50 protein-coding genes (1 of these 50 cut by a window edge) are annotated in these 56,843 nt (G+C 73.7%); 25 read left to right on the top strand and 25 right to left on the bottom strand.

Going from position 1 to position 56,843, the window contains the following annotated elements; all coding sequences use genetic code 11:
* The 9 genes from AMK19_RS08440 to AMK19_RS08400 all read right to left on the bottom strand — a co-directional run.
* Positions 1-310 carry the 5' portion of an SDR family NAD(P)-dependent oxidoreductase gene (locus tag AMK19_RS08440; RefSeq protein WP_073809409.1) on the bottom strand. 530 nt of this gene lie to the left of the window's left edge, so 310 of the gene's 840 nt are visible here — the first part of the coding sequence; it begins with the start codon at positions 308-310; the stop codon falls past the left edge of the window.
* The gene (locus AMK19_RS08435) at positions 307-1,590 is read right to left on the bottom strand and encodes an MFS transporter (RefSeq protein WP_073809407.1); all 1,284 of its coding nucleotides are present in this window, start codon (positions 1,588-1,590) and stop codon (positions 307-309) included. The genes AMK19_RS08440 and AMK19_RS08435 overlap by 4 nt, the downstream gene beginning before the upstream one ends.
* Entirely contained in the window at positions 1,587-2,801 is a 1,215-nt protein-coding gene (locus tag AMK19_RS08430) for an AMP-binding protein (RefSeq protein WP_073809405.1), read from the bottom strand. Before AMK19_RS08430 ends, AMK19_RS08435 begins: the two co-directional genes overlap by 4 nt.
* Positions 2,798-3,793, bottom strand: a complete 996-nt coding sequence (locus AMK19_RS08425) for an ATP-grasp domain-containing protein (protein ID WP_073809402.1) — start codon at positions 3,791-3,793, stop codon at positions 2,798-2,800. The genes AMK19_RS08430 and AMK19_RS08425 overlap by 4 nt, the downstream gene beginning before the upstream one ends.
* Complete coding sequence (locus AMK19_RS08420) at positions 3,790-5,229, bottom strand: KamA family radical SAM protein (RefSeq protein ID WP_073809399.1); 1,440 nt, start codon at positions 5,227-5,229, stop codon at positions 3,790-3,792. Before AMK19_RS08420 ends, AMK19_RS08425 begins: the two co-directional genes overlap by 4 nt.
* Positions 5,226-6,929 carry a class I adenylate-forming enzyme family protein gene (locus tag AMK19_RS08415; RefSeq protein ID WP_073809397.1) on the bottom strand — a complete coding sequence of 568 codons (1,704 nt, stop codon included), beginning with the start codon at positions 6,927-6,929 and terminating at the stop codon, positions 5,226-5,228. The genes AMK19_RS08420 and AMK19_RS08415 overlap by 4 nt, the downstream gene beginning before the upstream one ends.
* A 122-nt stretch (positions 6,930-7,051) precedes the next feature.
* Positions 7,052-8,446, bottom strand: a complete 1,395-nt coding sequence (locus AMK19_RS08410) for a flavin monoamine oxidase family protein (RefSeq protein WP_241844295.1) — start codon at positions 8,444-8,446, stop codon at positions 7,052-7,054.
* On the bottom strand, positions 8,443-8,730 hold the full coding sequence (locus AMK19_RS08405) for a phosphopantetheine-binding protein (protein ID WP_198953246.1): 288 nt from the start codon (positions 8,728-8,730) through the stop codon (positions 8,443-8,445). The genes AMK19_RS08410 and AMK19_RS08405 overlap by 4 nt, the downstream gene beginning before the upstream one ends.
* A 267-nt stretch (positions 8,731-8,997) precedes the next feature.
* Positions 8,998-10,533, bottom strand: coding sequence for an amino acid adenylation domain-containing protein (locus AMK19_RS08400; protein ID WP_073809393.1), 1,536 nt, complete (start codon positions 10,531-10,533; stop codon positions 8,998-9,000).
* A gap of 637 nt (positions 10,534-11,170) precedes the next feature.
* Here AMK19_RS08400 and AMK19_RS08395 point away from each other — a divergent pair.
* The 4 genes from AMK19_RS08395 to AMK19_RS08380 all read left to right on the top strand — a co-directional run bounded on the left by AMK19_RS08395 (position 11,171) and on the right by AMK19_RS08380 (position 20,035).
* On the top strand, positions 11,171-12,376 hold the full coding sequence (locus AMK19_RS08395; protein WP_143200094.1) for a HEAT repeat domain-containing protein: 1,206 nt from the start codon (positions 11,171-11,173) through the stop codon (positions 12,374-12,376).
* 158 nt (positions 12,377-12,534) lie between these two features.
* Positions 12,535-13,167: a DUF1449 family protein gene (locus AMK19_RS08390; protein WP_073809388.1), complete on the top strand. Its 633-nt coding sequence runs from the start codon at positions 12,535-12,537 to the stop codon at positions 13,165-13,167.
* 47 nt (positions 13,168-13,214) lie between these two features.
* Positions 13,215-15,224: a hypothetical protein gene (locus tag AMK19_RS08385; protein ID WP_073809386.1), complete on the top strand. Its 2,010-nt coding sequence runs from the start codon at positions 13,215-13,217 to the stop codon at positions 15,222-15,224.
* A 62-nt stretch (positions 15,225-15,286) separates the two neighbouring features.
* Positions 15,287-20,035 (top strand): DNA repair ATPase, encoded by a 4,749-nt coding sequence (locus AMK19_RS08380; protein ID WP_073809384.1) that lies wholly within the window; start codon positions 15,287-15,289, stop codon positions 20,033-20,035.
* 221 nt (positions 20,036-20,256) lie between these two features.
* Here the strand turns inward: AMK19_RS08380 and AMK19_RS08370 are convergent, their stop codons facing one another.
* Positions 20,257-20,793 carry a GNAT family N-acetyltransferase gene (locus tag AMK19_RS08370; protein WP_073809379.1) on the bottom strand — a complete coding sequence of 179 codons (537 nt, stop codon included), beginning with the start codon at positions 20,791-20,793 and terminating at the stop codon, positions 20,257-20,259.
* Positions 20,794-20,932: 139 nt separating this feature from the next.
* Here AMK19_RS08370 and AMK19_RS08365 point away from each other — a divergent pair, with 139 nt between their 5' ends.
* Positions 20,933-21,394 carry a hypothetical protein gene (locus tag AMK19_RS08365; RefSeq protein ID WP_143200093.1) on the top strand — a complete coding sequence of 154 codons (462 nt, stop codon included), beginning with the start codon at positions 20,933-20,935 and terminating at the stop codon, positions 21,392-21,394.
* 7 nt (positions 21,395-21,401) lie between these two features.
* Here AMK19_RS08365 and AMK19_RS08360 read toward each other — a convergent pair whose 3' ends face one another.
* Positions 21,402-22,004: a TetR/AcrR family transcriptional regulator gene (locus tag AMK19_RS08360; RefSeq protein WP_073809377.1), complete on the bottom strand. Its 603-nt coding sequence runs from the start codon at positions 22,002-22,004 to the stop codon at positions 21,402-21,404.
* Between the two features lie 49 nt (positions 22,005-22,053).
* Between AMK19_RS08360 and AMK19_RS08355 the strand changes: the two genes are divergently transcribed.
* Positions 22,054-22,914, top strand: coding sequence for an alpha/beta fold hydrolase (locus AMK19_RS08355; protein WP_073809375.1), 861 nt, complete (start codon positions 22,054-22,056; stop codon positions 22,912-22,914).
* A 10-nt stretch (positions 22,915-22,924) separates the two neighbouring features.
* Here AMK19_RS08355 and AMK19_RS08350 read toward each other — a convergent pair whose 3' ends face one another.
* Both AMK19_RS08350 and AMK19_RS08345 read right to left on the bottom strand, forming a co-directional pair.
* On the bottom strand, positions 22,925-23,317 hold the full coding sequence (locus AMK19_RS08350; protein WP_073809373.1) for a VOC family protein: 393 nt from the start codon (positions 23,315-23,317) through the stop codon (positions 22,925-22,927).
* Positions 23,318-23,402: 85 nt separating this feature from the next.
* Positions 23,403-24,128 carry a TetR/AcrR family transcriptional regulator gene (locus AMK19_RS08345; RefSeq protein WP_073809371.1) on the bottom strand — a complete coding sequence of 242 codons (726 nt, stop codon included), beginning with the start codon at positions 24,126-24,128 and terminating at the stop codon, positions 23,403-23,405.
* A gap of 225 nt (positions 24,129-24,353) precedes the next feature.
* Between AMK19_RS08345 and AMK19_RS08340 the strand changes: the two genes are divergently transcribed.
* The 7 genes from AMK19_RS08340 to AMK19_RS08315 all read left to right on the top strand — a co-directional run bounded on the left by AMK19_RS08340 (position 24,354) and on the right by AMK19_RS08315 (position 34,716).
* Positions 24,354-25,775: an APC family permease gene (locus AMK19_RS08340; RefSeq protein ID WP_073809368.1), complete on the top strand. Its 1,422-nt coding sequence runs from the start codon at positions 24,354-24,356 to the stop codon at positions 25,773-25,775.
* A gap of 26 nt (positions 25,776-25,801) precedes the next feature.
* Positions 25,802-27,442 (top strand): amidohydrolase, encoded by a 1,641-nt coding sequence (locus AMK19_RS08335; protein WP_073809365.1) that lies wholly within the window; start codon positions 25,802-25,804, stop codon positions 27,440-27,442.
* Positions 27,443-27,522: 80 nt separating this feature from the next.
* Positions 27,523-27,657, top strand: coding sequence for a hypothetical protein (locus AMK19_RS37960; RefSeq protein WP_274536960.1), 135 nt, complete (start codon positions 27,523-27,525; stop codon positions 27,655-27,657).
* Positions 27,658-27,731: 74 nt separating this feature from the next.
* Positions 27,732-28,706, top strand: a complete 975-nt coding sequence (locus AMK19_RS08330) for a hypothetical protein (RefSeq protein ID WP_083646570.1) — start codon at positions 27,732-27,734, stop codon at positions 28,704-28,706.
* Positions 28,707-28,874: 168 nt separating this feature from the next.
* Positions 28,875-29,831, top strand: a complete 957-nt coding sequence (locus AMK19_RS08325; RefSeq protein WP_073809363.1) for a hypothetical protein — start codon at positions 28,875-28,877, stop codon at positions 29,829-29,831.
* A gap of 68 nt (positions 29,832-29,899) precedes the next feature.
* The gene (locus AMK19_RS08320; protein WP_073809360.1) at positions 29,900-31,756 is read left to right on the top strand and encodes an HSP90 family protein; all 1,857 of its coding nucleotides are present in this window, start codon (positions 29,900-29,902) and stop codon (positions 31,754-31,756) included.
* Positions 31,756-34,716 carry a hypothetical protein gene (locus AMK19_RS08315; protein WP_073809358.1) on the top strand — a complete coding sequence of 987 codons (2,961 nt, stop codon included), beginning with the start codon at positions 31,756-31,758 and terminating at the stop codon, positions 34,714-34,716. Before AMK19_RS08320 ends, AMK19_RS08315 begins: the two co-directional genes overlap by 1 nt.
* A 77-nt stretch (positions 34,717-34,793) precedes the next feature.
* On the opposite strand, the gene pgm is transcribed toward AMK19_RS08315, so the two are convergent.
* Positions 34,794-36,437: a phosphoglucomutase (alpha-D-glucose-1,6-bisphosphate-dependent) gene (pgm, locus tag AMK19_RS08310; protein ID WP_073809355.1), complete on the bottom strand. Its 1,644-nt coding sequence runs from the start codon at positions 36,435-36,437 to the stop codon at positions 34,794-34,796.
* A 95-nt stretch (positions 36,438-36,532) separates the two neighbouring features.
* Positions 36,533-37,306, bottom strand: coding sequence for a LysR family substrate-binding domain-containing protein (locus AMK19_RS08305; RefSeq protein WP_073809353.1), 774 nt, complete (start codon positions 37,304-37,306; stop codon positions 36,533-36,535).
* Between the two features lie 58 nt (positions 37,307-37,364).
* Here AMK19_RS08305 and AMK19_RS08300 point away from each other — a divergent pair, with 58 nt between their 5' ends.
* Positions 37,365-37,754 carry a DUF5997 family protein gene (locus AMK19_RS08300; protein ID WP_073809347.1) on the top strand — a complete coding sequence of 130 codons (390 nt, stop codon included), beginning with the start codon at positions 37,365-37,367 and terminating at the stop codon, positions 37,752-37,754.
* Positions 37,755-37,888: 134 nt separating this feature from the next.
* Here the strand turns inward: AMK19_RS08300 and AMK19_RS35895 are convergent, their stop codons facing one another.
* Complete coding sequence (locus AMK19_RS35895; RefSeq protein WP_073809344.1) at positions 37,889-38,800, bottom strand: hypothetical protein; 912 nt, start codon at positions 38,798-38,800, stop codon at positions 37,889-37,891.
* 187 nt (positions 38,801-38,987) lie between these two features.
* Here AMK19_RS35895 and galT point away from each other — a divergent pair, with 187 nt between their 5' ends.
* Positions 38,988-40,070 carry a galactose-1-phosphate uridylyltransferase gene (galT, locus tag AMK19_RS08290; RefSeq protein ID WP_073809342.1) on the top strand — a complete coding sequence of 361 codons (1,083 nt, stop codon included), beginning with the start codon at positions 38,988-38,990 and terminating at the stop codon, positions 40,068-40,070.
* A 127-nt stretch (positions 40,071-40,197) separates the two neighbouring features.
* On the opposite strand, the gene galK is transcribed toward galT, so the two are convergent.
* Positions 40,198-41,343, bottom strand: a complete 1,146-nt coding sequence (galK, locus tag AMK19_RS08285) for a galactokinase (protein ID WP_073809340.1) — start codon at positions 41,341-41,343, stop codon at positions 40,198-40,200.
* Between the two features lie 145 nt (positions 41,344-41,488).
* Here galK and AMK19_RS08280 point away from each other — a divergent pair, with 145 nt between their 5' ends.
* The 4 genes from AMK19_RS08280 (at position 41,489) to AMK19_RS08265 (ending at position 44,940) form a co-directional block, all read left to right on the top strand.
* Positions 41,489-42,280, top strand: a complete 792-nt coding sequence (locus tag AMK19_RS08280) for a DeoR/GlpR family DNA-binding transcription regulator (protein ID WP_073809337.1) — start codon at positions 41,489-41,491, stop codon at positions 42,278-42,280.
* A 50-nt stretch (positions 42,281-42,330) separates the two neighbouring features.
* Positions 42,331-42,825: a hypothetical protein gene (locus AMK19_RS08275; RefSeq protein WP_073809335.1), complete on the top strand. Its 495-nt coding sequence runs from the start codon at positions 42,331-42,333 to the stop codon at positions 42,823-42,825.
* Between the two features lie 190 nt (positions 42,826-43,015).
* On the top strand, positions 43,016-44,284 hold the full coding sequence (locus AMK19_RS08270) for a sensor histidine kinase (RefSeq protein ID WP_073809333.1): 1,269 nt from the start codon (positions 43,016-43,018) through the stop codon (positions 44,282-44,284).
* Positions 44,269-44,940 carry a response regulator transcription factor gene (locus tag AMK19_RS08265; RefSeq protein ID WP_073809330.1) on the top strand — a complete coding sequence of 224 codons (672 nt, stop codon included), beginning with the start codon at positions 44,269-44,271 and terminating at the stop codon, positions 44,938-44,940. The genes AMK19_RS08270 and AMK19_RS08265 overlap by 16 nt, the downstream gene beginning before the upstream one ends.
* Before the next feature lie 20 nt (positions 44,941-44,960).
* Here AMK19_RS08265 and AMK19_RS08260 read toward each other — a convergent pair whose 3' ends face one another.
* Positions 44,961-46,136, bottom strand: coding sequence for a glycosyltransferase family 4 protein (locus tag AMK19_RS08260; RefSeq protein WP_073809329.1), 1,176 nt, complete (start codon positions 46,134-46,136; stop codon positions 44,961-44,963).
* Positions 46,137-46,259: 123 nt separating this feature from the next.
* Positions 46,260-47,489, bottom strand: coding sequence for a glycosyltransferase 87 family protein (locus AMK19_RS08255; RefSeq protein WP_241844294.1), 1,230 nt, complete (start codon positions 47,487-47,489; stop codon positions 46,260-46,262).
* Between the two features lie 151 nt (positions 47,490-47,640).
* Here AMK19_RS08255 and AMK19_RS08250 point away from each other — a divergent pair, with 151 nt between their 5' ends.
* From AMK19_RS08250 to cutA, 3 genes are all read left to right on the top strand, one after another.
* On the top strand, positions 47,641-48,510 hold the full coding sequence (locus tag AMK19_RS08250) for a helix-turn-helix domain-containing protein (protein ID WP_073809326.1): 870 nt from the start codon (positions 47,641-47,643) through the stop codon (positions 48,508-48,510).
* A 208-nt stretch (positions 48,511-48,718) separates the two neighbouring features.
* The gene (locus AMK19_RS08245; protein ID WP_073809324.1) at positions 48,719-49,576 is read left to right on the top strand and encodes a dioxygenase family protein; all 858 of its coding nucleotides are present in this window, start codon (positions 48,719-48,721) and stop codon (positions 49,574-49,576) included.
* Between the two features lie 291 nt (positions 49,577-49,867).
* Positions 49,868-50,194, top strand: a complete 327-nt coding sequence (gene cutA / locus AMK19_RS08240; RefSeq protein WP_073809323.1) for a divalent-cation tolerance protein CutA — start codon at positions 49,868-49,870, stop codon at positions 50,192-50,194.
* Between the two features lie 112 nt (positions 50,195-50,306).
* On the opposite strand, the gene AMK19_RS08235 is transcribed toward cutA, so the two are convergent.
* Positions 50,307-50,957, bottom strand: coding sequence for a DinB family protein (locus AMK19_RS08235; protein WP_073809694.1), 651 nt, complete (start codon positions 50,955-50,957; stop codon positions 50,307-50,309).
* Between the two features lie 239 nt (positions 50,958-51,196).
* On the opposite strand from AMK19_RS08235, the gene lepB reads away from it, so the two are divergent.
* Together lepB and AMK19_RS08225 are read left to right on the top strand one after the other, a co-directional pair.
* Positions 51,197-51,874 carry a signal peptidase I gene (gene lepB / locus AMK19_RS08230; protein ID WP_073809322.1) on the top strand — a complete coding sequence of 226 codons (678 nt, stop codon included), beginning with the start codon at positions 51,197-51,199 and terminating at the stop codon, positions 51,872-51,874.
* Positions 51,875-51,884: 10 nt separating this feature from the next.
* The gene (locus AMK19_RS08225) at positions 51,885-52,289 is read left to right on the top strand and encodes a DUF3224 domain-containing protein (protein WP_073809319.1); all 405 of its coding nucleotides are present in this window, start codon (positions 51,885-51,887) and stop codon (positions 52,287-52,289) included.
* Positions 52,290-52,321: 32 nt separating this feature from the next.
* Here the strand turns inward: AMK19_RS08225 and AMK19_RS35890 are convergent, their stop codons facing one another.
* The 3 genes from AMK19_RS35890 to AMK19_RS08215 all read right to left on the bottom strand — a co-directional run bounded on the left by AMK19_RS35890 (position 52,322) and on the right by AMK19_RS08215 (position 54,725).
* Positions 52,322-52,486: a hypothetical protein gene (locus tag AMK19_RS35890; protein ID WP_158071878.1), complete on the bottom strand. Its 165-nt coding sequence runs from the start codon at positions 52,484-52,486 to the stop codon at positions 52,322-52,324.
* A gap of 4 nt (positions 52,487-52,490) precedes the next feature.
* Positions 52,491-53,714: an aminotransferase class V-fold PLP-dependent enzyme gene (locus tag AMK19_RS08220; protein WP_073809317.1), complete on the bottom strand. Its 1,224-nt coding sequence runs from the start codon at positions 53,712-53,714 to the stop codon at positions 52,491-52,493.
* Between the two features lie 495 nt (positions 53,715-54,209).
* Entirely contained in the window at positions 54,210-54,725 is a 516-nt protein-coding gene (locus AMK19_RS08215; RefSeq protein ID WP_073809314.1) for a GNAT family N-acetyltransferase, read from the bottom strand.
* Positions 54,726-54,802: 77 nt separating this feature from the next.
* Here AMK19_RS08215 and AMK19_RS08210 point away from each other — a divergent pair, with 77 nt between their 5' ends.
* A complete protein-coding gene (locus AMK19_RS08210) occupies positions 54,803-55,534 on the top strand; it encodes a dienelactone hydrolase family protein (RefSeq protein ID WP_073809311.1) in 732 nt (243 codons plus the stop codon).
* An 8-nt stretch (positions 55,535-55,542) separates the two neighbouring features.
* Here AMK19_RS08210 and AMK19_RS36440 read toward each other — a convergent pair whose 3' ends face one another.
* Positions 55,543-55,710, bottom strand: a complete 168-nt coding sequence (locus tag AMK19_RS36440) for a hypothetical protein (RefSeq protein ID WP_198953243.1) — start codon at positions 55,708-55,710, stop codon at positions 55,543-55,545.
* 52 nt (positions 55,711-55,762) lie between these two features.
* Complete coding sequence (locus AMK19_RS08205) at positions 55,763-56,788, bottom strand: C40 family peptidase (RefSeq protein ID WP_073809309.1); 1,026 nt, start codon at positions 56,786-56,788, stop codon at positions 55,763-55,765.
* Between the last annotated feature and the right edge of the window lie 55 nt (positions 56,789-56,843).

Here is a 56,843-nt window from a genome sequence, read left to right as displayed (position 1 = left end):
CCTCCAGGTTGGTGCGCAGCGCCGCCGAGGTGGACATCTCCAGCGTCGGGTCGAAGTTGGAGATCCCGGCGTTGTTGACCACCGCGTCCAGCCGGTCGATCCCGGCGAAGCAGGCGGCGACGGACTCCTCGTCGGTGACGTCGACTCGGCGAACGTCCGCTTCGGGCGCGGCAGTTCGCAGCGCGTCGGCGCGCTCCGGCGAGCGGACGGCGGCGATCACCGCCCAGCCGGCCCGGCTCGCGGCGGCCGCGGTGGCCAGCCCGATGCCGGACGAGCAGCCGGTGACCAGAACAGTCCGACGTTCCGTCATGAGGAGGCCTCCGCGAGTTCGGTGACGCTGTCGGCGGCCTTCGGCAGGTCGGCGTCCATCCGGGACTGGACGCCGAGGGCGGGCAGGAAGGAGCAGGCGGCGAGCAGGGTGCCGCCGACCATCGTCCAGCGGGCGGCGTCGAGGATGCCGAGCGGGCCGGTGAGCAGCGAGACGGCGAGGCCGCCGGCCAGTGCGGCGAGCGGGATGACGCCCCAGGTGGCGGTGCGGAACGCGGCGTGCATGACGCCCTGGTGCTGCGCGGACATCCGGGACTGCCGGGCGGGCGCGGAGCACACGTTGATGCAGGACATGAAGAAGCCGTAGCAGCCCATGGTGACGGCGATGACCGGCCCGGCGGGCAGCGCGGGCGCGGCCAGCACGCCCAGGCCGACCAGGCAGTGCAGCAGCAGCGACCAGGCCATCGTCCGGCCGATGCCGAGCCGTCCGCCGATCCTCGGGGCGACCAGCGCGCCGAGCAGCGCGCCGACCGCGCCCGCGGACATCGCGGCGCCGAACACGCCGACGGTGACGCCGAGGCCCCGGTAGGCGAAGACCGGCAGCACGGTGACGAACACCGGCCCGCCCGAGTTGAGGACGACGGCGGCCAGCACCACCCGGCGCAGCACCGGGTCCTGCCAGTTCAGCCGGAAGCCCAGGGTGAGGCGCTGCCACACCGAGCCCTGCGCGACGGTGGGTTCGCCCCACGGCCGCATCCAGCGGAAGCAGGCCGCGGAGAGCAGGTAGCTGGCCGCGTCGACCAGCAGCGAGGCCGCGCCGAGCGCGCTGTACAGGGCGGCCGCGATGGACGGGCCGGCGACCTCGGCGACCGAGCCGCTGCCCTCCAGCCGCGAGTAGGCGCGCACCAGGTGCTCCTTCTCGACCACGGCCGGCACCGCCACCAGGTAGCCGACGTTGAAGAAGATGGTCGCGCCGGAGACCGCCGCCACACAGCAGAACAGCAGCGGCGTGGAGAGGAAGTCCAGCCAGTAGGCGACCGGGATGACGGCGACGGCCACCAGCCGCACCAGGTCGCAGACCAGCAGGGTGAGACGCTTGTCCCAGCGGTCCACCAGCACGCCCGCGATCGGGCCGAGCAGCGGAATGCCCAGGTACTGGGCCATCGCGACGATGCCGACCTGGAACGCGGAGGCGTGCAGCACGAAGATCATCAGGGTGGGGACGACGAACACCGTCACCCGGTCGCCGACGTTGGAGACCGACTTGCCGACCCAGAACAGGTTGAAGCCCCGGCCGAGCCGCTCGGGTGCGCGCAGTTTCACGACGCCTCCCGCACGACGAAGCCGGCGGTCTTCCCGGTGCGCTCGTTGCCGATCAGCGCATCGACCACGCGGATCTCGACGTGCTCCGGGTCGTGCACGAAAGCGGTGCTCAACGTGAAGGTGGCGGACAGCAGTTCACGCCGCAGCGCGTTCGGGTCCGGCAGCGTGCCGAGCACCAGGACGTCGACCCGTTGCGCGCGGCCGCCCTGTTCGGTGATCACCACCTGGGCGCGGACGACGCCCGGCTCGCGCTCCACCCGGGCCAGCAGCTCGTCGACGTGCAGGCCGAGGCCGCGCACCTGCACCACGTTGTCGCGGCGGCCCAGCACCCGCATCGCCGGGCCCGGACGCCCGCACGGGCAGGCGGTCAACTCGCCCGCGTCTCCGGTGCGGTAGCGCAGCACCGGGTTGAGCATCGCCGGGTCGAGCGAGGTGAAGTCCAGCAGCCCGCCGTCGCCGACGTGCACCAGCTGGTGCGGGAAGGTGTGGAAGGTGTCGGCCGGGCAGTCCTGGGTGTTGGAGCCCACCACCCAGGTCTCGGTGGAGCCGAACATGCCGTGCCGGCGCGCGTGCGGCGCGACCACCGCCAGGTCCTCCTCCAGCTGCGGCTGCCAGGCCTCGCCCAGCCACAACACCTTGCGCAGCGAAGGAAGTTGAATGCCAGCGGTGCGGGCGTGCGCGAACCACAGCCGCAGCACGCTCGGGGTGCCGCCGATCGCGGTGACCTTCCGGTCGGCGAGGAAGCCCAGCCACTCCGGGTACTCCTCGCGGGTCACCGACCCCAGCGCGATCACCCGGCAGCCCGACAGGTCCGCCAGGCCCGCCGCGAGGAAGTGCGCGCCCCACATCCGGCCCGCACCCCAGGCGTTGACGAAGACGTCGTCGCGGTCCAGCGGCTGCCAGTGCTCGTACACCTTCGCCATGTAGAACCCGGTCGGCGCGTACCCGACCTTCGGCGCGCCCGTCGAACCGCCGCTCTGGAACAGCCAGGTCGCGCCCTGCTCGGCGGCCGGCTCCAGGTGGGCCAGCGCCGTGTTCAGGTCGTCCTTGGCCAGCGGCGGCAGCGCCGCCAGCTCGGCGAGCGTCGTGGGCGCCTTCGCGTCCGCGTACCGGTCGCCGAACTCGGGGACGGTGCGCAGCAGTTCGAGGGTGCGGCGGACGACGTCCAGGCCGTCGGCGGCCTGCTCGTCGGTCAGCGAGAAGCCCGTCACCGGTCGCCTCCACCGGTGAGGAACGCCGCGTGGGCGTCCCGGTAGGCCCCGAACCGGGCCCGGGTGACGTCCCGTTGGACCGAGCGGTCCGGGTCGTCGAAGTCCGGGGCGATCACCCCGTCCGGCTCCAGCTCGGAGAACCAGAACCGCTCCCCGTCGTGCAGAAAGTCCACGCAGAAGAACGGAATCGGCAGCTTCTTCGCGAAGTACGCGGTGGCGTCGACCAGTTCGGCCGGAATCTCGCAGAACTCCATCGAACCGCCCCGGCTCGCGTTCGCCACCGGCGACCCCTCCTCCGGGGTGCGCCGCAGCACCGCGTACGGCTTCCCGTCGATCACGTACACCCGGTAGTCGACCGTGCCGTCGCCCAGGTACGGCTGCGCCACCAGCGTGGTGTCACCGCCCTGCGCCAGGCTCGCCAGGCCGCGCACGTCCTCCGGCGAACGCGCGAGGCAGATCCCGCCGCCGCCGCACCAGCCGGACGGCTTCACGATCGCCGGGAACGTCAAGGCGTCGAGCGCCACCTCGTACTGGTGCTTGGAGACGTCCCGGCCGGAGCCGATCCGCACCGACGGGATCGGCGGCACCGGCGAGTCCGCCAGGAACAGCATCGACGCCAGCTTGTCGTTGCCCAGCAGCGACACCTGCGCCGGGAACGGCAGGTAGAACCCCGCCTGCTCCAGCACCGTGCACAGCGCCAACTGGTTGAACACGTCCATCGACTGGTACGGCAGCGAGTACAGCGCCGTGATGAACAGGGTGTCCTCGGGCGTGACCAGCAGGTCGTCCACGTACACCCGCGGCCGGCCCGGATCGGTGCCGTCCACCGTCACCGCCTCCGGGGCGTGCCGGGACCACTCCATGCCCATCCCGGCGGCGACCTCCGCGAACATGTCCCAGAAATAGTGCTTCCACATCGCCCCCGACCGGGTCGACTCCCGGTCCGGGAAGATCCAGACCATCCGGCGCAACGGCGCCAGCGCCTCGCTCACTTGCCCTCCTCGGGGCCCAAAAGATCGAACTGCTGCGGAAGTCGTGCGCCGTCGCCGCGCGACAGCTGCTCCGCCCACCAGGCGCGGCCCGCCGCCGGCAGCGTGTCCACCGGATCCACGTACGGGAAGCGGCGGCTCAACTGCTGCTCCTCGGAGCCCACTTCGGGGGCGTCCAGCTCAAGGGCGGTGCGGTAGTTCTTCGTCCAGTACGAGATGCCGCGCTCCCGGTCGTAGTCGACCGCCTGGTGCACCCAGCGCTTGCCGACGTGCGGCACGTCCGCAACCATCCGCGGCGTCGCGTAGCCCGGCAGGTAGCCGAGGATCGCCTCCTGGAGGCGCTGCGCCTCGGACAGCGGCAGCCGCCAGTGCTCGGCGTTCGGGATCACGTCGCACAGGTAGAAGTAGTACGGCAGGATGTTCGCCTCGCCCTGGAGGGCGAAGCACAGGTCGAGCAGCGCCGCCGGGGTGGCGTTCACCCCGCGCAGCAGCACGCCCTGGTTGCGGACGTCCCGCACGCCCGCGTCCAGCAGCCCGCGGGCCGCCTCGGCGACCAGCGGGGTCACCGACCCCGCGTGGTTGGCGTGGGTGTGCACCGCCAGGTTGACCGACCGGCGGGCGGCCAGCCGGGCCACCCGCCCGACGCCCGCCAGCACCTTCGGCTGGAGCCAGTGCTGCGGCAGACCGACCACGGACTTGCTGGCCAGCCGGATGTCGCGGACCGATCCGAGCTCCAACAGCCGCATCAGGAACGACTCCAGACGCGGCCACGGCACGTTCGCCAGGTCGCCGCCCGACACCACCACGTCCCGCACCGACGGGGTGCGCTTCAGGTAGTCGAGCATCTGCTCCTCGCGGTCCGCCGGCCGCAGCACCAGCCGCGCCTTGACCACCTGCGGGGTGGAGCGGCCGACCAGGTCCATCCGGGTGCAGTGCCCGCAGTACTGCGGGCAGGTCGACAGCAGCTCGGCCAGCACCTTGGTCGGGTAGCGGTGGGTCAGGCCCTCCACCGCCCACATGTCGCTCTCGTGCAGCGAGTCCCGGGTCGCCAGCGGGTGGCTGGGCCACTCCGGGTGCCGGTCCGAGCGCACCGGCAGCATGTACCGGCGCACCGGGTCCGCGAGGAACGCCTCGGTGAACGCCTCCGGGTACAGCGGGGCGTCGGACGCCATGGTGTTCAGCATGTGCGGCGGCAGCAGGATCGCCATCGTCGCGAACTGCGCCTGGTCGGCGGCCAGTTCACGGTAGAACCGATCGGTCAGCAGCGGACCGAAGAGCTCCCGCAGCTGCCGCTCGTTCTGCACGCAGTGCGCCCGCTGCCACTGCGCGTCCCGCCACTGCTCGGCCGACACCTCCCGCCAGCCCGGCAGCCGCCGCCAGTCCGGCTCGACCAGCTCCCGCCGCACGTACTGGTACGGCTGATGCGCCTGGCGGTTCATCTGGACCGCGCCGGAAGCAGCAGGCCCGCGTGCCGGGTGCGCAGCTCGCGCTTGAGCACCTTGCCGGTCGGGCCGAGCGGGAACCCGCCCTCGCCCTCGGCCACTTCGAGGGCGGCGAGCTCCGCCAGGCCGGCCTTCGCCAGCTCCGCGTTGGCCGCGTCCAGCAGCCCGTCCGCGGACGCCCCGTCCTGCAGGCGCACCACCGCGATCGGCCGCTGCCCGCCGTCCGGGTGCGGCACGCCCACCACCGAGCAGTCCTGCACCCGGTCGGCGCAGTCGGCGAGCAGCACCTCCTCCAACGGCAGGCTGTACACCGGCCCGTCCAGGGTGTCGATCACGTCCACCGTCCGGTCCAGGTGGTAGAACCGCCCCTCGGCGTCCCGGTACGCCACATCGCCGGTCAGCCAGTACCCGCCCTGCCGGAACGACTGCGTCAGCCGGTCGTTGTTCCAGTACCCCGGCGTGATCGACGGCGCGTCCACCGCCAACAGCCCGACCGTGCCGTCCGGCAGCTCCACGCCGTCCTCGTCCAGCACCGTGGCCCGCGCCACCACCTCCGACGGCTTGCCGACGCAGCGGTCGTTGCGCTCCGTCTCCGGCGAGGTGACCTGCCCGAACAGCGCCATGCCCATCTCGGACGAGCCCAGGCCGTCGACGAACTGCGAACCCGGCAGCGCCGCCTGCCCGGCCCGCTCCTGCGGCAGCAGCCACGGCCGGATCAACCCCGCCGGGCGCTCGCCGAGCCGAACGAGCCGGCGGATGTGCCCGTAGTGCGCGCTGTCGCCCGTGTTGAACCAGGAGTGCACCTTCGCCGCACCCGCCGTCGGGAGCTCGCCGGTCGCCAACTCCACGAAGGTGCGCGGGAACGAGGCCACCATGGTCGGCAGGAACGCCTCCATCACCGGCTCCACCGTCACCCGCCGCCAGTCCGACATCACCACCGTCGGCAGGCCCAGCAGCGTCGCCGTCAGGAAGTAGCTCAGGCCCCCCGCGTGGGTGTGCGGCATCAGCGACATCAGCCGGTCGGTCGGCTCCGCCGGGAAACGCACCATCCGCGGCTGCTTGCCCTCCCAGAACTGCCGGTGCGCCAGCGTCGTCGACTTCGGCGTGCCCGTCGTCCCCGAGGAGTGGATCAGCGCCACCACGTCCTCGGCCGCGTGCTGGTAAGGGTACCCGTCGGGCAGCGGCGCCGACGCCGCGTCGAACGCCTGCACCTCGGCCGTCAACGACAGGAAACGCGGCCGCAGTTGGGGCTCCTTCCGGTACGCCGACGCCAGCCGGGTGGTGTCGTCCGCGACCACGCCGACCACGCCGACGTGGCTCAGGTAGCGCACCATCACGTCGTGCCGCATCGCGTCGTTCACCAGCGCCGGAATCGCGCCCAGCGCGGTCAGCGCGAAGAAGTGCAGCAGCGGCTCCAGGCCCTCGGCGATCACCACGCCCACCGGCTCGCCCGGCCGCACCCCGTTCGCGTGGTACCAGGCCGCGTACCGGTCGCGCAGCGCCACCAGGTCCAGCAGGCTGTGCCCGCGCAGCGCCACCTGCCCGCGGTGGTCCAGCCGGTGGCTGAACGCGAACGGCACCGCACGGTGCGGATTCGCCTCGACCGCCCGGTCGAGGAAGTTGCCCGCACCCAGTGTCGGGTCGGACATGAAGCGCTCCCTGACGGCGAGCGGTGCGATGGGGGTCTGATCGCTCATGGCGGTCTCCGGTCTCTTCGGACGTCCGAAGCAGGACTCGACGCCCGGGCACGCCCTCGTGAAGCGCGCACCGGGCCGGGGGAAAGGTCCAACGGGATGAACTGACGGAGCGTCGGATCTGCTTACTCGCCGAGGAGGTCGGCGACGACGCGGCGGGCGGAACGGATCGCGCCCTCCAGCAGGCCGAAGAACTCGGTGCTGGTCTCGGTGCCCGCGAAGTGCACCCGGCCGTGCGGCGCGGTCAGCGTCGGCCCGAGCACCGACCAGTCGCCGGGACCGAACAGGGCCGCGTAACAGCCCCTGCTCCACGGCTCGTTGACCCAGTCGGTGACATGGAAGCCGATCGGCTCCGGCAGCATCGGGAACAGCCGGGACGCCTGCGCGACCGCCGCCGCGCGCTGCTCCTCGGGCGGCAGAGCGGCGAAACGGTGCGCCTCCGCGCCCGTCACGAACCCGGTCAGCACGCCCGGCGAACCCTCCGGCGGAGTGTCGTCCACCGTGGACAGCAGCGGACCGGCCGCGTTCACCGACCAGCCCGACAGGCCGTGCGCCCGCCACACCGGCTCCGGGAACACCAGGTTCAGCTTCACCGCGCAGCCGCGCTCCGTCCGCGACGCCGCCCGCGGGGCCGGCAGCGCCGGACGGAACTCGATCGCGTCCGCGAGCAGCGGCGGCACCGCCACCACCACCGCCTCCGCCCGGTAACTCCCCTCGGGCGTCCGGACGACGGCCTCGGGCCCGGTCTGCTGGACGGACAGCACCGGCTCGTCGGTGTGCAGCACACCGCCGAGGTCCAACAGCTGCCGGGTCAGCCGCTCGCACAGGCGGTGCGCGCCGCCCGCCACCCGGTCCTGCTGCGCGCCGCCCTCGAAGGCGTTGAGATAGCGCAGCCCGCCGCCCGAGCGCAGGTAGAACGCCATGTGCAGCACCGAGATCCTGGCCGGATCGGCCGCCATCATCTCGCCCAGGAACAGCGGGAAGAACAACGTGGCGTCCGGGTGCGACAGTTGCTGCTCCGCCCAGTCGGCCACCGTCAGCGCGTCCAGGCGCTCGGCGTCCGGCGAGAGCCACGGCGCGTCCGGGCGGACGGCGGCCGTCAGCTCCTCCAGCTGCTCGAACAGGTCGCCCAGGGCGACCGCGCTCAGCGGTGGGAAACGGCCGTCGCGGGTGTCGGCGTCCCCGGCGGCGTGGTCGTCCGCTCCGGCCGGGGCGAGGGCGAAGCGGCTGGCGCCCTGCATGGCGGTCGGGGCGGTCTTCAGGTCGCAGGCGGCGAGCAGGGCGTGGAGCTCCGTGTGCCGGTCGCCCAGGTAGGCCGCGCCCGCGTCGATCCACCGGCCGGGCGCCACCTCGATCCCCCGGGTGCGCCCGCCGACCCGGTCGCGGGCCTCCAGCACCGTCACCCGCACGCCCTGGCGGGCCAGTTCGACGGCCGCCGTCAGGCCGGCCAGGCCCGCGCCGACGACGATCACCGACCTCGGCGCCCGGCGGGCGGTGTCGGCTCCGGCAGCGGCGCTCACCGGGCGGCCGCGGCGGTGCGCGCGGCGGTGTGCGCGGCGATACGGGCGGCCAGGCCGGCCGGGGTGGGGTCGGTGAGGAAGTCCTCGAAGGTCAGCTCCACGCCGTGGTCGCGGGCGACGGCGCTCAGCACCCGGGTGGCGATCAGCGAATCGCCGCCCAGCAGAAAGAAGTTGCCGTCGGCCGGGACGTCGTCCAGTTCCAGGATCCGGCAGAACACCGCCGCCAGCGCAGCCACGGTGGCGGGCGCGGCGGATGTGGTGGTGACAGGCATGTCGAGGCTCATCGGGGGGTCTCCTTCGACCGGTGCGGGGTACGCGTGGTCCGGCGGGGTGCCAGCGGGGTCAGCGGTGCTCGGTGTGCGGTGCTGCGTTACGTGCTGCGGTGCGTGGTGCGTGGTGCGGTGCTGCGGCGGACGGTCGCGCGGTGGCGCGGCAGGTGGCGGTGTCGGTTGCGTAAACTGACGGACCGTCAGATGTGCGGGCGCTGCTCCGCCCGTGCGGGTGCACGACGGTGGTGATGACGGGGTGGTGGCGGAGGGGGCCGCCGGGGATCAGCGCGGGGCGGTGCTGTGCAGGCGGTGCGAGGCGGCGCGGTCGACCTTGCCGCTGGCGGTGCGGACCAGGTCCGGCACCACGGTGATCCGGCTCGGGACGAGATGCCCGGGCAGCCGTTCGTGCAGGTAGCGCAGAAGGTCTCCGGCGAGCGCGGGATCGGCTCCGCCGCTGCGCGGGACGACGTAGGCGACCAGCGCGGCCCGTCCGGCCAGCGTGGTGGCGGTGACGGCGGCCGCGCCCACGCCGGGGTGGGCGCCGATTCCGGCCTCCACCTCGGCCGGGTCGACCCGGATGCCGCGGATCTTCACCTCGTGGTCCAGTCGCCCCAGCGGGGTCAGCACCCCGTCCGCGCTCCGGGCCGCCCGGTCGCCGGTGCGGAACCGGCGCTGCCCGTCGTCGCTCGTCACGAACCGTTCGGCGGTGACCTCGGGCAGCCCCGGGTAGCCGGTCGCGAGGGCCGGCCCGCCGATCAGCAACTCGCCGTTGTCGTCGAGCAGTTCGTCGACGTGGGGGAGGGCCCGCCCGATCGGCGCGCGCTCGGTGGGATCCCAGTGGCGGCCCGGCTCCGGGGTCCTGGGGCCGAGCAGGTCCACGGCGTGGGTGATCAGCGTGGTCTCGGTGCAGCCGTAGGTATTGAGCAGGCGGACGCGTGCGCTGCCCGGCAACCGGCTCCAGTCCGCGAGCCGGGCCGGGTTCGCGGCCTCGCCGCCGATCACCACCAGCCTGACGCAGTCCGGTAGTTCGGCCGTCGCGCCGGCCTCGGTGAGGTGCAGGACGAGCTCGTGCCAGAACGCGGTGGGCAGGTCGAGGACGGTGATGCCGCGCTGCTCGACCATCCGCAGCAGCCGGGGGAAGGACGCCGAGTGCGCCTCCGGGTCGAAGACCAGCCGGCCGCCGGCTGTCAGGGTCGGCAGGATCTCCTCGAAGCAGGTGTCCCAGTTCAGCGAGGCGAACTGCAACACCCGGTCCTCCGGACGGAGTTCGAAGAGCTCCCGCAGGGACGCGACCACCGCCGAGATCGCCCGGTGCGGGGTCAGCACCGGCTTCGGCAGACCGGTGGAGCCCGAGGTGAACAGCGTGTACGCGGGGTCGTCGGACGTGGCGGGTGCGACGGTGGCACCCCGGTCGGGCGCGGTCGCCCCGTCGTCCAACTCCAGGTAGGGCAAAGAGAGTTGTTCGGACTGGGGGAGGGCCCCGCGGCCGACCAGCAGTCGGCAGTCGGCGGCCTCGACCATGCGGCGCTGCCGCTCCACCGGGAAGCCCGGGTCGAGCGGAACGTAGACGCCGCCGGCCGTCAGGATGCCCAGCAGCGCCACCACGGTGTCCGGGTGGTGCGTGGCCGGTACGGCGACCGGCCCCGGCCGGTCGCCCAGTCGGGCGGCCAACCGCCGTGCGGATAACGCGAGTTGATGGTAGCTGAGAGTGCTCTCGGGCGACTGGATCGCGGCTCGCTCGGGCCACCGGAGAACGGTTTCCTCGAACGCGCCCAACAGGTCCGAACCCGGTCTGTTGTCGCCACCGTTCTTTGACATGCCCGCTCCAAGATAAATGCCCAGAGGTGCTCGCCCGTGCTTCGGCGAACCGGGACTCTACCCCCCACCATGCGGGCCCACAATGGTTGTTGAGTCGATTTCCCAGGCGGCCTGTGATCGAAGTGTGAACCCCCTCGCCTGCATCTTGATCACGTTCCGTGATCAAGGTCTCTAGCTGGAGTCGACCGCCCTCCCGCCCCCCGTCGGGTGCCCTCGCGTGCTGGTCCAGTCCACTGTCGGAGAGCCCGCGGACGGCCGGGCGGAGGCATGGAGGGGTGTCCATTAATGCGTCCGAATCGGCAGTCCCCGTTACCGAATCGGCCCTCTTTGCCTCCGAACGAACCCCACCCCTCCGAGGGCCGTCAGGATCGGGCCCGGAATGGAAAGCGATTACCCTTCGCCGCCCCGGGGGCCGCCAATTCACGCGCCGCTCGGCGGCGTCCTCCCACTCGCGCCGGCCGCCCGGCGACGACGGAGCGTGATCGCGCGACGGTTCGGTCGGACGGGATTTGTTCGAGCGACTCGACGGAACCGCCCACGGCCCGGCGGAGTCGTCCGGCGGATCCGCCGCCGCAGTGCGGGAATTGGCACCCGCGCGGAGGGCCGCTGACAGTCCGGGGTGCCAGCATCTGCCGCTGTGACAGAAGACCTCGACGATCCCCTCTCCGGTCTCGACGACGTGCCCTGGGCCCGACTCGGCCACTCCTACGGCACCGCCGACGACGTCCCCGGGTACCTCCGCGCGATGCGGGCGGGAGACTCCGAAGGTCGCCACCCGCCGAGCGCACTGCTCGCGAACCGCATCGTCCACCAGGGCTCGCGTTCCGAGGCAGCCGTGCACGCCGTGCCGTTCCTGGTGCGGATGGCGCTCGATCCGCGACTGGTCGACCGGCACCGGTTCGTCGGCCTGCTCACCGCCATCGCGATCGGGCTCGACAACAATCACCTGCCGAACGGCTACGACCCACGGGAAGACCGCGAGCACCTGGAAACCGTTCGAGGCCAAGCCGACGAGTGGGACCAGTGGATCGCCGAGGCCGCGGACGAGGAGGAGCGCAACGGCCGTGCGGAGACCTGCCGGCAACTGCTCATCGACGCGGAGGCGGCCGTGTCCTGCTACGACGCCGTTCGGGACGCCCTTCCCGCGCTCGCCGTCCTGCTGACCTCCAGTGACCCCGAACTGCGCGCCAACACGGCGAACCTGTTCGCCCGGTTCCCCGAGTGCGCGGTGACGTCGATCCCGCTGCTGACGGCGTTCGTCACCGAGGAAGTCTCGCCCGGCGCCGCGGCGACGGGTGTGGTCGCGCTCGGGCTGCTCGGCGACCCGGCCGCCGTCCCGTTCGTCGAGAGCCACCTGGGCAGCCCGGTCGTCGAGCTGCGCTGGGCCTCCGCATTCGCGCTGACCCGGCTCGGCATCGCGACGGCGACGGTCGTGGATGTGCTGGTCGAGGCCGTGGCCCGGCCGCCGGAGGAGGCGGTGACGATGTCGTTCTTGGGCGGTTCCTACCGCAGGCTCGCCATGCTGGCCCTGGCCGGGACGCCCGCGGCCACGACGCTGCGGGCGGTCGACGCCGGACTGGTCGGGCTGGCCGAGGGTGCGGGAGCCGTGCGGTCGTACGACCGGTACGACATGGCGCAGCACCTCTTCGCGCTGGTCTTCCCCGGTGAGCCCGTCGAACCGCCGCAATCCTTCGGGGAGTTGAGCGAGGTGCAGCGGCATCTTCTGTGGTTCCTGGCAGACCGGGACGACGCTGCCTGTTTCTCCGGCGCATGCGATGCGCTGCGGCGGTGGCAGCTGCCGACCGGGCCCACCGGCCTGCGCGCCTATGTCGGGAGCGTTTGACCCTGCTCGCCCCGGGTCGACGCCGTCCCGCACTTTCACGCGTAAATGAAGCGTGAAGATTGCCGGATCCTGGCAATGTGGGAGCAGTGCCCCGGCTGCCATGATCGACCTGCGTTCGAATGCGGGCGCGATCGGGGTGAGGCAAGGGGGCGCGGCGGATGGACGGGTTCTTCGAAGCCGCGCTGGGCTTTCCCACGGCCCTGTTCAGCTTCGCGCTGGTGGTGGTCGTCGGGTACTGGACGCTGGTGCTGCTCGGCGGCCTGGGGTTCGACGGCCTGGACGGGGGACACCACCACGTCGACGCGGTGGACGGGGGGCACGGCGTCGACGCCCACGGGGGCGTCCTCGCGGGTCTCCGACCGGACGGGGTGCCGGTGACGGTGGCGGTCTCGCTGCTGATCGCCATTGCCTGGTTCGTGAGCCTTGCGGGGTCGGCGCTGACCACCGGCCTGCCGGCCCGCGCCGCCGTTCTGGCCGCAGCGGTGGTCTCGGCCTGGGTGGGGACGAAGGCGCTGCTGCGCCCGCTGGCGAAGCTGCTGCCGCAGGAGCGCGCCGCCCGCCGCCACGACTTCGTGGGCCGGGTCTGCGTGGTGCGCACCGGCCGCGTGACCGGCGACTTCGGCCAGGCCGAGGTCGCCGCCGAGGACGGGTCGACCGCCGTCGTCCAGGTCCGCTCCCTCACCGACGAGGCGGGGCTGTCCGCCGGCCGCACCGCCCTGATCTTCGACTACGACCCTGTGGGCGAGCACTTCCTGGTCGCCCCGTTCGATCCCGGGACGCTCGGCAGCTGACTGCGCCGCCCGCCCAGCTCCGACTTCTCTTCAACCGAAGGACCGTGATGAACACCATCGCTGTGGGCTTCGGCGTACTCGTCGCCGTCGCCCTCCTCATCGTGCTCGCGCTGCTGCTGTTCACCAGCCGCCTGTACCGGAAGGTGGAGCAGGGCAAGGCGCTGATCATCTCCAAGACGAAGAAGGTCGACGTCACCTTCACCGGCGCGGTCGTCCTGCCGGTGCTGCACAAGGCCGAACTGATGGACATCTCGGTGAAGACCATCGAGATCTCCCGGACCGGTCGGGACGGCCTGATCTGCCGGGACAACATCCGTGCCGACATCCGGATCTCGTTCTTCGTGCGGGTGAACAAGACCGTCGAGGACGTCATCAAGGTCGCCCAGGCGATCGGCACCGCCCGGGCCAGCGACCAGGCGGCGGTGCAGGACTTCTTCTCCGCGAAGTTCTCCGAGGCGCTGAAGACCGTGGGCAAGCAGCTGGACTTCACCGACCTCTACACGCACCGGCACGAGTTCCGCGACCAGATCATCGCGGTCATCGGCACCGACCTCAACGGCTACAGCCTGGAGGACGCGGCGATCGACCACCTGGAGCAGACCCCGATCACCTCGCTCGACGCCGACAACATCCTCGACGCCCAGGGCATCCGCAAGATCACCGAACTGACGGCGATCGAGCATGTGCGCACCAACGAGTACCAGCGCACCGAGGAGAAGGAGATCACCCGGCAGAACGTCGACGCCCGCGAGGCCGTCCTCGAACTGGAACGCCGTCAGGCGGACGCGGAGATCCGCCAGCGCCGCGAGATCGAGACGCTGCGCGCCAAGGAGGAGGCGGCGATCGCCCGCGTCCAGGAGGAGGAGCGGCTCAGCGCCCAGGGCGCGTTCCTGAAGACCGAGGAGCAGCTCGGCATCCAGCGCGAGAACCAGGCCCGTGAGGTGGCCGTCGCACAGAAGAACCGCGAGCGGGTCATCGCCGTGGAGACGGAGCGGATCGAGAAGGACCGCCTGCTGGAGGTGATCGGCCGCGACCGGGAGACGGAGCTCGCCCGGATCGCCAAGGACAAGGAGGTCGAGACGCAGAAGCGGGAGATCGCCGACGTGATCCGCGAGCGGATCGCGGTCGACCGCACCGTCGCCGAGCAGGAGGAGTCCATCAAGACCCTGCGCGCCGTCGAGGAGGCGGAGCGGCTGCGCAAGTCGATGGTCATCCAGGCCGAGGCCGAGGCGCAGGAACAGCTGGTGAAGGACATCAAGGCCGCCGAGGCCGCCGAGCAGGCCTCCCAGCACAAGGCCCGCGAGTCCCTGGTGCTCGCCGAGGCGCGCCGCCAGGCCGCAGACCTGGACTCGGCCGCGAAGATCCGCCTCGCCGAGGGCGTCCAGGCGGCGGCCGCCGCCGAGGGCCTGGCACAGGTGCAGGTGCGCGAGCAGGAAGCGGCGGCGATCGAGAAGGTGGGCCGGGCGGAGGCCGTCGTCCTCACCGAGAAGGCGCAGGCCGCCGCGCTGGAGATCGGCGCGAAGCTCAAGGCCGAGGCCGAGGGCCTGACCGAGAAGGCCGCCGCGATGGCCGCCCTCGACGAGGCGAGCCGCGGTCACGAGGAGTACCGGCTGCGCCTGGCCGCCGAGAAGGACATCCGCCTGGCGGGCCTGGACACGCAGCGGCAGATCGCCGAGGCCCAGGCCAGCCTGGTCGCGGCCGGGCTGGAGAAGGCCAACATCGACATCGTCGGCGGTGACGGAGTCTTCTTCGACCGCCTGGTGCAGTCCGTGACCGCGGGCAAGGCCCTGGACGCCTTCGTCGCCCACTCCGACACCGCCCGCACCCTCGCCGGCCCCTGGCTCGACGGCAGCGCGAACTTCACCGAGGACCTCACCCGGGTGCTGTCCTCCGTCTCCACCGCCGACGTGCAGAACCTCACCGTCTCCGCCCTGCTGATGAAGCTCATCGGCGCAGGTGGCGACCAGACCGGCCCGCTCACCCAACTGCTCGCTTCCGCCCAGCAGATGGGCATCGCCGAGACGCCGCTCGCGGCCCTCAACGGCGCGAAGAAGTAGACGGCGCGAAGAAGTAGGCGGCGCGCGAACAACGGCGCGAAGAAGGAGAAGGAGCAACCACGGTGGCCGAGGACGTCGATGTCGACACGGGCACGTACGAGGTGCTGCGCGCGCGGCTGGCCGCCGCCGCGGCCGAGCTGACCGGGCGGGCCACCGCTCTGAACGCCCGCCGGGTGGCGGAGTTCGGCGCCGGGGAGCTCCAGCTGACCGGCACCGGCCGGCTGGCCACGGCCGGTGCCTGCACGCTGCGGGACGCGGTGGGCGTCGGCGGCCTGCTGCTGGTCGGCCGCAACCCCGCCGCCGACGCGGACCGGGGCGGCGGCGACGTCCTCTCGCTCCACCGCCCGGACCTGACCGACGCCGCCCCGGAGGAACTGCCGGGCCTGCTCGACGACCCCCGGTTCCGCCAGGACCTCGCCGAGCTGTACCGGTACTTCCGCGACGCGCGCCTGGAACAGCTGCGGCTGATCGACGGCCGGCTGCTGGCCGTCTTCCGGACCGGCCCGGCCGCCGGCGACCTCCGGGTGCTGCGCTGGCAACTGGGCGCCGACGGCAGCGTCTCCTACCAGGACGCACGCGGCGAACGCAGCAATCCGCCCGGCGGCGGGCAGGAAGTGGAGTGGCGGACCGTCACCCGGGACGACCACCTCGCCGGCCCGCAGCCGCAGGCCGACCTCGGCGGCGAACTGCGGCTCGCCACCGCCGGCGGCACCCTCGCCCTGAGCACCCCCGCAGGCGCCGTCCTGCACCAGGAGCCACTGGCCGAGCCGCTGCAGACCCTCGCCGACGCCGACATCGCCCACGCCCGCCTGGACACCCTGCTGCTGGTCCGCATCCGCCCCTACCAGGAGCAGACGGCCCGTCACCTGGTGTGCCACCTGCCGACCGGCCGGGTCAGCAGGATCGACGCGCTCGGCCAGGCCTGCCTGCTCCTCCCGGGCGACCAGGGGCTGGCCTTCCCCGGCGGCTACCACCTCACCGACGGCAGCGTCCGCGCCTTCGACCACCCCACGGCGGGCCTCGGCCACGAACGGACGGTGCGCTCGCCCAACGGCGAGGACATCCTGTTCGTCTTCCGCGACCCCGCCGACGGCCGCACCCTGCTGCTGCCGTACAACACCGTCCGCCAGGAAGCCGCCGCCCCGCTCGCCTGCCAGGGCCACGCACTGCTCGACGACGGCACCCTGATCGCCCTGCGGGGCGGCGACGACGGACCGGCACTGTTCCACCCGGTACAGGTGTGGCGGACGCCGTTCACCAGCGAGCGGTACCGGGCGGCGCAGCCGCCCGGCCACGGCCCGCTGGCACGGATCGGCAACCCGGACCTCGTCCGCGGCCTCGCCGACTGCCTCGCCGTGGCCCGGCTGGCCGCGGCGCGCACCGACACCGCCGCCGGCCACACCGCCGTCCTCGCCGCCTGCACCCGCACCGCCGACCGCCACCACTGGCTCGGCGAGACCGGCCTCGGCGACCTGCACGAGCCGCTCCACGCGATCCGCGACACCGCCCGGCAGGCCCTCGCCGAGTACGAGACGGTCGCCCGCCTCACCGAAGCGGCCGCGGCCGCCGTCGACCGGGCCGCACAGCAGGTGGAGACCCTGCTGCGCCTCACCCGCGGCGAGAGCCCGGACACCGCCACCGGCTGGGTCGGCCGGCTCACCGAACTCCGCCGCGCCCAGGGCCGGGTGGAGGCGCTGCGCGAGCTGCGCCGCGCCGACACCGCGCACATCGACCGGCTCGCCGCCCACCTCTCCGAGGGCCTGACCGAAGCCGCGGGCCGCGCCGTCGCCTTCCTCGCCCGGCCCGACGCCTTCACCGACCAGCTCCAGCAGGCCGCCGCCCTCACCGAGGCCGCCGAGTCCCTCACCGCCAGCGCCGACGGCGAACCGCTCGCCGAGCAGATCGCCGCCCAGGCCGAGACCGTCCAGGTCGTCGGCGAGCTGGTCGCCGAACTCGACCTGGCCGACCTCACGGTCCGCACCGGCATCCTCGACCGGCTCGCCGACGTCCTCGCCGAGACCAACCGGGCCCGCGCCGCCCTCACCCGGCGCCGCCGCGAACTGCGCACCCGGGAAGCCGCCGCCGAGTTCGCCGCCGAATCCTCCCTGCTCACCCAGGCCACCACCGCCGCCCTGGCCACCGCCGACACCCCCGAGGCCTGCGACGAACAACTCGGCCGACTGCTGCTGCGCGTCGAACAACTCGAAACCCGCTTCGCCGACGCCGACCCCGCCCTCACCGACCGACTCACCACCCGCCGCACCGAGATCCACGACACCCTCACCACCCGCCGCCAGGCCCTCCTCGACGAACGCGCCGCCCGCGCCGACCGCCTCGCCCGATCCGCCGACCGCGTCCTCGAAGCCCTGCACCGCGAGCTGACCGCGCTCACCACGGCGGGCGACATCGACGCGGCCCTCGCCGCCGGCCCGACCGCCGCCAAGGTCCGCCAACTCGCCGACCGGCTGCGCGGACTCGGCGATCCGGTGCGCGCCGGTGAACTGGCCGGCCGGCTCGGCGCGGCCCGGGAACAGGCCCAGCGCGCGCTGCGCGACCGCGCCGACCTGTACACCGGCGACGGCAGCGCCCTCCGGCTGGGCCGACACCTGTTCACCGTCACCACCCGGCGCCCCGAACTCACCCTCCTCGCCGGGTCGGACGCCCCGGCGTTCGTCCTCACCGGCACCGACTACCGGTCCCCCGTCACCGACCCCGCCTTCCGGGCCGCCCGCCACCACTGGGGCCGGCAGCTGGCCTCCGAGACCCCCCGGATCTACCGCGCCGAGTACCTCGCCGCCGGCGTCCTGCTCGCCGCCGAACCGGCCGGCCTCGACGACCTCCACGAGGCGGACGGCGCCGGCCGGCTGCTCGACCTGGTCCGCCGCGCCATCGAGTCCCGGCCCGACGAGGGCTACCAGCGCGGCGTCCACGACCACGACGCCACCGCCGTCCTCTCCGCACTGCTGCGCCTGCACGCCGACGCCGGAGCACTGCGCCACCCCGCCGCCGCCCGCAGCGCCGCCCGGCTCTTCTGGGCACACGGAACCGACGACACCTCCCGAGCCGTCTGGGCGGCCCGCGCCCGCTCACTCGCGCTCGCCCGCGACGCCTACGGCCCGGTGCCGGCACTCGACGACCTCGCCCACGAACTCGACCGGGCCATCGGCGACTTCACCCGGACGACGGCGCTCCCCGGCCCGCCCGGGGGCGCGGCCGGCCGCTACCTCGTCGACGAACTCGCCCGCCGCCCGGTCGGGTTCGCCACCCGCCCCGCCACCGTCGCACTGCTGGACAAGTTCCACGCCGGGCCCGACGCCGACGGCCTCACCGAGGCCCTGCACACCCTCCCCGACGAGCCCGCCGCCCTCCGTGCCCGGCACCAGCTCGCCTCCGCCTGGCTGACCGCCTTCACCACGGCGAGCGGCCACGACGCCGGACCGGACGACCTCGCCGAGGCCGCCGCCCTGCTGTGCGCCCCCACACTTCCCCGCTACGCCGCGACCGGCGCCGTCGAGACCACCGTCACCGGCCTGCGCGGCGACCATCCCCTGCTGAACTCCGGCGCCCTCACCGTCCGCCTCGCCGAACTCCTCACCCGCACAGCCGAGTTCGCCACGCACGAGGTGCCCGACTTCCGCGCCCACCAGCAGCTGCGCACCGCGCTCCTCGACGCCGAGCGGACCCGGCTGCGCCTGGACCAGTACCGTCCCGCCCCGCTCAACGGCTTCGTCCGCAACCGGCTCATCGACGAGGTCTACCTCCCCCTGCTCGGCGACAACCTGGCCAAGCAGCTCGGCACCGCGGACTCCGACGCCGGCCCCGACCGCAGCGGCCTGCTGCTGCTCCTCTCCCCGCCCGGCTACGGCAAGACCACCCTCGTCGAATACCTGGCCGACCGGCTCGGCCTGCTCCTCGTCAAGGTCAGCGGACCCGCGCTCGGCCACCGGGTCACCTCGCTCGATCCCGCCGAAGCCCCCAACGCCACCGCCCGCCAGGAGATCGAGAAGATCAACTTCGCCCTGCACGCCGGCTCCAACGTCCTGCTGTACCTCGACGACGTCCAGCACACCTCGCCCGAACTCCTCCAGCGGTTCATCCCGCTGTGCGACGCCCAACGCCGCATCGACGGAGTGTGGGACGGCCGGGCGCGCGAATGGGACCTGCGCGGCAAGCGCTTCGCCGTCGTCATGGCCGCCAACCCCTACACCGAGTCCGGCCGGCAGTTCCGCATCCCCGACATGCTCGCCAACCGCGCCGACGTGTGGAACCTCGGCGACGTCCTGGCCGGCCGCGACGACCTCTTCGCGCTCAGCTTCCTGGAGAACGCCCTCACCGCCAACCCCCACCTCGCCCCGCTCGCCGCCCGGATCCGCACCGACCTGGAAGCCCTGCTGCGGCGCGCCGAGAACGGCCCCGACGCCGCGCCCCTGGCGCACCCGTACCCGGCGGACGAACTCGACCGGATCCTCGCCGTCCTGGCCAAACTCCTGCGTGCCCGCCGCACCGTCCTGGACGTCAACCGCGCCTACATCGCCTCCGCCGCCCAGGCCGACCACACCCGCACCGAGCCGCCCTTCCTCCTCCAGGGCTCCTACCGGAACATGAACAAGATCGCCCAACGGGTCGCGCCCGTGATGGACGACACCGAACTCGACGCGCTGATCGCCGACCACTACCGCGCCGAGGCACAGGCCCTCGGCGCGGCAGCCGAGGCGCAGCTCCTGAAACTCGCCGAACTCCGCAGCACGCTCACCCCGGCCCAGGCCGAACGCTGGGACGCCCTCAAGTCCGCCCACCGGCAGACGGGATGAGGACGTCGACGCCGCCCCGCAGGCCGGTCCGGGGCGGCCCGAGGTGGGGTTGGCGGTCGTGCACGTCAACCAACTGCTGTGCGCCGCCTACGTGGTGAGGGTGCACAGCGGGGACGCGTCGTTCGGCGCGCGGGTCGCGACCGCAGAGCAGCAACAGGCGGTCGCGGTGGTCGAGCAGCAGGATGCGGGAGGTGCGGCGACGGATCGGGGCCATCGCGGGCTCAGGCGGGGTGGCGGACGCCGAACCACTGCTCGGCGTCGTACTCCTCGAAGCGCTCCACCTCGGTGAAGCCCAGCTTCGACGCCACGCGCATCGACGCGCCGTTGGCGGTCTGGGTGCAGAGCACCACCGGCTCGCCGGGCCGTTCCTCGGCGCACCAGTCGAGGACGGCCGCGCACGCCTCGGTCGCGTAGCCGTGGCCCCACGCGTGCGGCAGGAACATGTAGCCGAGTTCGGTCTCCTGCCCCTCCGGCCGGACGCGGCGGGGATGCTCCGGGGCACGCCGGTCCACGGTGACGATCCCGATCATCGCGCCGTCGAGGTCCACCACGAACAGCCCGGGCCGCCGCCTCGGCGTCTCCGGCACCGCCCGCTCGAACTCCTCCCGAGGCCGCGCCCCACCGAGGTACGTCCCGACCTCCGGCGAGGTGAACAGCTCGACGACCGCCCCCCGGTCGCGCGCCTCCGGCTCACGCAGCACCAACCGCCCGGTGCGGAGCGGAGCGGCCAGCCAGCCGTCGGTTCCGAGATCAGTCATGGCCGGCAACCTACCGGACGTCCTGGCGCGGCAGATGCTTCTCGGGCGAATCGGCCGGACACCGCACCACCGCCCCCGTGGAAGCCCCCGAGCGGTAAACCCGTGGCAGGGGCGGTCGGCGGCGTGTCAGCATCGGCGGATGCCCGCCCGCAACCGCATGCTGCAGCGCGGCCTTTCGTGGCCGCTCACGTCGACCGACATCCGCTCCGTGCTCGGCGAGGGCGCGGACGAGGGCGAAGGCGAGGGCGAAGGTGAAGGCGCACGCGAGGGCGACGCGTCCGTCGGCATCAGGTTCTGGTGGCTGACCCAGGAGAGCGGGGAGCTGCTGGCGGTCGAGTGGCTGCCGGAGCAGCGCGGCAACTACGGCGGCGGCACCCACCCGAAGCTGTGGGAGACGTTCATGATCTGGGTCTCGCCCCTGCCCTCCGCCCGGCGGGCCGCCGCGCGGCAGGCGCTGCGTGCCGAGGCGCTGCCCGCGCTGGCGGCATGGATCGCCGCCGCCCGCAACGCCCCCGAGGGGTGGCGGGCGGCCCGGCACAGCAGGTCGTGGCAGGTCGGGGACGACGGCTCGGTGACCTGCCTGGACGACCGGTGCCGATGACGGGGCGTCAGGGGGCGAAGAGCTCGTCGAGGTGGTGGGTGAGGAGGGCGAGCGCGGCGTCGCCGTCGCGTTGGCCGCCGAGGACGCTCTGGCCGAGGCCGTTGACCAGGGCGGCGAGGAGGGCGGCGGTGGTCTCGGGGGTGTGGACGGGGGAGAGGGCGCCGGTCTGTCGGGCGGTGCGGAGTTGCTTGGCGAGGAAGGATTCGAGCAGGTCGGCCTGGCCGGTGCCGTGCTTTTCGAGGGCCTCGGGGTCGTTGAGGACCAAGGCGTAGTACGCGGTGTAGGTGCGGGCGATGCGGCGGCTCTCGGCGTCCGTGGGGAGGATGCACGAGAGGACGGCGGTGATCAGGTCGCGGGGGGTGGGCGGGTTGCCGGCGGCGGCGATCCAGCGGGCCATCCGGTCCTGGAGCTGGGCGCCGAGGCGGGCGAGGGCGTCGAGCAGCAGGCCCTCCTTGGTCTCGAAGTAGTACTGGACCAGGCGCAGTGAGACGCCGGCCTCGGCGGCGACCGCGCGCATGCTGGCGGACTGCAGTCCTTGGGTGTCGGCGATCCGCAGCAGCGCTTCGGCGATCTGCCGTCGGCGCTCCTCGTGTTCGACCTTCGTGTTCATGATCCGGCCTCCCTGGTACACCCGTATCATGCCGTGATACAGATGTACCATGCGAATCAGCGAGTTCAGGAACGCCCAGGCCGCCGACCGGTTCCGCACCGCCTACGACCATGCCCTGGCCGCACTCTGGCCCGGCCCCCGCACCCCGATCGACGCCCCCACCGCCCACGGCCTCACCCGCGTCCTGCGCACCGGAACAGCGGGCGGACGGCCGGTCGTGCTGCTCCCCGCGTCCGGCGGCAACGCCCTGATGTGGCACCACCAGTTGCCCGAACTCGCCGCCCACCACCAGGTGTTCGCGATCGACCCGATCGGCGAACCGGGCGCCAGCGTGCAGCGCGCACCGATTGCCGACGGCGCCGACGCGGCGGCCTGGCTGGAGGACGTCCTCGCCGCGCTCGACCTCACCGACGTCCACCTGGTCGGCTGCTCCTACGGCGGCTGGGTCGCTCTCCAGCACCGCCTGCACCACCCCGGCCGGGTCGGCGCGATGACGCTGCTCGACCCGGCCGGGTTCAACGGCTTCGGCGTCCGGTTCTACGCCTGGCTGATCGCCGGCGGCCTGGCCGCGAGCGCGCCCCGCGCCCTGCGGCCCCGGCTGGCCCGGGCGGTCGCCAACAGCGCCGTGCTGGAGGACGAGTTGATGAAGCTGACCCGCGCCGCGATGGGCTTCCGCCGGGCGCTGCCCGTCCCGCCGGTGCTCACCGACGAGGAACTGCGCCGGATCGACCTGCCCGCGCAGTTCCTGCTCGGAGCCCGCAGCGCCCTGCACGACTCCGCCGAGGTCGCCGCCCGGATCGGCCGGGTGCTGCCCACCGCCCGGGTGGAGGTCGTCCCCGGCGCCGGGCACTCGCTGCCGATGGACGAACCCGCCCTGGTCGCCGAGCGGATCGTCCGGTTCGGCGACTGAAGGCCGGACGTCACGGACCGGTCCGGACGATCTGCACCAGGTTGCCGCAGGTGTCGTCGAACACCGCCGCCGTCACCGGCCCCATCCGGGTCGGCTCCATCGTGAACTCCACGCCCAGGCCGCGCAGTCGCTCGAACTCCGCCTGCACGTCGTCCACCGCGAACGACACCGCCGGAATGCCGTCCCGCACCAGCGCCGCCTTGTAGGGCGGCACGGCCGGATGCCCGGACGGCTCCAACAGCAGCTCGGTGCCCCCGGGTTGCTCCGCCGAGACCACCGTCAGCCAGCGCGCCCCGCCGCCGAGCGGCACGTCGTGCTTCTTCACGAAGCCCAGCACCCCGGTGTAGAAGCGCAGCGCCTTCTCCTGGTCCTCGACGAACACCGAGGTGATGTGGATCCGCATCCCGCCGCCCTCCGAGCCGTGGCATCGGCCCCGACCCTACGGCCGGCCGCCGCCCCGGCCCCGGGCGGCACGCCGACCCGGGCGGTCACGGCTGCGGAAGGCGCGCGGCGACGGCCGTGAGGAGGAGGTCGAGGGCGAGGGGGTAGGCGCTGCGCCGCATGTCGGCGGCGAGCAGGTGCGCGGTGGCGGCGATGTGCGGGTGGGTGGCGGGGGAGAGGGTCCGGTAGGCGGTGTCCCAGACGTCGAGGTCGGCGCGCTGGGCGGGGGCGGGGAGGGCGAGCGCGGCGGAGTCGAGGACGGCGAAGCCGAGGGCCTGGTCGATGAAGGCGTGGTAGAGGGCGACGGCGTCCGGGTCGGGGAAGCCCGCGTCGCGCAGGATGCCGAGCATGGTCTCGATGGTGCGGATCTCGTTGGCGCGCCCGGTGGTGCGGTACGCCGCCAGCACGGCGGCCTGCGGGTGGGCCAGCGAGTGGGCGTGGACGCGCAGACCGACCTCGCGGAGGTCGGCGCGCCAGTCGCCGGTGGGCCGCCAGCCGTGCAGGCCCCGCCCGATCAGTTCGTCGGCGACGGCGAGCAGCAGGTCGTCCGTGCTGTGGAAGTAGCGGTAGACCGCGCTCGGGTCCGCGCCGAGCGCCGCGCCGAGGCGGCGGACGGTGAACGCCCCCGCGCCGTGCTGCCCGACCAGACGCAGCGCGGTGTCGACGATGACCTGTTCGGAGAGCACGGTGCCCTGCTTGGTGGGGCGCCGCCGCCTGCGCGCCGCCTCCGGGACCACTCGTTCGCTCGCCCGGCCGTCCGCTCGTTCGGTCATGGACCCGAGCTTATGACAACGCCATTGACGTGTGAAGAGGCCGACGGGTTTCATGACGTGCCACCGGCGCTTCCGCCGGTCCCCCCACCCCGCCCGGGCGTGCCCCCCAACTCGCGTACGCCGTACGGGCGTTCCTCCCCCATGAACTGAATCGGTGGTGATCCCTTGGCAACGACGGTCGAGGACGGCGGACCCGTCACGGGCGACGGTTCCGCACCGCAGACGATGCGCAGATCGGTCGGCGTCGGCGCGGTGGTGGTGATCGCCGCGTCCAGCACGGCCGCCACCACCTCGATCGGCATCGGGCTGGGCCTGATGGCGGGGGTGGTCGGCCTGCACCTGCCGGCCATCATGCTGCTGGCGTTCCTGCCGGTGCTGGGCATCGCCTGCGGCTACGGGCGGCTCAACCAGGTCGAGCCGGACGCGGGCAGCTCGTACCGGTGGGTGGGCCGGGTGCTCAGCCCGTGGCTGGGCTTCCTGACCGGCTGGGTCAACATCGTCACCACCATCGTGTTCATGGCGTACACCACCACGGTGACCGGCTCGGCGATCGTCCAGCTGGCCGGCACGGCCGGATTGCACGCACTGCCCGGCGTGGAACTCGACCCGGACTCCAGCATCCAGTGCACGCTGATCGGCATGGTGGTGCTGCTGGGAGCGACGGTGGTCGCCGTGCGCGGGCTCGACCTCGCGGCGTCGCTGCAGAAGTACCTGCTGATCTTCGAGTACGCGGTGCTGATCGCGTTCTGCGGGTACGGGCTGTTCGCCGGCGACCAGCCGTTCAGCCTGTCCTGGTACAACCCGTTCGAGCTGACCTCGCCGAGCGCGCTCGCCCAGGGCATGGTGCTGGCGGTGTTCTGCTACTGGGGCTTCGAGTCGGTGTTCAGCGTCGGCGAGGAGGTGCGCGACCCGAAGGACGCCAGCCGCGGCGGGTTCCTGTCGCTGCTGCTGATGCTCGGCCTGTTCCTGTTCGCCGGCACCGCCTTCCAACGGGTGCTGCCGCTGGACGAGTTGGCCGACAACGGGGCCACCGGCCTGGCCTACTTCGCCGACCGGCTCGCCCACCAGCCGCTGGCCGCACTGCCGTTGGTGGCGCTGACCTGCTCGGCCGCGGCCTCGCTGCAGGCCTCGGTGATCCCGACCGCGCGCGGCGCGCTCGCGATGGGCCGCGACGGCACCCTCGGCCGGGTCTGGACGCGGCTGCACCCGCGCCACCGCACCCCGTCCACCGGCACCTGGCTGATCACCGGCATCGCGCTGGCACTGGCCGCGGTGTCGCTGGTCATCCCGACCGTCACCGAGCTGATCTCGGCGACCGTCAACGCGATCGGCATCGTGGTCGCGCTCTACTACGCGCTGGTGGCGATCGCCTCCGCCGTGCGCTTCCGCCACCTGCTGCGCGAGGACCTCGTGGAGGGCCTGAAGGCCGTGGTCGCGCCGCTGCTCGGCGGGGCGGTGCTGCTGCTGGTCGGCGGCTACCTCGTCTGGAGCCTGTACGACTCCGCCGACCACTTCGAACTCGCCGCCGACAACGGGTGGTTCGAGCTCTCGGTGCCGGTCCTGATGATCGGTTCCGGGCTGGCGGCCGCCGCCTGGTCGCGCTGGGTGCGCCGCTCGCCGTACTTCACCCGCACCCAATCCCTGTGACATCCCGAAGAGTTGAGGAACGTCCCATGAACCACGCCGACCTGGTCTTCACCGGAGGACCGATCCACACCGGCGACGCCGCCCGCACCCGGGCCAGTGCGCTGGCCGTCACCGGCGAGCGGATCACTGCCGTCGGCCACGACGAGGTACGGGAGTTGATCGGCCCGCGCACCGAAGTCGTCGACCTGCACGGCCGGTTGCTGACCGCCGGCTTCCAGGACGCGCACGTGCACGCGGTGTACGGCGGCATGGAGATGGCCACCTGCGACCTCAGCGAAACCGTGGGTGTGGACGACTACCTGCGCCTGATCGGCGACTACGCGGCCGCCCACCCGGAACAGGAGTGGATCACCGGCGGCGGCTGGTCGCTGGAGAGCTTCGACGGCGGACTGCCCACCCGGCAGCTGCTCGACCGGGTGGTGCCCGACCGTCCGGTGCTGCTCTCCAACCGCGACCACCACGGCGCCTGGGCCAACTCCCGTGCGCTGGAAGCCGCCGGGATCACCCGGCACACCCCCGACCCGGCCGACGGCCGGGTCGAACGCGAACCCGACGGCACACCCAGCGGCATGCTCCAGGAGGGCGCCGTCGGCCTGGTCGGCATCCACGCCCCCCGCCCCACCGCCGCCGACCGGCTGGCCGGACTGCTGCGCGCCCAGCACATGCTGCACTCGCTCGGCATCACCGCCTGGCAGGACGCCCTGCTCGGCGAGTTCGGCGGCCACCCCGACCCGTCCGACGCCTACCTCACCGCCGCGCAGCAGGGCACGCTCACCGCCCGGGTGGTCGGCGCGCTCTGGTGGGACCGCGAGCGCGGCGCCGACCAGATCCCCGAACTCGTCGCCCGGCGCGAGAAGTTGAGCCACGGACGGTTCCGTGCCGGGGCGGTGAAGATCATGCAGGACGGCATCGCGGAGAACTTCACGGCCGCCCTCACCAGCCCCTACCTGGACGGCTGCGGCTGCGCCACCGGCAACAGCGGCCTGAGCTTCGTCGACCCGCTCGCGCTGCGCGAGCACGTCACCGCACTCGACGCACTCGACTTCCAGGTGCACTTCCACGCCCTCGGCGACCGCGCCGTCCGGGAGGCCCTGGACGCCGTCGAAGCCGCCATCGCCGCCAACGGCCGGCGCGGCAACCGGCACCACCTCGCGCACCTGCAACTCGTCCACCCCGCGGACCTGCCGCGGTTCGCCGAGCTCGGCGCGATCGCCAACATCCAGCCGCTGTGGGCCGCCCACGAGCCGCAGATGGACGAGCTCACCATCCCCTTCCTCGGCCCCGAACGCGCCGCCTGGCAGTACCCGTTCGGCGACCTGCTGCGGGCCGGCGCGACCCTCGCCGCGGGCAGCGACTGGCCGGTCTCCAGCGCCGTCCCCATCGACGGCCTGCACGTCGCCGTCAACCGCCGCGAACCCGACGCCGCCCCCGGCACACCCGTCTTCCTGCCCGCCCAGCGGCTCGACCTGGCCACCGCGCTCGCCGCCTACACCGCCGGCACGGCCCACCTCAACGGCCTCGACGACACCGGCACCCTCCGCCCCGGCCACCTCGCCGACCTGGTCCTGCTCGACCGCGACCCCTTCGCCGCCCCCACCGAAGAGATCGCCCACACCCGGGTCCTGCGCACCTACGTCGGCGGACGGCAGGTCTTCACCGCGGAGTGATCGGCACGCCGCCGAGTCGCCCGTCGTGCGTCGCCCGGGACGGAGTACGGCGCGGAGCCCGAACCGCTGCGCTGGACGGCGTGCACGCGCTGTACGCCGTCCACCGGCACGCCGAGCGCCGTCAGCACGCCGTCACCGCCCCGCTCGTCGGCCTCGCACACCGGATCTTCGGGAGCGACCGGTCCGCGACACGGCGTGCCCGCCCGTCGCGGTGACGTGATAGGAACATCCGTCTGCGGGGCCGCTGCAAGCCGCCCGCGAGGACGACGGCACTGAGGAGGACCCGGGCATGGCACTGTTCGCGCGGCTGGCGCGCCGCCGGAACACCGGAGGCGGTGCGCCCGGCCTCACCGTCGACCCGGCGTACGGCGACCCCGAGCTGACGCTGCTGCTGAAGCAGGCCGCCGCCGGCGACTGGCCCGGCGTCCGCGCCGTCCTGGACCGGGCCGTCGACCAGGACGACCTGGCGCTGATGATCGGCCTGCTCGCCGACGTCACCGGCAGCGAGAGCTGGCTCGGCCCGGCCCTCGACGCCGACCCCGGCGACCCGGTCACCCTGCTCGCGCACGGCGCCCGGCACATCCGCTGGGGCTGGGAGGCCCGTACCGCGGCCCGCGCCCAGCACGTCACCGAGGCGCAGTGGAAGACCTTCCACGAACGGCTCGCGACCGGCGAGGAGCTGCTGTTCGAGGCGGCCGAACGGGACCCCGAACTGCTCGGCCCCTGGCTCTACTTGCAGATGAGCGGCCGCGGCGGGTCGGTCGGCCGGAGCGCCGCCCGGTACCGCTTCGACGCGGCGCTGCGCCGCAGCCCCGGCCACCTCGCCTCGCACCGGCAGCGGCTGCAGCAGCTGTGCGCCAAGTGGTCCGGTTCGCACGAGGAGATGCACGCCTTCGCCCGCGCGTCGATGCTCGCCGCCCCCGAGGGCAGCCCGCTCGGGGAGCTGGTCGCCCTCGCCCACATCGAGCACTGGATGTCGCTGGCCTCCGGCGACGACGTCGTGTACATGAACGGGCCGCAGGTCCGGGACTCCCTCCACGAGGCCGCCGACCGCTCGATCCGGCACCCCGACTTCGTGCGCGGCAGGGACTGGCCGCAGGCCTTCAACACCTTCGCGGCGGCCTTCCACCTGGCCAGGCAGCCGTACGCGGCGAACCTGGTCTTCCAGGAGATCGGCGACGCCGTCTGCGAAAGCCCGTGGGACCAGCTCGGGGACGACCCGGTGGCCGCCTTCCGTCACATCCGCGCCGTGTGCGCCGCCTGACGGCGGCACAGGCACCGACGTCGCGACGCCGCGACGCCGTGACGCCGCGTCTGCCCGGCATGCGGAATTGATTCGCACACCAGTCGTACGGACGTGATAGGAATCTCCGTCCGGGGAGGCCGCGCGGCTGCCCCGGACGGATCGGCACGGCACAAGGGGACCATCGGGATGGGGCTGTTCGACAGGCTGATACGGCGACGGGCCAAGGGCGGGCCCGCGCTCGACCCGACGTTCGGCGATCCGGAGCTGGCGTTGCTGATCGAGCGCGGTGCGGCCGGCGACTGGCCGGGCGTCCGGGCCGTTCTGGAACAGGCCCGCGACCAGGCCGACCTGGTCACCATGGTCGACCTCGTCAGCGACCTGAGCGGCACCCAGGTGTGGCTCGCGCAGGCCGTCGAGCAGCACCCCGAGGACGACCTCGCGCTGCTGGTCGCCGGCGCCCGGCAGCTGGTCTGGGGCTGGGAGGCCCGCAGCAACGCCCAGGCGAAGTACGTCGGCGCCGACCAGTGGAAGGTGTTCGGCGAACGGCTGGAACGCGCCGAGGAGCAGCTGTTCGAGGTCGCCGAGCGGCAGCCCGACTGGCTCGGCCCCTGGTACTTCCTGCAGATCACCGGGCGCGGCGTCTCGGTGCCGAAGGAGGCCGCCGTCCGCCGCTTCGAGGCCGCCGTCCGCCGCCACCCGCACCACGCGGCCTCGCACCGGCAGCGGCTGCAGCAGCTGTGCGCCAAGTGGGGCGGCTCGCACGAGGAGATGCACGCCTTCGCCCGCGCGTCGATGCTCGCCGCCCCCGAGGGCAGCCCGCTCGGCGAACTCGTCGCCTACGCGCACATCGAGCACTGGCTCGCCCTCGACCGCGGCGAGGACAGCCGCTACATGTGCAGCCCCGCCGTCGCCCGCTCCCTGCACGAGGCCGCCGAACGCTCCATCTGGCACCCCGACGCCGTCCGCGGCCGGACGTGGGCCGGCGCGCACAACACCTTCGCCATGGCGTTCTCGCTGTGCGGCGAACGGCAGGCCGCGCACCGGGTGTTCACCGAACTCGACGGCCGCGTCACCAAGTCCCCGTGGGGCTACCTCGGCGACCCGGTGACGGTCTACACCCGCCGCCGCGACGCCGCCGCGTAGCCCGCACCGCCACCGCCGCGCCGCTGACCGGCCGCACCCCCCGTACCCCGAAGCGAAGGACCCGCCCGGTGACCCCGAACGACTCCAGCGCGCACACCTTCCAGGTGGACCTGCGCGGACTGGTCGACCTGCTCTCCCACCACCTGTACTCCAGCCCGCGCGTCTACCTGCGCGAACTGCTGCAGAACGCGGTCGACGCGATCACCGCCCGCCGGCAGCTCGACCCGGCCGCGCCCGCCGCGATCACCGTCACCACCGGCGACGAGTTCTCGGTCTCCGACACCGGCGTCGGCCTCACCGAAGCCGACGTGCACACCTTCCTCGCCACCATCGGCCGCAGCTCCAAGCGCACCCCCGACGGCGCCCTGGACGCCGGCCAACTCGCGGACGCCCGCGCCGAGTTCATCGGCCAGTTCGGCATCGGCCTGCTGGCCTGCTTCGTGGTCGCCGACGAGATCACCGTCCGCACCCGCTCCGCCCGCACCCCCGACGCCCCGGTGATCGAATGGCGCGGCCGCTCCGACGGCCGCTACACCATCACCACCCTGCCCGGCTCCGCCCGCCCCGAGCCCGGCACCACCGTCACCCTCACCCCGCGCGCCGACGCCGAGGAGTGGACCTCCACCCGCCGGGTCACCGAACTCGCCCGCCACTACGGCAGCCTGCTGCGCCACGAAGTGGCGGTCGTCGACGCGGCCGGCCGCTCCACCCGGATCAGCGAGACCCCCACCCCGTGGGCCCGCCGCCACGACACCCCCGCGGCCCGCCGCGAGGCGCTCACCGCGCACTGCCGCGACACCTTCGACTTCACCCCGCTCGACGTCATCGACCTCGACCTGCCGCTGGTCGGCCTCAGCGGCGTCGCCTACGTGCTGCCCGACGCCGTCCCGCCGTCCCGCCGGGCCGGCCACCACGTCCACCTCAAGGGCATGCTGCTCTCCGACCAGGCCGACGAACTGCTCCCCGACTGGGCGTTCTTCGTGCGCTGCGTGGTCGACGCCGAACGCCTGCGCCCCACCGCCTCCCGCGAGGCGCTGTACGCCGACGAGACCCTCGCCGCCGTCCGCGACGCCCTCGGCCTGCGCATCCGCGACTGGCTGACCGGCCTGTCCGCCAGCGACCCGGCGCTGCTGCACCGCTTCCTGTCCATCCACCACCTCGCCGTCAAGTCGCTCGCCCGGCACGACGACCAGCTGCTGAAGATGCTGCTGCCGTGGCTGCCGTTCGAGACCACCGACGGCAACGTCACCCTCGACGAGTTCGCCCGCGCCCACCCCGTCATCCTGGTCACCCGCACCGTCGAGGAGTTCCGCCAGGTCGCCCCGATCGCCGGCGCGGCCGGCCTCGGCGTCGTCAACGGCGGCTACACCTACGACCGCGACCTGGTCCACCGGCTGCCCGAGATCCGCCCCGGCGCCACCGTCGCCGACCTCGACCCGGCCACCGTCACCGCGCACCTCGACAACGTCGACCCCGCCACCGAACTCGCCGCCGCCGCCTTCCTCGCCGCCGCCCGCGACGTCCTCGGCCGGTTCGACTGCGACGTCGCGCTGCGCACCTTCCACCCCAGCAGCGCCCCCGCCCTGCTGCTCGACGACCGGGAAGCCCGGCACGAACGCACCCGCAGCCAACTCGCCGACCAGGCCGACGGGTTGTGGGCCGACATCCTCGGCTCGCTGGGCAGCTCCGCGCCCCGCGCCCAACTCGTCCTCAACCACCTCAACCCGCTGGTCCGCCGCGCCGCCGCCATCCGGCACCCCGACCTCGCCACCACCACCGTGGAAGCGCTCTACGGCCAGGCCCTGCTGCTCACCCGGCGGCCGCTGAAGGCCGGCGAATCCGCCCTGCTGAACCGCTCGTTCCTCGCCCTGCTCGACCACGCCATGCTCGGCCACGAGCCCACCACGCCGCACCGGGAGCCGTGATGCTCGACACCATCGACGCCGTCCGCGCCGCCCTGCGCGCCAACGACGAACAGCCCCACGGCCGCCGGCGCACCGTCACCGCCGAGGAACTCGTCGACGCCGCCGAGCAGTTCGACGACCACGAGCTGCTCGCCTACGCCCTCCTCGACCTGATGGAGGCCTACGAGAACGATGCCGAACGGCGCAAGCTCCCGGTCGTGTTCGCCCGGATCGCCACCCTGCGCAGCAAGCACCCCGACGCCTTCGACGGCTGGGCCGAGCGCGCCACCGACTGGCGCTACAAGTGGGTCGCGCACGCCCTGCGCAGCGTCCCCGACGTCCCGCTGGAGGCCGTCCGCCGCTGGCACGGCGAACTGCGTGAGCACTACCGCACCGCCGGCCACGACCTGCAGCCCTACTACGGCGAGCAGTACCACCTCGCCGCGCTCACCGGCCGCGACGTCGAGCAGGCCTTCGACCTGTGGGCCGCCCGCTCCCGCGCCGCGTTCAGCGACTGCCAGGCCTGCGAACTGCGCGCCCAGGCCAGGCACTTCGTCCGGCTCGGCGACGACGACCGGGCGCTCGCGATCTGGCAGCCGGTGTTCGACGGCGAACACTCCTGCGCCGAGGAACCGCACGTCAGCCGCGCCCACGCACTGCTGCCGCTGCTGCGCGCCGGCCGCGCCGACGACGCCCGCTCCGCCCACCTCACCGGCTACCGGTGGGCCCGCGGCCGCTCCCGCGCCGCCGAGGAGATCGGCCTGCACCTCGAGTTCTGCGCCCTCACCGGCAACGAACCGCGCGGCCTGGAGATCCTCGCCGACAACCGCGACCTGTTCGACCAGCACGGCGACCCGCTGGCCCGCCTGCACTTCCTCACCGGCGCCCAGCAGTTGCTCGCCCGGCTGAACGCCACCGGCCACGGCGACGTCCCGGTGGCCGGCCCGCCCGGCACCCGGCACACCGCCGCCGAACTGCTCGCCGAACTCACCGCCGAGGGCGACGCACTCGCCGCCCGCTTCGACGCCCGCAACGGCACCACCGCCGTCGGCGACGCCCGCCGCGAACGCCTCGGCCGCGCACCGCTGTTCGCCGAACCGCTCGCCCTCGGCCTGCGCGCCGCCACCCCCGCCCCCGCGCCCGCCCCCGCCCCGGCCCGCCCGGCCGACCGGGCCGCCGCCGACACCCCCGAGACCGTCACCGAACTCGTCGCCCGCGCCCGCGAGTTGCACGACCGGTGGCACCCCGAGGCGGTCGCCCTGTGGCGGCGCATCGACGCCCTCGTCACCGCCGACGGCTACCAGCACCCCGACGACCCCGACCTCGAGCCGCTCGTCCTGCTGCGGGCCGAACTCGCCGAACAGCGCTCCCGCAAGGACGGCCTGCCCGACGAGGAACTGGTCGCCCACCTCACCGAGGCCGCCGACCACTACGAGCAGGCCGACCACCCCGCCCGGGCGATCGGCTGCCGCGCCCTCGCCGCCGCCATCCCCGAACGGGACACCGACCCGACGGCCGAACTCGACGAGCACGAACGGCAGGTGCGCGAACTGCTCGCGGCCGGTGCGGCCCGGGCCGGCGACGCGCTGCTCACCGTGCTGCACGCGCGCGCCGTCGCCGCGTTCCACCTGGACCTGTCCGGCACCGACCCGCACGACCACGACGGCGACCACGACCACGACGGCGACCACGACCACGACGGCGACCACGACCACGACCGTCCTGAGCCGCGCGACGTCACCCGCCTGGAAGCCGCCGTCGCCCGCCTGCGTGAGGAGGCGCAGCGCCAGGACGACCCAGCGGCCGAGATCAACGCCGACCAACTCCTCGCCCGCGCCTACTTCGTGGCCGGCCGCCGGGACGACGCGGCCGAGATGATCCGGCAGGCCGAACGCCGCATCGAGGCCGCCGAACTGCCCTGGAAGCTGGTCGCCGTGTACGGCTGGCAGGCCGAATTCGCCATGGAACAGCAGGAGTTGGAGCGCGCCGAGGAACTCGCCCACCGGGCGCTGGCGATCGCCGCCCAGCACGGCGACCGCACCGCCGCCCCCGCCCGGCTGCAGAACCTGGTCGCCCGCATCCACCTCGCCCGCGGCGAACTCGACGCCGCCGTAAGGGCGTTCACCGACGCCGCAGCCCGCCACGACCACGCCGGACAGGCCGACGAGGCCGCCACCGCCCGCGGCCGACTCGGCCAGGTCCTCGCGACGGCCGACCGGTACGCCGACGCCGCCGCCGTCCTGGAAGCCGTCCGCCTGGAGGCCGCGTTCGCCGACCTCGCCCCCACCGAACAGGCCCAGATCCGCCTCACGCTGGCCCGCTCGCTGCGCGAACTCGGCGAACACCGCGCCAGCGCCGAGGAGTTCCTGCACGTCGCCGACCTCGCCGCCGGCTGGGACCACAACCGGGAGGTGCACACCCTGGTCGCCTGCGACGCCGCCGTCGCCCTGGCCCGCGCCGACCAGTGGCCCGCCGCCGAACTCGCCCGACAGCGCGCCCTCGACAGTCACCGCGCCGCGCCGCACCCCGACGCCGCCGTCGACATGCTGCTGCGCCTCGCCCGACTCACCGCCGGCGCGCGCGGCAAGGACGGCCGCGACCAGGCGCTCGCCCGACTCGACGAGGCCGCCCGGATCGTCGCCGACGCGGAGCGCGACGGCCTGGAGGTCTCCCTCGGCTGCGTCGAGGGCACCCTGCACGACACCCGGGCCCGCACCCTCGCCGAGGTCGGCGCCCCCGAGGAGGCCCTCGTCGAGATCGAACTCGCCATCGCCGCGTTCGCCGCCCACGGCGCCGACGGCAACCGGGCCCGCGCCGAGTCCATCCGCTGGGCCGCGCTGCTCGAAGGCAACCGCCTCGGCCGCACCCAGGAGGCGCTGACCCGGCTGGAGCAGGCCGCCGCCTGGTGCCGCGAGATCGGCGAGCCGCAGGTCGCCGACCACCTCACCGACCTGCACGCCCACCTGCGCCGCCAGCACTGACCGCCGGCACTGACCGCCAGTACTGACCGCCGCGTGCGGAGGGCCCGCCGGGCGCCCGGCGGGCCCTCCGCACGCGGTCAGGCCTGCTCCAGCACCTCGCCGACCAGGCCGCGGGCCTCGTCCTGCACCCGCGCCAGGTGGTCGGCGCCGAGGAAGCTCTCCGCGTAGATCTTGTACACGTCCTCGGTGCCGGACGGCCGGGCCGCGAACCAGGCGTTCTCGGTGCAGACCTTGAGCCCGCCGATCGCCGCGCCGTTGCCCGGCGCCTCGGTCAGCACGGCGGTGATCCGCTCGCCCGCCAGCTCGGAGGCCGTCACCCGGGAGGCGTCCAGCGCCGCGAGGGCGGCCTTCTGCTCACGGTTCGCGGGGGCGTCCACCCGGGCGTACACCGGGTCGCCGTGCCGGGCCGTCAGGTCGCGGTAGTGCTCAGACGGGGTGCGGCCGGTGACGGCGGTGATCTCGGAGGCCAGCAGCGCCAGCAGGATGCCGTCCTTGTCGGTGCTCCACGGCGTGCCGTTGCGGCGCAGGAACGACGCCCCGGCGGACTCCTCGCCGCCGAACGCCACCGTCCCGTTCAGCAGCCCGTCCACGAACCACTTGAAGCCGACCGGGACTTCGAGCAGCTCCCGGCCCAGCCCCGCCGCCACCCGGTCGATCATCGAGGAGGACACCAGCGTCTTGCCGACCGCGGCCGCCGCCGGCCAGCCCTCCCGGTTGCGGTACAGGTAGTCGATGGCGACGGCCAGGTAGTGGTTGGGGTTCATCAGCCCGCCGTCGGGCGTGACGATGCCGTGCCGGTCGGCGTCCGCGTCGTTGCCGGTGGCCAGCGTGAACGCCGCCCGCTGCTCGATCAGCGAGGCCATCGCGTACGGGGAGGAGCAGTCCATCCGGATCTTCCCGTCCCAGTCCAGCGTCATGAACCGCCAGGTCGGATCGGTCAGCGGGTTGACCACCGTCAGGTCCAGCCGGTGCGTCTCGGCGATCCGCCCCCAGTAGGCGACGGACGCGCCGCCCAGCGGGTCCGCGCCGATCCGCACCCCCGCCGTCCGCACCGCGTCCAGGTCCAGCACCGCCGGCAGGTCGTCCACGTACCGGCCCAGGAAGTCGTAGCGGCCGGTGGTGTCGGCCGCCAGCGCCCGCGCGTACGGAATCCGGCGGACCTCCTTCAACCCGCCCGCCAGCAGCTCGTTGGCGCGCCGCTCGATCCGGCCGGTGGCCGTGGAGTCCGCCGGGCCGCCGTGCGGCGGGTTGTACTTGAACCCGCCGTCGGCGGGCGGGTTGTGCGAGGGCGTCACCACGATGCCGTCCGCGAGCGCCGCGGGCAGCGTGCGGTTGTGCGCCAGCACGGCGTGCGAGACGGCGGGCGTCGGCGTGTAGCCGTCCGCGGTGTCCAGCAGCACCGTCACGCCGTTCGCCGCCAGCACCTCCAGGGTCGTCGCCCGGGCCGGCTCGGACAGCGCGTGCGTGTCGATGCCGAGGAACAGCGGCCCCGTGGTGCCCTGTTCGGCCCGGTAGTCGCAGATCGCCTGCGCCGTCGCCGCGATGTGGTCCTCGTTGAACGCCGACTTCACCGAGGAACCCCGGTGGCCGGACGTGCCGAACGCCACCCGCTGCCCGACCTCCGCCGGGTCCGGGTGCAAGGCGTAGTAGGCCGTCACCAGGCGAGCGACGTCGATCAGGTCCTGCGGCTGCGCCGGCTGCCCGGCCCGTGCATGCACCATCGTGGCTTCTCTCCTCGGTCGGTACGGCAAGGATGCCCGCCGACCATCATCGGGGCCACACCGCGCCACCTGCGGGAACGCCGCCGGGGAGCTGCCTACCGCTTGCGCCCGCGCTTCGCCGGGGCCTGACGGCTCGTCGCACCGCGCTGGCCCGTCCGCGGCTTCTGCTGCGACTTCTGCTGGGGCTTCTGCTGGGCCTTGGCGGGGGCCTTCCTGGCGGCGGGCTGCTTCTTCGCCGGTTCGGTGGCGGCCCGGCCGCGGGAGCTGTTCGCGGTGCGGCCGCGGACGATGCCGATGAACTCCTCGACCAGGTCGGTGGTCGCCGCCTCCGGCCAGGCCAGCACCACCTGCGACTGCGGAACGTCCGCCAGCGTGCGGTAGGTCAGGTCGCGCCGGTGGTGCAGCCGGGCCAGCGACTGCGGCACGGCCAGCACGCCGACGTTCGCCGCCACCAGCTCGATCGCGTCGGCCGTCGTCGCGGGCCGCTCGAACGCCGGGCGGCCCGGCAGAGCGCCGTCCGGCCAGTCCAGGACGTCGTCCTGCGGGTGGAAGACGACCTCCTCGGCGAGGTCGGCGACGGAGACCTCCTCGGCGGCGGCCAGCCAGTGGTCCTTCGGGAACACCACCACGGTGGTCTCGGTGTACAGCGGGATCGCGCTCAGCACCGTCCGGTCCACCGGCAGCCGCACCAGGCCCGCGTCCGCGCCGCCCGACAGCAGCAGGCCGTGCCCGGCGACGGGCGTCTCCTGCACCAGTTCCAGCGGGACGTCGGGCAGCCGCTCACCCCACACCCGCAGCCACTTGGTCGGGGTCACGCCCGGCACGTACACCAGGCGGAAGGAATCGGAGGGCTGCTCGATCTCGGTCACACCGTCCAGGCTACCTACCGTGACCTGGGCAGGTGCGCACTCCCTATACCCTTGGTCCATGACTACGCCCAAGCCCAAGAGCTCCCAGACCATGAAGCCCGCGACTGCGGCCAAGAAGCTGGGGATCTACCTGGCGGCGACCCCCGCCGAGTTCCAGGCGGGCGTCGTCTCCCGCGACGAGCTCAACGCCCTGCAGACCACCCCGCCGCAGTGGCTCGCCGACCTGCGCCGCAACGGCCCGCACCCGCGCCAGGTGATCGCCGCCCGCCTCGGCATCTCCGTCACCGGCCTGAACCGGGCCGGCGTCTCCGAGGCCCTCACCACCGAGCAGATCAACGCCCTGCGCGACGAGAACCCGGACTGGCTGCAGCGCGAGCGCACCATCCAGGCCGAGGTCCGCAAGGAGACCCAGCGCATCAAGGAGAAGCCGGCCGCGAAGAAGAAGTAGCCCGCGGCCCGGATCGCGAACAGCCGCCGAGCGGATCAAGAGCAGTCGAGCGGATCGCGAACAGCCGAACGCCCCGGCACGGATCGTCCGTGCCGGGGCGCTGCGTCGGCGGGGCGTTGCGTCGGCGGGGCGGGTCAGCTCTTCGCGTTCGGCACGAACTTGGTGAAGTCCACCGTGTCGCTCGCGCTCGGCGGAGTGGTGCTGACCGCGGTGCCGTAGTCGGAGTAGGTCGCCGTCGAGGTGATCTCGCCGGCCTTGCTCTGCATCTGCTCGACCTTCTTGACCAGCAGGTTGTCGGCGGTCACCCAGACCTCGATGTGGTCGCTGGTGATCCCGGCGGCGGCGAACTGCTTCTGCAGGGCGTCCGCCTGCGCCTGGGTGAGGCCCTTGGTGGTGGCCTGGGTGATGTCGGCCGCCGAGAGGTCACCGGCGTACTTGGTGGCCTGCACACCGTTCACGCTCTCGGTGCCGGCCTTGTCGACCTTGCCGGAGGCGATCAGCGCCCGCACCGACGAGACCGGGTCGGCGTTCTGCAGCTGGTTCTTCATGCTGTCGCCGGCCGCGCCCATCAGCTTCGCGAGGTCCGCGTACCCGTACTTGATCCAGTGCGCGCCGCCCAGCTGACCGGCCATCGCCGCGCCCATGTTCACGTACATCGCGTCGTCGAGGTACCGCGCGGTGAAGGTGCCGTCGCCGCCGGCCTTGCTGAGGGTCTCCGCCATCGGGCCGCCCATGGTGCCGGTCAGCTCGCCGTTGAGGCCGTGCTCCCAGGAGATCGCGCCCTTCATGCTGCTGGCCTTCGTGGCGCCGATCTGCATGGTGGCCTCGGTCTTGGCGGACTTGGCCGCGCTGGTCTTCTCGCCCACCATCGCGAGCATCGCGGCGGGCGTCAGCTCCTTGGCCGCGTCGGCCCCCGAGCTCTTGCTGTCCGCGGCCTTTCCGGTGCCCGCGGCGCTTCCGTCGGCGCCCTTGCTGCCGCAGGCCGTCGCGGTCAGCGCGAGCACGACGGCGGTGGCGGCAAGAAGCGTACGTCCGGTCCTGAACATCTGAACTCCCCCTGGTGTTTCGGTCTTTCGGGGCGGACTCTAGCCGATGGCCCCGACGGCCCTGCACCGGGTTTCCCGGTGCGCCGCCGGCCCCGGGTGAGACCCTCCCGACCTGCGGATGTTGCATTGTGCTGCTTCATGTTTGAAAATGTTTGATGTGATGGTCGAATACCGAGGGAGCGCCGCCGTGCACAAGACGGTGACCAAGCTGGCCGACGGCCGGGAACTGATCTACTTCGACACCGAGCCCGCCGTGCGCGACGTCGTCGACACGCGGCCGCTCGACCCGGCGGCGAGCGCCTCCGAGGTCCGGGTCGACCCGTTCACCGGGGACGCGGTCACCATCGCCGCACACCGGCAGGGCCGCATCTACCACCCGCCGGCCGACCAGTGCCCGCTGTGCCCGTCCCGGGACGGCCGGGCCGGCGAAGTGCCCGCCCGGGACTACCAGGTGGCGGTGTTCGAGAACCGCTTCCCGTCCCTGGCCGGCTCCTCCGCCCAGCACGTCACCCCCTGGTCGGACGGCCCGTACACGCTCGCCCCCGGCACCGGACGGTGCGAGGTGGTCTGCTTCACCCCCGACCACGGCGCGTCCTTCGCCGACCTGACCGAACAGCAGGCCCGCCTCGTCCTGGACGCCTGGACCGACCGCACCGCCGAACTGCACACCCGCCCCGACGTCCGGCAGGTCTACTGCTTCGAGAACCGCGGCGCGGACATCGGCGTCACCCTCGGCCACCCGCACGGCCAGATCTACGCCCTCCCGTACGTCACCCCGCGCACCGCACAGGCCCTCGCCAAGGTCGCCGCCCACCGGGAGGCCACCGGCCGCAACCTGTACGACGACGTCCTCGCCGCCGAACGCGCCACCACCGGCCGGCCGGACTCCCGGGTCGTCCTGGCCGGCGAGCACTGGACGGCGTTCGTCCCGTTCGCCGCCCGCTGGCCCTACGAGGTGCACCTGTACCCGCACCGCCGGGTCGCCGACCTCACCGCCCTCGACGAGGCCGCCCGCGCCGAGTTCCCCCGGATCTACCTCGACCTGCTGCGCCGCTTCGACCGGCTGTTCCCCGCACCCGCCCCCTACATCTCCGCCTGGCACCAGGCGCCGCGCCCCGCCGAGGCCGAACTCGCCCTGCACCTGGAGCTGTTCACCATCCGGCGGACGGCCGACAAGCTCAAGTACCTGGCCGGCACCGAGTCCGGCATGGGCGCGTTCATGAACGACATCCGCCCCGAGACCGCCGCCCGCACCCTGCGCGAGCTGTAGGCCCCCCGGGCCGCCTCAGCCACGAAGCCCCGCCCGGGGAAGGGAAGTTCCCGGGCGGGGCGTCGTCGTTCCTGCTTCGTCGTTCCTGCGGCTTCGTTGTTCCTGCGTCGTCGTTCCGCGTGCCCGCTCAGGCGATGCGGTGCGCGCCCTGCGAGGGGACGGCCGGGAAGACCTGCGGGTCGACGTAGCCGGCGTCGGCGAACGCCGCGCGCACGGCCCGCTCGACGTCCGCCAGCCGGTCGGTGTCGACCAGGGCCAGCACCGAGCCGCCGAAGCCGCCGCCCATCATCCGCGCGCCCAGCGCGCCGGCCGCGTTCGCCGCCGACACCGCGAGGTCGGTCTCCGGGCAGGACACCCGGTAGTCGTCGCGCAGCGAGGCGTGCCCGGCCGTCAGCACCGGGCCGAGCGCCCGCGGCTCGCCCGCGTCCAGCAGCCGGATGGTGTCCAGCACCCGCTGGTCCTCCGTCACCACGTGCCGCAGCAGCGGCCGCAGTTCGGCCGGCAGCTTCTCCTCGGCCGCCGCCAGCTCCGCGCTGCCGATGTCGCGCAGCGCCCGCACGCCCAGCAGCTCGGCGGCCCGCTCGCAGCCCGCCCGCAGCGCCGCGTACGCGCCGTCGCCCAGGTCGTGCTTGACCCGGGTGTCGATCACCAGCAGCGACAGGCCCACCGCGGGCAGGTCCAGCGGCACCTGGCGGCCGGCCAGCGTCCGGGTGTCGAGGAAGAACGCGTGGCCCGCGACGCAGCAGCTGGACGCCATCTGGTCGAGCGCGCCGCACGGCACGCCCACGAAGTCGTTCTCGGCGCGCTGCGCGAGCAGCGCCCGGGTCGGCGCGTCCAGGCCCAGGCCGAACAGTTCGTCCAGGGCGATCGCGGTGGCGCACTCCAGCGCCGCCGAGGAGGACAGGCCCGCGCCGGTCGGCACGTCCGAGGTGAACGCGAGGTCCGCTCCGCCCACCGGGTGGCCGGCCTGCGCCAGCGCCCAGAACACGCCCGCCGGGTACGCCGCCCAGCCCGGCGCCGCGCCCGGCGCGAGCCCGTCCAGGGCCAGCTCGGTGACCTTGCCGTCGCCCTGCGCGCTGGTCAGCCGGATCACGCCGTCGGTGCGGCGGCGGGCCGCCACCCGGGTGGTGTGCGGGAGCGCCGCCGGAAGCACGAACCCCTCGTTGTAGTCGGTGTGTTCACCGATCACGTTGATCCGCCCGGGCGCGGCCCACACGCCGTCGGGGGCGTCGCCGTAGGCGGCGATGAAGGCGTCGGCGGCGTCGGTGGTCATCGGGCACTCCAGCAGGCGAGGGATATTCAAGGCAGGAGATATCCAACATATTCAAACACACAGCACCAGAGCCGAACAGTGATCCGCCCGGTCGACTATGCTGACGGCTTCCCAGCACCCCCTTGTGCCCAGGCGGAGGATCCGAGTGACCGACGGCGTACTGCTCGCCGCCCAGCGACGGGCGCTGATCCTCGACCAGGTGCGCCGCGACGGAGCCGTCAAGGTCGCCGAACTCGTCGAGCGGCTCGGCGTGTCCGACATGACCGTCCGCCGCGACCTCGACGCCCTCGCCCGCACCGGAGCCGTCCGCAAGGTCCACGGCGGCGCGGTCGCCCGCACCGCCGCCGCCGAGGAGCCCGCCTTCGAGGCCAAGTCCGGCCTGGAGACCGACACCAAGGCCGCGCTCGCCGAAGCCGCCGCCGCGCAGGTCCAGCCCGGCAGCGTGGTCGCGATCTCGGCCGGCACCACCACCTACGCCGTCGCCGCCCGCCTGCTCGACGTCCCCGGCCTCACCGTCGTCACCAACTCCCTCCCCGTCGCCGAACTCCTGCGCACGCACACCGCCGAACGCGGCGAGGACGCCCCCGCGCTCCTGCTCACCGGCGGCGCGCCCACCCGCTCCGCCGCCCTGGTCGGCCCGCTCGCCGACCAGTCGATCCGCTCCCTGCACGTCGACCTGCTGATCATCGGCGCGCACGGCGTCAGCGACCGCGCCGGCCTCACCACCCCCAACCTCGCCGAGGCCCAGACCAACCGCGCCCTGATGGCCTCCGCCCACCGCACCGTCGCCGTCGCCGACCACACCAAGTGGGGCGTCGTCGGCCTCAGCAGCTTCGCGGCCCTCACCGACCTCGACTGCTTCATCACCGACCACGAGCTCCCCGCCGACGCCCGGGCGGCCCTTTCCGAGGCCTGCGGCGAACTCCTGCTCGTCTGAGCCCTATCCTTGGCCCCCGCTTCACTCATGATCAGACGTTTGGGGGGACAATGGCCGGGACCGTCGTGGTGCGCGCGGAGCAGTCGGGGATCGGACGGGCGGGGACGTTCACGGTTCTGGTGGACGGGGAGCCGGTCGGCCGGGTGCGACAGGGCGATGTCGCCCGGTTCCCGGCCGCGGCCGGCACCCGCGAGGTGCGGGTCACCTCCAAGGACCGCACCAGATCCAACGCCCTGACGGTGCAGGTGGGTGAGGACAGCGACACCTCGATCACCGCCCGCAGCACCGGACTCGGCTACACGCTATTCCTCCCGGTCGTCGCCGGGTTCACCGTGCCCCCGATCTACGCGGTGACGACCGTCTTCCTGCTCGGCGCGGTCTTCTACCTGGTCCCCGGCCTGATGTTCCGCCTGCGGGCCGACCCGGAACCCCTCGCCGCGCTCCCCGCCCCGGCCGGCGCGGGAGAGGAGAGCGGCGGCACCGGCCTGTGGTGGGAGTCGGATCCGGCGCTCGCCAAGCGCTTCCGCAAGGACGCCGACGCCTGACGCCCAGGGCTGCGGGGTCCTGACGCCCAGGGCTGCGGGGTCCTGACGCCCAGGGCTGCGGGGCCTGACACCCCGGGCCTCCGATCCGCAGGGCCCGGTGACCACCAGGGCGACGTGGGTGACGTGGGCGAACTCCCGTGCCTCCCGGCCGGTTAGAGTCGGGCGGGAACGGCAACGGGGAGGCGCGCGGATGGACGTCGCGGTGTGGGCGGCGGTGCGGCGGCGGCCCGTGCGGTTCCTGGTGTCCGGGTGGCCGTGGCGGGTCTGGGCGTTGCTGCTGAGCGGCGCGGTGCAGGGCGTGCTGGCTCTGCTGATGCTGGTCGTCGGGCTGGTGCTGGGCGTCGCGCTGTCCGTGCTCGGCGTCGGGCTGGTGGTTCTGGCCGGGACGGCTGTGGTCGGAGTGCCGGTGGGGGTGGTGGAGCGGTGGCGGCTGCGGCTGGTGGAGCCGGTGCGGCTCGCCGACCCGCACCGGACGGTGGCGCGGCAGTGGCTTCGGACGCGGCTGCGGGAACGGGCGACCTGGCGTGAACTCGGTTACGTGGCCGTGCAGTCCACCGTCTTCGCTGCCGTCGGGCTGGCGTTCGCCGCGCTGCTCGGGTGCTCCCTGCTCCTGCTGGCCGCACCGGTGTTCATCTGGGCGGTGCAGCCGGACACCGTGATGCTGATCCCCGGACGGCCGGTGTCCGGCCCGCTCGACGGGCTGGCGGCGAGTGCCCTCGGCCTGCTCGGGCTGGTGGTCGCCGGGTACAGCGGGGCGCTGGTGGCCGGTGCGCAAGTCCGCCTCGCCAGGCTGCTGTTGACCGTCCGGGACGAGGACCTCGGCGCGCAGGTGGTCGAACTCACCCGCTCCCGGGCCCGGTTGGCGGACGCGTTCGAGGCCGAGCGGCGGCGGATCGAGCGCGACCTGCACGACGGCGCACAGCAGCAACTCGTCGCGCTGGGCATGACGTTGGGCCTCGCCGAACTCGAACTGCGCGGCCAGGACGGCCCCGCCGCCGAGCTGGTCGCCCGCGCGCGCGGCGAGGCCCGGCTCGCGCTCGACCAGCTGCGCACGCTGGTGCGCGGCATCCACCCGCAGGTCCTCACCGACCACGGACTCCCCGCCGCCGTCGCCGAGTTGGCGCTGCGGCACCCCGTGCCGGTGCTGGTCGAGCTGGACCTGCCGCGACGGCTGCCCGGGCCGGTCGAGAGCGCCGCGTACTTCACCGTCACCGAGGCGCTCACCAACGCCGCCAAGCACAGTGACGCCGACGAGATCGCCGTTCACGGCCTGCTGGACGGTGACACACTGGTGCTGTCCGTCACCGACAACGGTCGCGGCGGCGCCGACCCCGCCACCGGCGCGGGCCTCCAGGGCCTCGCCGATCGGGTCGCCATCCTGAGAGGACGCCTGACCGTGACCAGCCCCACCGGCGGGCCGACCCGCCTGCGCCTGGAGGTGCCGTGCTCCGGATCGTGATCGCCGAGGACGCCGTGCTGCTCCGGGCCGGCCTCGCCGAACTCCTCACCCGGCTCGGCCACCGCGTCATCGCCTCCGTCGGCGACGCCGAGCAACTGATCCGGGCCGTCGACGAGGACCGCCCCGACGTGGTCGTCACCGACGTCCGGATGCCCCCCGAACACCGCGACGAGGGCCTGCGCGCCGCGCTCCACCTGCGCGAACGCCACCCCGGCCTGCCCGTCCTGGTCCTCTCCCAGTACGTCGCCACCGCCTACGCGACCCGCCTGCTCGGCGCGTCCACCGCCGACCGCGGCGGCCTCGGCTACCTGCTCAAGGACCGCGTCATGGACGTCGCCGACTTCACCGACGCCCTCGAACGCGTCGCCGCCGGGCAGACCGTCATCGACCCCGAAGTCGTCCGCATCCTGCTCGCCCACCGCACCGCCGACGACCCGCTGCGCCGCCTCACCCCCCGCGAACACGAAGTCCTCGCCCTGATGGCCGAAGGCTTCAACAACCAGACCATCGCCCACCGCCTCACCGTCACCGAAGCCTCCGTCGTCAAACACGCCGGCAACATCTTCATGAAGCTCAACCTCGACCCCACCGAGGGCAACCGCCGCGTCCTCGCCGTCCTCGCCTACCGCGACCACGCCACCGCCGACCCGTCCTGAGGAGCACGGCGGTCTCGCGACTACTTCACGCCGGGGCGGTCCGGCCGAGGTTCCTGCGGGGCCGGGTACGACGTCCCGGCGAGGAGGGCGTTGAGGTGGGCGGCGGAGGCGTCCCAGGTCCACTCCTGGTGGACCCAGTGGCGGCCGGTGCGGCCGAACTCCCGGGCGTGGGGCGGGTCTTCGAGGTAGGAGGAGACGGCGTCGGCGACCGCGGCGGGGTCGCGGCCGTCGACCACGGCTCCGGTGCGGTGGGGGAGGACGGCGTCCGGGGCGCCGCCTGATCGGCCTGCCACCACGGGGAGTTCGGTGGCGGAGGCTTCGAGGTAGACGATGCCGAGGCCCTCTGCCTCCAGGCCCGCGCGGCGGGTGCGGCAGGGCATGGCGAAGACGTCGGCCGCCGCGTAGAAGGGGGCGGTGGCGGCGTGGTCGTGGCCGCCCGCGAAGACGACCGCGCCCGGGGCGTGGCGTGCGGCCAGCCCGCGCAGGCGGGTCTCGTCGGGGCCCCGGCCGACCAGCAGCAGGGTGGCGCCCGGGACGCGGCGACGGATCGCCGGGAGGGCGCGGATCAGCATGTCCTGGCCCTTGCGCGGCACCAGGCGGGCCACGCAGAGGATCAACGGCGCGTTCCCCAGGCCGAATTGCTCCCGAACGGCCCGGCGCGCGGTCGCCGAGGGGCGGAACAGCGACGGGTCGACGCCCGGGACCAGCCGGGACAGCGTGGCCCCCGGCCCGAGCGCGGGGCCGATCCGCCGCCGGGTGTACTCGCCGAGGTAGGTGACCACGTCGCAGTGGGCGCCGATCCGTCGGAGCACGCTCCGGGCGCCGGGCGTCCGGGCCCACCAGATCTCGTGCCCGTGCGTGGTGGCGACCAGCCGATCCACGCCCCCGTCGCGCCGCAGGGCCGGTGCCATCGCCGCGAGCGGCGCGGCCGCCCCGAACCACACCCGGTCGCAGCCGTGCGCCCGGGCGAGTTCGACCGCCCGCCGGGTCACCCTGCGGGTGGGCAGCAGGAGCCGCGACGGGTCGCGGACCACCGGGAACGGCAGCGTCGCGTCGAACGCGGCCGCCTCCGGTTCGGCGGAGGTGTAGACGACCACGTCATGGTCCGGGACCCGGACGGCCATCGCGTGGACGAAGGTCTCGATGCCGCCCTGCCGGGGTGGGAAGTCGTTGGTGACGATGAGGGTGGTGGCCATGGTGCGCCTCGCAGTTCGGGTGATGGTCAGGGGGGGTGGCCGCGTCGGCGGCCAGGCGGGTGAGGGCGGCCAGGGGCGCGGGCAGGAACACCGGGGTCGGCCCGAACGTGAGACGGCGGACGGTCAGGAGGCCAGCGCGGCGGCGGGTCGGGGTGCCGTGGGGGAGGGGTGGCCGGTGGCAGCCGGTGGTCGCGTCCGGTCGGCGAGCAGGCGGGTGAAGACGGCCAGGAACGCGGGCAGCGCCAGGTAGCCGAAGCGGCCGGCCGGTGCGAGCAGGAACGCCAGGGCCAGCCCGACCGCGAGGCGGTCGGCCGCCGCGACCGCGTCCAGGGGCGGGCGTCGGACCAGCGACACCGCGACCGCGGCCCCGCCGAACAGCAGCAGGGCGAGGGCCAACCACCAGCCGCCGGGGACGAGTTGGGTGAGCAGGCGGCCCGGGAGCGGGCTCGCCGCAGGCGTCCGCCACTCGCCGAGGCCGAGCGGGAACGCGAACACCTGACGCAGCATCGGCCCGGGCGCCAGCACCAGCCAGGGGGCGATCAGTGCGGTCGCCACCGTCACCGCGACCCCGGCGCACCGCCACGCCGCCCGCCGACCGGCCACCGCCGCCAGCAACGCCACCGCCACCGGAACGGCCGGCCACGCCGTCCACTTGATGGCACACGCCACCGCCAGCGCCAGCCCGGCCCCGCCCGCCTGCCGCCGCGAGGCGAGCGCGAGCGCCAGACACAGCAGCCCGGTCATCGGCAGATCGACCCCGCTCACCGCCAACGGCAACGCCACCACCGGCGAGGCCACCAGCGCCAGGGCGCACGACGCCTGCGACCGAGTGCGGTGCGGTGCGGAGCGTCCGCCCCGGCGCAGCACCCGCCAGGTGCCGCCCGCCGTCGCCAGGAACGTCGCCGCGCACCACAGTCGGGGGTCGCCCAGGGCGGCGTGCGGGCCGAGCAGGGCGCGGGGCAGTCCGAAGGCGGCCATGGCCGGGAGGTAGGGGGTGAGCTCCAGGACGGAGGCGGGGGCGGCGAGGTACGGGGAGCCGTGGGCCAGCAGCGCGGTGCCGGCGCGGCCGATGACGGTGACCTCGCTCTGGCCCTCGCCGGTCAGGACGGCGTGGGCGAGCGGGAGCAGCCCGGACGCGACCAGCGCGACGAGGGCGGAGGGCAGCCGGCCGTTGCGGTGCCACGAGAGAGCCGCGGCGAGCAGGTAGCCGAACGCGGCGACGACGCCCCAGTCGCGGTGCGGCCCGAGCGGCGAGAGCAGCGGAAACGCCGCCGCCCAGCCGGCGCAGAGCAGCCAGCCGGCGGGCCACAACCAGCGCTGGCGGGAGAGGAGCTGAAGGGGAGTGGTGGACACCCGTCCATTCCAGTCGGCGGGGAGGCCGACGTCAGCGGGCCCAGGTCGAGACCTGGTGGTCGACTTTTCCCTACCCCGGGCCGGGTGCCACCACCCACCCTTGGTCTGGACCACTGGACGGTGGGCGGGGAGTCCGCGCACACTGGCGCGCATGACGCTCCGACCGCCCGCCGGCCTGGAACTGCACGACCTGGACGTCCCGGACCCGGGGTTGCTGCCGTTCGCCGCCGGCAGCTTCGACTCCATCGGGCCACTGTCCCGGGCGGACTTCCCGCATCGGCACTCGTTCTACGAAATGATCTACGTGACCAAGGGGAGCGGGACGCACGTCGTCGACCTCGCGGAGTACCGGATCGAACCGCCGGCGCTGTACGTGGTGCTGCCCGGGCAGGTGCACCACTGGGCGCGGGCGCGCCAACTCGACGGCTGGGTACTGCTGTTCAACGAGGACTTCCTGCACCGCCACCCGGAGGACCTCGCCCTGCTGCGCGCCCTGGCCGGCACCGCGGTGTCCCGGCCGTCGCGCCAGGGGCACGGCGAACTCTCCCGGCTGCTCACGGAGTTGACCGCCGAGTACCAGGCCGGCCTGGACGGCGGGCTGGGCGTGCTGCAGGCGCTGCTGCACGTGCTGCTGGTGCGGGCGCTGCGGGCGGCCCGGCAGGGCGAGGGCGGGGAGGCGGCGGCCGCGCCGCGTCCGGCGGTGCATCCGCTGGTGGACCGGTTCGCCCGACTGATCGCCGAGGCCGACCGCGCCGACCGCTCGGTGCTCGCGCTGGCCCGCGAACTCGGCGTCTCCGCAGGCTACTTGCACGAGGTGGTGAAGGAGGCCACCGGCCGCACCCCGGCCCGGCTGATCCGCGAGCAGCAGACCCTGGAGGCCAAACGCCTGCTCGCCACCACGGATATGACGATCCGTCAGGTAGCCGTGGCGGCCGGATTCTCCGATCCGGCGTACTTCTGCCGCTTCTTTCGCCGCGAAGTCGGCCGCACCCCGGGGCAGTTCCGTGAGCGCGTGGGATGAAGGGGCGGAGCGTCAACGGCGGGTAAAGCTCGGCTGAGGAATGCACCACGTCCGGCGGCCCCCGTCCATCGACGGCCCGCCCGGCAGGGCCTAGCGTCTGAGGAACCCCACAGCGCGCCGCACGGGGGCACCCGACCTCTCCAGGTGTCATGTCCCAACCACGGGATCCGGGCGTGCGGCGTCCGACGAAGCAGCCGAACGGAGAGCCATGTCCACCCCCCACAACCCCCTGGGCGACCGGCAGATCAGCCGGAAGAGTCTGCTCAAGGCCGCAGCCCTGGCCGGCGCCGTCCCGGTGCTGATCGGCGGCGGCACCGCCCTGGCCCGCGACACCGCCGCGGCCGGCGGCACGTCCGTCCCGCTCACGCCGGACTGCCACGACGGCGACGCGCCCACCGACGCGCAGATCGAAGGCCCCTACTTCAAGCCCGGCTCCCCGCTGCGCACCAACCTGGTCACCCCGGGCACCCAGGGCACCCCGCTGACCGTCAGCGGCTACGTGTTCGGCCGCAACTGCGCCCCCATCTCCGGTGCGCTGCTGGACTTCTGGCAGGCCGACACCAACGGCAACTACGACAACAGCGGCTACACCTTCCGCGGCCACCAGTTCAGCGACGCCAACGGCGCGTACACGCTGACCACGATCATCCCGGGCCTCTACCCGGGCCGCACCCGGCACATCCACGTCAAGGTGCAGGCCCCCGGGCAGTCGATCCTGACCACGCAGCTGTACTTCCCGAACGAGCCGCGCAACGCCACCGACTCCATCTTCGACCCGAAGCTGGTGATGACGGTCCGCCAGGTCGGCAACGGCAGCCAGGCGAGCTTCGACTTCGTGCTCAACGTCAACGGCACGCCGAAGCCGAGCAGCAGCCCGACCGGCAACTCGCCCAGCCCGAGCCCGAGTTCCTCCCCGGGCGGCACCACCACCTGGCAGGTCGGCACCAGCTACAAGGCCGGCGACCAGGTCACCTACAACGGCGTCACCTACGTCTGCATCCAGGCGCACACCGCCTTCGCCGGCTGGGAGCCCCCGAACGTTCCCGCCCTCTGGTCCCGCCGCTGACCGCGCCCACCCCCACGCGGCGCGGTCAGCGGCGCCACTCGCCCGACGGCGGGCTCCGGCCCGCCGGACGGTGACGAGCCATCCGAAGCGGCGGCACGGCCCCACACCCGGGAGGGGAAAACCGGGGGTGCGGCCGTCAACCGTCAAGCGCCGTGGCGGCCCGAGCGCGGGGTGCCCGGGCCGCCACGGCGCACCACCGCCGGGACACCGGGCGACACCGCCCGGGACTCTCGGCGCTTCCCACCCGAAGCAACCCAGTGCCTCCCTCCTCGACCCCCGTAGGCTCGGCCCATGACCGAGCCCCAGCACCTGGTGGTCACCACCACCCACGACGACGAGGACGCCGCTCGCGCCCTCGCCGCCACCCTGGTCTCCGAGCGCCTCGCCGCCTGCGCCCAGGTCCACGCCGTCCGCTCCGTGTACTGGTGGGACGGCGAGGTCCAGGACACCGCCGAATGGCGCGTCGACCTCAAGACCAGAGCCTCCCTCGCGGAACAACTCGCCGACCGGATCGTCGAGTTGCACCCGTACGACACCCCGGAGGTGATCGCGGTGCCGATCACCGCCGGGGCGTCCGGCTACCTGGCCTGGCTGAGCGCGGAGACCGCGGCCCGATAACCCGCTCGCGGCCTGCACTTCCGCGACCCCCGTACCGGGTGCGTCGGATCGAGGCGCGTTCCAACCTTCGCCGTTTTCTCGGTGCACCGCGGCTCCCGGTTGGTCCTGGCCGTCAGGGCAGTGGCTCGCTGTGCCAGCGGGCGAAGGTGCGGCGGCCGTGTTCGGGCAGTTCGGCGCGGCCGGTGGCCCAGAGGAGGGTGGGCCACCGCTCGGTGTGGTCGGGGGACTCGGGGAACAGGCGGGTCAGGGCGCGGTCGCACAGGTCGGCGGGCGGGGCCCAGGGCAGGCCGAGGCCGGAGGTCGCGTCGTGGGTGTGCACCAGGGTCTCCACCACGCCCATCGCGGCGAACCCCTCCGGGTCCGACACCCCGTAGGAGTGGAACGCGCGGGCCTGCGGAGCCGCCGTCCGGACGACGGCCGCCAGCAGTCCGCCGCCGGCCTCCAGTGTCTGCAACAGGCCCGCCGGTCCGACGGCGCGGTCGACGAACACCACACTGGCCGGCCCCTCCGGGCGGTCGCGCTGCCAGCGCAGCGGCACATACCCGTCCAACGGGGGCCGGGCGGGCGCGAGTTGGGCCGCGTAGCTGAACAGCGCGTCCGCCGTGTGCTCCAGGGTCTCCCAGCAGTCCCAGGCCAACCCCCCGGCCGGGACTCCCCAGTCGGCGTCCGGCGCCTCCGCCAGCGCCGCGACCGCGAGGCCCACCGCCCGCTCGACATCCGCCGCCGTGACCACCGTCCGACGCCCCCCGTGTTCCTGTGCCATGGGCGCGACCCTAGCCGACGTCCGGGTGCCGGCGACCCGGAGTTCCTCGCCCGCGACGGCCACGCCGCCTACGTCGCACTCCGGTTCAAGGCCTCCGACGACCAGCGGCGGGTGCAGGCTCGGACGGCGGACTGACAGGCCGTCGCCCGTCGCTAGAATCCCGAACGCCCGTGCGAGCAGTGTGGGCGTTCGGCAGGTTCGGTTCGTTCGGTACATTCGGCAAGGCGGCGGTTACGCAGATGCGGCGATGGGGCAAGCTCGGCAAGGCAGCGCTGATCCTGGGGGTCCTGGGCATCGTGCTGGTGGCCGGCGGGATCGGGTACGGGATTCACCTCGGGCCCCGGCGGGTGGTGATCTCCTCCGGATCGATGCGGCCCACCTACCCGGCCGGTACGGCCGTCGTGGTGACCGCCGTCGAGCCCGGGCAGGTCCGGCGCGGGGACGTGGTGATCCTGCACCACCCCGTCGCGCCCGGCGAGCCGGCCATCTCCGTCCTGAAGCGGGTGATCGCCGTCAGTGGCGACCACGTCTCCCAGTGCGGCGACCAGCCCGTGCAGCTGAACGGCGCGCCGCTCGACGAGCCGTACCTGCATGGCGGGGGCGTCAACGGCTACCGCTGCTTCGACACCACCGTTCCCGACGGCGAGATGTTCGTGCTGGGCGACTGGCGTGCGAACTCGATCGACTCCCGGATGTGGGGCCCGATCCCGCTGGCCACGGTGGAGTCCCGCGACCGGCCCGGCACCGCCCGGACCGTGGGGGTGATCGGCGCGGTGGGCCTGCTCGGCCTGCTGCTCGTGGTGGCGGCCGGCGTCCTCGGCCTGGCGGCCCGCCGCCGGCGCCGCCCGGCGGCGACCGAGTACCCGGCCTGGGCGGCCGTCCCCGCCGAGGGCGCGGCTGTCGGTGACAGGCCCTAGCATCGCGCGCATGCGAGCATCAGGAACCTTCACCGTCGCCGAGTTCACCCCTGTCGCCGTCCCGGCGGCCGACATCGAGACCGCCGCCGGGGTCGGCGTCGCCACCATGCGCAAGCAGTTCGAGGGCGAGATCGCGGGCCGCTCCACCACCCTGTTCACCGCCGCCTACGACCAGGCGGCCGGCGTCGGCACCTACCTCGCCATGGAGTCCTTCGCGGGCCGCCTGCACGACGCCGAGGGGACGTTCAACTTCGCGCACTCCGCCACCACGCTGGGCACCGGCCGCGACGGCGAGTACTTCGTCGTCGTCCCCGGCAGCGGCACTGCGGACCTGGCCGGCATCACCGGCACCGGCGGCATCGTGATCGACGAGGACGGCACCCACCGCATCCACCTCGACTACCAACTCCCGTAGCCGCAAGAGCCGGTGACGGCCGGTGGTGGCGGTCACGACGGGCGGGACCAGTTCGCCTCGACCCGTCGTCGTTCCTCCTCCACCAGGCCGCGCACCACGTCCGTGACCGTCCGGTGCGAGATCTCGGCGAAGCCCTGGAGCCACTCCGCCAGCTCCGCCGGCAGCTCCACCTGCACCCGCCGCTCGCCCTTCGGCATCCCGCTACGCCTCCCGCCGCGCCTTCGCCGCCCAGTCGCACACCACGGGGACGCACTCCTCGGCGAAGTACTCGTAGTCCGCGGCCGTGTTGTACACGTGCGTGGACAGTCGGAAGTACCCCGTCCCGCCGAAGCTGGTGAACGCCGCCTCGACGCCGAACTCCGTTGCCAGCCGGTCCCGCAGGGCGTCCGCCTCCAGCCTGGTCCGGCCCAGCCCGGCCGGCAGCCGGACCAGCCGCAGCGCGTTGACCGGCATGCCGACCTCGGCCGCGGCCGGCTCGCCGGTCGCGGCGGTGAACGACTCGCCGATCAACTCCTCGGCGTAGTCCGCGAGTTCGGTCATGTACTGGCGGGCCTCCGGCCAACCCCACTGGTCGGCGACGAAGTCGAGCGCGGTCGGCGCGGCCAGGTAGCTGGTGGCGTCCACCGTGCCCTGGGTGTCGAAACGGGTCGGGAACGGTTCCTCCGCACCCCAGGAGTCGATCAACGGGTAGAGCGTGTGCCGGAGTTCGCCCCGGGCGACGAGCGCGGCGGTGCCGCGCGGCGCGCAGCCGAACTTGTGCAGGTTGCCGACCCAGGCGTCGCAGTCCAGGCCCGCCCGCGGATCCTCCAGCAGGGCCGGGACGTGCGCGGCGTCCACCAGCAGCGGGATGCCGCGCTCGCGGGCGACCGGGCCGATCAGGTCGATCGGGAGGCGGCGCGCGGTGGCGGAGGTGATCTGGTCGAGCACGATCAGCGCCGTCCGGTCGCCGAGTTGCTCGAGGATCGCGGCCGCGGCCTCCTCCGGCCCCGCCGCCAGCGGCACGTGCGCGGTGCGGACCGTGCCGCCCCAGCGCCGGGCCAGCCGGGCCGCGCCCATGGTGACCGCCCCGTACCCGTGGTCGGTGACCAGCACCTCGCCGCCCGGCCGGTGCGGCAGGCTGTTGTACACGGCGCTCGCGCCCGCGCTGGCGTTCGGCACCAGCGCCGTGAACTCGGCCGGGACGCGCAGGAATTCGGCGATCGCGGCCCGTGCCCGGGCGACCCGGCGGGGGAGCTCCGGGAACCACACCACCGGGGCGCGCTCCATCTCCTCCCGCAGATCCTGCTGGGCGCGCTGCGCGGCCAGCGGCACCGCCCCGAACGAGCCGTGGTTGAGATGCCGCATCGACGTGTCCAGCGACCAGCCGGCGGCGGCCGGCCGCCCGTCCTGGAGCAGCAGCGGCTTGGGGGCGACGACGGTTGTCACAGTCCCTCTTCCTTCTCAGGTCCGGCCGCCCGCGCCCTGACCGGGGGCGGCCTGCTGCCCGATCCTGACACAGCCACCCACCGGCCCTCGCGGGCGGGCCCGGTGGCCCGTTCGGGTGGCTTCCCGTTGCGCCGTCCGGATGCCGCCGAGCGGGTGCCGCATCCTGGTCGCACCCCGACCCGCCCCGTCCCACGGGTGGGCCGCCGCACGAGAACGAGGATCCCCGCATGTTCCAGAAGTCCCGCCCGCCGGCCATCCCCGCCCCGCGCCGCCCGCTCGGCACCGCGCGCCCGACCGTCCGCACCCCGCGGCCGCCGCGCACCCGCCGCGAACGCTGACTGCCGCGAACGCGGACCGCCGGACACCCCGGCGACCGGACACCCCACCGACCGGGCACCCCGCCGACTGGACACCCCGCCGACTGGGCGCCCCACTGACCGGCCCGTCCTCGGCCGACCGTCTCCTGCGGCCGGGGACGGGCCACCAATTCGCGTGTCAGGAAGCGGAGTTGATCCGGGCCGGGTCGACGGTCCAGTGATTGGTCCGCAGCACCCGCCCGGCGAACTCCGTGTCGCGCTCCCCGAGCAGCTCGAACCCCAGCGCCCGGCACAGCCCGTTCGACGCCCCGTTGCCCGTCCCCGGGAACGCGTGCACCAGGCCCCAACGCCCGTCCCGGTCGGCCGATTCGAGCACCTCGCGCACCGCCCGCTTGGCCAGCCCGAGGCCCTGGAACTCCGGCAGCACCATCCAGCCGATCTCGGAGATCGGCACCCCGTCCTCCTCGTGCGGCCACAGCGTCACCGTCCCCGCGACGGCCTCCGGCGGGGCGCCGTCCGGCACGATCATCCGGACCCACCAGTCGTCCGCCGCCGTCCGCTCCGCATCGAGCCGGACCTTCTCCGCGATGCCCTCGACCGGCTGCGGCCCGCCCAACTCGGCCATCATCACCGGGTCGCAGCGCATCCGGAGGTACGCCTCTACGTCGCCCGGCCCGACATCCCGCAGTCGCATCCCGATCGCCCCTCTCCTGTCTGCCTGCAGCTAAGAAACGTACCGGTGGGCTCCGACGCTCCGTACAGTCCGGACACATGACGACGGTCACCACCCGCACAGTCCGCTACCCCGCCGACGGCCTCACCATGGTCGGCCACCTCGCGCTGCCCGCCGGCAGCGGCTGGCGGCCCGCCGTGCTGATCGGCCCCGAAGGGCCCGGGATCAGCGAGTTCCAGCGCCGCCGGGCCGAGGCCCTCGCCGAACTCGGCTACGTGGCGCTGCTGTTCGACATCAACGGCGGCGAGTGGTTCACCGACCCGCAGCAGATGCTGGACCGCGCCCTCCCGCTGCTCGCCGACCCCGAGCGGATGCGCGAGATCGGCCGTGCCGCCCTCGACGTCCTGCGCGCCGAACCCCGCACCGACCCCGACCGGATCGCCGCCATCGGCTACGGCACCGGCGGCGCCATCGCCCTCGAACTCGGCCGCTCCGGCGTCCCGTTGCGCGCCATCGCCACCGTCAACGGCCTCGTCACCGGCCGCCCCGGCGAAGCCGCCAACATCCACTGCCCGGTCTGGGCCGGCGTCGGCTCCGAGGACCCGATCATGCCCGCCGAGCGCCGCGAGGAGTTCACCGCCGAGATGCAGTCCGCGGGCGTCGACTGGCGCCTCACCGTCTACGGCGGCGCCGAACACGCCTTCCACCACCCCACCGCGGGCCTCACCACCCTCCCCGGCGTCGCCCACCACCCCCGCCAGGCCGCCCGCGCCTGGCACGAGGTCGTCGCCCTGCTCACCGAGTGCGTCCCCGTCGCCGGGGGCTCATGACCGGGGGCTCATGACCGCTTGAAGAACCGCAGGTAGCACGCCAGGAACACCAGCACGATCCCGACGTTCAGCATCAACCGGGGCCAGAAGTGCCCCCGGAAGAACGCCACATCCAGCCCGACGATCAGCGCCACCATCGCCAGCACGTACAGCACCTGGCCCAGCTGTCTTCCCATGCTTCCTTTGTACTGCGCCCGCCCGGGCGGGTCACCGGGGGAGCGCCGGGGATCAGGGGCGGACGGCGCCCATGTACGGCATGACGTCGATGGGGACGATCTCGATGTTCTTGCCGGTGCGCGGGGCGTGCAGAAGCTTGCCGTTGCCGATGTAGATGCCGACGTGGTGCAGGTCGTTGTAGTAGAAGAGCAGGTCGCCGGGCTGGATGTCGGACTTGGCGATGCGCTTGCCGGCGTTCCACTGGTCCTGGGAGACGCGGGGGAGGCCGACGCCGCCGGCGCGGAAGGCGGCCTGGGTGAGACCGGAGCAGTCGAAGGCGTTCGGGCCGGTGGCGCCCCAGCCGTAGGGCTTGCCGAGCTGGGCGTAGGCGAAGTCGAGGATCGCCTTGACCTGGCCGGTGGCGGGGCCGGTGTAGGACTGGGGTCGGGACGAACTGCGGGACGCGGCCGGGTCGTTGTCGGCGAGGACGCGGGCCCGGTCGGCGGCCTTGAGACCGTTCAGGACGTTGCTCGCCTCGGCCAGCTTGGCCTTGACCTCGGTCTTCTTGGCGGAGAGCGCGGTGCGGGTCTGCTCCAACTCGGCGAGTTTGGCGGAGGTTTCGGTCCGCTGCTGGTCGATGGACTGCTGCAGCCGCAGTGCGCTGCGCAGTGCCTCGGTCTGCTGGCCGCCGGCCAGGTCCTGGAGGCCGGCCTGTCGCAGGTAGTCGTCGGGGGAGGAGCTGAGCATCAGCTGCACGCTCGGGTCGATCCCGCCGCTGCGGTACTGCTCCGCGGCCAACGCGCCCAGGGTGTCCTGGAGTTGCAGGATCTTCCCCTGCTGGTCGGCCAGCCGCTCCTGCAACTTCCCGGCCTGGTCCTGGAGTTGGCGGGCCTGCTCGTCCATCTTGTTGTACTGCTCGGTGGCCGCCTCGGCGTCCTCGTACAGGTTGTCGACCTTCGCCTTGACCTGGTCGAGGTTGCCGGTGGCGGGTTCGGCCCAGGCCGCGGTGGAGGGCAGCAGGACGGCGGCGCCGGCGGCCGCGCCGAGGACGGCGGTCCGGGTGCGTCCGGCAGGGCGGGGGCGGCGGTGCGTTCCCATCGCTGCGTCTCACTTCTCGGTCGGGGCACCCGCCGTCCGGGCGATCACTACGAGA

Origin of the sequence: Kitasatospora sp. CB01950, from assembly GCF_001905465.1 — a bacterium.
Classification (GTDB): Bacteria; Actinomycetota; Actinomycetes; order Streptomycetales; family Streptomycetaceae; genus Kitasatospora.
The sequence above is the reverse complement of the archived record's forward strand: the minus strand, read 5'-3'. Positions and strand labels throughout refer to the sequence as shown.

What these genes read in the sequence shown, in the direction of transcription:
- AMK19_RS08215 (WP_073809314.1), bottom strand. Translation starts at nt 54,725, where the DNA reads ATGCGACTGCGGGATGTCGGGCCGGGCGACGTAGAGGCGTACCTCCGG.
- AMK19_RS35890 (WP_158071878.1), bottom strand. Translation starts at nt 52,486, where the DNA reads ATGCCGAAGGGCGAGCGGCGGGTGCAGGTGGAGCTGCCGGCGGAGCTG.
- AMK19_RS08340 (WP_073809368.1), top strand. Translation starts at nt 24,354, where the DNA reads ATGCGCAGATCGGTCGGCGTCGGCGCGGTGGTGGTGATCGCCGCGTCC.
- AMK19_RS08420 (WP_073809399.1), bottom strand. Translation starts at nt 5,229, where the DNA reads ATGAACCGCCAGGCGCATCAGCCGTACCAGTACGTGCGGCGGGAGCTG.
- AMK19_RS08250 (WP_073809326.1), top strand. Translation starts at nt 47,641, where the DNA reads ATGACGCTCCGACCGCCCGCCGGCCTGGAACTGCACGACCTGGACGTC.
- AMK19_RS08385 (WP_073809386.1), top strand. Translation starts at nt 13,215, where the DNA reads ATGAACACCATCGCTGTGGGCTTCGGCGTACTCGTCGCCGTCGCCCTC.
- AMK19_RS08260 (WP_073809329.1), bottom strand. Translation starts at nt 46,136, where the DNA reads ATGGCCACCACCCTCATCGTCACCAACGACTTCCCACCCCGGCAGGGC.
- AMK19_RS08365 (WP_143200093.1), top strand. Translation starts at nt 20,933, where the DNA reads ATGCCCGCCCGCAACCGCATGCTGCAGCGCGGCCTTTCGTGGCCGCTC.
- AMK19_RS08275 (WP_073809335.1), top strand. Translation starts at nt 42,331, where the DNA reads ATGGCCGGGACCGTCGTGGTGCGCGCGGAGCAGTCGGGGATCGGACGG.
- AMK19_RS08210 (WP_073809311.1), top strand. Translation starts at nt 54,803, where the DNA reads ATGACGACGGTCACCACCCGCACAGTCCGCTACCCCGCCGACGGCCTC.
- pgm (WP_073809355.1), bottom strand. Translation starts at nt 36,437, where the DNA reads ATGGTGCATGCACGGGCCGGGCAGCCGGCGCAGCCGCAGGACCTGATC.
- cutA (WP_073809323.1), top strand. Translation starts at nt 49,868, where the DNA reads ATGACCGAGCCCCAGCACCTGGTGGTCACCACCACCCACGACGACGAG.
- AMK19_RS08400 (WP_073809393.1), bottom strand. Translation starts at nt 10,533, where the DNA reads ATGTCAAAGAACGGTGGCGACAACAGACCGGGTTCGGACCTGTTGGGC.
- AMK19_RS08245 (WP_073809324.1), top strand. Translation starts at nt 48,719, where the DNA reads ATGTCCACCCCCCACAACCCCCTGGGCGACCGGCAGATCAGCCGGAAG.
- AMK19_RS08315 (WP_073809358.1), top strand. Translation starts at nt 31,756, where the DNA reads ATGCTCGACACCATCGACGCCGTCCGCGCCGCCCTGCGCGCCAACGAC.
- AMK19_RS08405 (WP_198953246.1), bottom strand. Translation starts at nt 8,730, where the DNA reads ATGAGCCTCGACATGCCTGTCACCACCACATCCGCCGCGCCCGCCACC.
- AMK19_RS35895 (WP_073809344.1), bottom strand. Translation starts at nt 38,800, where the DNA reads ATGTTCAGGACCGGACGTACGCTTCTTGCCGCCACCGCCGTCGTGCTC.
- AMK19_RS36440 (WP_198953243.1), bottom strand. Translation starts at nt 55,710, where the DNA reads ATGGGAAGACAGCTGGGCCAGGTGCTGTACGTGCTGGCGATGGTGGCG.
- AMK19_RS08270 (WP_073809333.1), top strand. Translation starts at nt 43,016, where the DNA reads ATGGACGTCGCGGTGTGGGCGGCGGTGCGGCGGCGGCCCGTGCGGTTC.
- lepB (WP_073809322.1), top strand. Translation starts at nt 51,197, where the DNA reads ATGCGGCGATGGGGCAAGCTCGGCAAGGCAGCGCTGATCCTGGGGGTC.
- AMK19_RS08360 (WP_073809377.1), bottom strand. Translation starts at nt 22,004, where the DNA reads ATGAACACGAAGGTCGAACACGAGGAGCGCCGACGGCAGATCGCCGAA.
- AMK19_RS08415 (WP_073809397.1), bottom strand. Translation starts at nt 6,929, where the DNA reads ATGAGCGATCAGACCCCCATCGCACCGCTCGCCGTCAGGGAGCGCTTC.
- AMK19_RS08300 (WP_073809347.1), top strand. Translation starts at nt 37,365, where the DNA reads ATGACTACGCCCAAGCCCAAGAGCTCCCAGACCATGAAGCCCGCGACT.
- AMK19_RS08235 (WP_073809694.1), bottom strand. Translation starts at nt 50,957, where the DNA reads ATGGCACAGGAACACGGGGGGCGTCGGACGGTGGTCACGGCGGCGGAT.
- AMK19_RS08325 (WP_073809363.1), top strand. Translation starts at nt 28,875, where the DNA reads ATGGGGCTGTTCGACAGGCTGATACGGCGACGGGCCAAGGGCGGGCCC.
- AMK19_RS08205 (WP_073809309.1), bottom strand. Translation starts at nt 56,788, where the DNA reads ATGGGAACGCACCGCCGCCCCCGCCCTGCCGGACGCACCCGGACCGCC.
- AMK19_RS08370 (WP_073809379.1), bottom strand. Translation starts at nt 20,793, where the DNA reads ATGACTGATCTCGGAACCGACGGCTGGCTGGCCGCTCCGCTCCGCACC.
- AMK19_RS08225 (WP_073809319.1), top strand. Translation starts at nt 51,885, where the DNA reads ATGCGAGCATCAGGAACCTTCACCGTCGCCGAGTTCACCCCTGTCGCC.
- AMK19_RS08350 (WP_073809373.1), bottom strand. Translation starts at nt 23,317, where the DNA reads ATGCGGATCCACATCACCTCGGTGTTCGTCGAGGACCAGGAGAAGGCG.
- AMK19_RS08390 (WP_073809388.1), top strand. Translation starts at nt 12,535, where the DNA reads ATGGACGGGTTCTTCGAAGCCGCGCTGGGCTTTCCCACGGCCCTGTTC.
- AMK19_RS08345 (WP_073809371.1), bottom strand. Translation starts at nt 24,128, where the DNA reads ATGACCGAACGAGCGGACGGCCGGGCGAGCGAACGAGTGGTCCCGGAG.
- galK (WP_073809340.1), bottom strand. Translation starts at nt 41,343, where the DNA reads ATGACCACCGACGCCGCCGACGCCTTCATCGCCGCCTACGGCGACGCC.
- AMK19_RS08335 (WP_073809365.1), top strand. Translation starts at nt 25,802, where the DNA reads ATGAACCACGCCGACCTGGTCTTCACCGGAGGACCGATCCACACCGGC.
- AMK19_RS08330 (WP_083646570.1), top strand. Translation starts at nt 27,732, where the DNA reads ATGGCACTGTTCGCGCGGCTGGCGCGCCGCCGGAACACCGGAGGCGGT.
- AMK19_RS08355 (WP_073809375.1), top strand. Translation starts at nt 22,054, where the DNA reads ATGCGAATCAGCGAGTTCAGGAACGCCCAGGCCGCCGACCGGTTCCGC.